The sequence below is a fragment of the Streptomyces sp. IBSBF 3136 genome, from assembly GCF_036815105.1.
Taxonomy (GTDB): domain Bacteria; phylum Actinomycetota; class Actinomycetes; order Streptomycetales; family Streptomycetaceae; genus Streptomyces.
Genome location: NZ_JAJSZC010000034.1, coordinates 1 through 47,475 on the forward strand (window position 1 = coordinate 1; position 47,475 = coordinate 47,475).

Sequence of the window (47,475 nt, forward strand, 5' to 3'; positions counted from 1 at the left end):
CGGTGCGTGGGGGGCCGCGGGTGCGTGGGAGGGCGCGGGTGCGTGGGGGTGTTCGCGCAGTTCCCCGCGCCCCTGGGGCTGGAGGAGCGGGCGTCGGCTGGAAAGTTCGGCGGGGACGCTCCCGACGTGCTCGCCGGTGCCGCCGGCTCTACCTGCGGCACGGCTTCGGGCTCGTCGCGGAGCGGCCGTACCGTTCCTTCGGCAAGGATCCGGTCGGCCGGGACTGGCGGTTGGATCTGCACGGATCGGGCATGTGACGAGTAGGGTCCGGAGCATGAAGCTGGCGTTCTCCACTCTCGGTGTCCCCGGCCTGTCCGTCCCCGACGTCCTGGCGCTCGCGACCGCGCACGGCTATCACGGTGTCGAACTGCGCGCCCATCCCGAGGAGCCGGTGCACCCGGGCCTCACCGCCGCCGAGCGCGCCGAGACGGCCGCGCTGTTCAAGGCGGCCGGCGTCGAGATGCTCGGCCTCGCCGGGTACACGCGCGTCGCCGCGCCCGGTGACGACGCTCCCGTCCTCGACGAGCTGCGCAGACTCCTCCAGCTCGCGCACGACCTGGGCGCCCCCTTCCTGCGGGTGTTGCCGGGCGCCGACCCGGACCTGCCCGTCGAGGAGTCCGACGCCGTCGCCGCCCGGCGGCTGGGCACCGCCGCCGAGGACGCGGCCGCGCTGGGCGTCCGCATCCTGCTGGAGACCCACGACTCGCACCGCACCGGCGCCGACCTGATCCGGGTGCTCGGCCCGGTCGGCCACCGGCAGGTGGGCGCGCTCTGGGACGTGATGCACACCTGGCTGGGCGGCGAGCAGCCCCAGGACAGCTACGCCGCGCTCGCCCCGCACCTCGGCTACGTCCAGGTCAAGGACATCGCCTCGGCCGACGACACCAGCCCGCTGCCGCTCGGCGCGGGTGTGCTGCCCCTGACCGAGTGCGTGGACGTGCTCAGCCGGCACGGCTGGGACGGCTGGCTGTGCTGGGAGTACGAGAAGCGCTGGTACGAGTCGGCCGCACCGCTCCAGGACCTGCTGGACGCGGGCCGCGACCACCTCGTGCGCCTGCTCGGCGAGGCCGCGTAGGGCCGCCGGGGCGCCCCGTAATTCGCTGGCCGGTCCGCTACGGGACCGGCTAGCCTCCCCCGGTGATCCAGCACGCCGCGCGCGCCCTCCCCCGCCACCGTCCCCTCTCATGAGCCTCACCCGCTCGCTGATCGACGTACGGCCGCTGCGCACCTCGCCCCTCTTCCGGCGGCTGCTGATCGGGCGGACCGTCTCCGTGCTCGGCGGGTTCATGACGATGGTGACGGTCATGTACCAGGTGTGGGACATGACCCGCAGCACGGCGTGGACGGGTGCGGTGGGTCTCGCACAGGCGCTGCCCCTGGTGGCGTTCGGGCTGTTAGCGGGCTCCTGGGTGGACCGCGCGGACCGGCGCCGGATCTACCTCGCGGCCACCGTCGGCCAGGCCGCGTGCTCACTGCTGCTGGCCGTGCAGGGCTTCACCGGCCATGTGCCGGTGGTGGCGGTGCTCGCGCTGGTGGCCGTGCAGTCGGCGTTCGGCGCGCTCGGCGCCCCGGCGGCCGGGGTGTTCGTACCGCGCCTGCTGCGCAGGGACCAGGTGGCCGCGGGTCTCGCCCTGAACAAGATCAGCGGCCAGGCGATGATGCTGCTCGGCCCGGCCCTGGCCGGTGTGCTGCTGGGCCGGCTGGGCATCGGCGTCTGCTACCTGCTGGACGCGCTCAGCTTCTGCGTCGCCTTCTACGGCGCCTTCGGGCTGCCCGCGCTGCGCCCGCTGGGCGAGTCGTCACGGTCGGGTGTGCACGGGGTGTTGGACGGGCTGCGGTTCCTGGCCGGCCACCGGGTGGTGCGGGGCGCGCTGATCACCGATCTGGCCGCCACCGTGCTGTCGTTCCCGGTCAGCCTCTTCCCGCTGGTCAACGCCGAACGTTTCGGCGACGACCCGAGCACCCTCGGCCTGTTCCTGTCGGCCCTGGCCGTGGGCGGCGTCACGGCGACCGCCCTGTCCGGCGCGCTGACCCGGCTCGGCCGGCCGGGCACGGTGATGCTGTGCGCCTCCGCCGGCTGGGGCGCGGCCCTGGTCGGCTTCGGCCTGTCCCGCGACCCCTGGACCGGGCTCGCCCTGCTCACCGTCGCCGGGGCGGCGGACGCCACGGCGGTCGTCTCCCGCTCCACGATCGTGCAGACCCGCACCCCGGACGCGCTGCTCGGCCGGGTCACGGCGGCCGAGCAGATCGTCGGCCAGGCCGGCCCCAGCCTCGGCAACGCCCGGGGCGGCCTGCTCGCCGGCTGGACCTCGGGCGCGACCGCGCTGGTCACGGGCGGCCTGATGTGCGTCCTGGCGGTCGCCGCGGTCGCGACGACGACACCGGAACTCCGGGACACCGGAGCACCTGAACCGGCGGACGCGCCCGCCGGACCCGTGGAGGACGTCACCGGCGCGTAGCGGGCGCGGCGGACCCGGACCGAGGACCGCGCGGGTCACCCCTGCCGGACGGCGCCCCAGCCTTCCCACCGGGCGACGCACCGCAGCCCTCCCGCCCGGGCGACGCAACGCGGCCGACCCTCCCGGGCACACCGCAGCCTCCCCGCCAGGCGACACAGCACAGCCCTCCCACCCGAGCGACGCACCGCAGCCGACCCGCCCAAGCGACGCACCGCAGCGCTGCCGCCCAAGCGACACAGCGCAGCCGACCCGCCCGGGCGCACCGCAGCCTCCCCGCCAGGCGACGCGGCGCGGTCGTCCCGGTCGGGCTCAGCGTGGCGCTCCCTCCGGGTGACGCGGCGCGATCGGCTCCTCCGGGCGGCGTGGGCCCTCAACCCGCCGTGCGCAGGGCCCCGAACGCCTTGTGGAAGGTCGGGAACGTCTTGCGCACGCAGTCGGGGTCGTCGTACGAGAGGCCGGGGACGCGCAGGCCGGTCACGGCGAAGGACATGACCACGCGGTGGTCGCCGTAGCTCTTGATCCGCACGTCGGGCAGGGGCTCGCCGGGGCGGATCTCGATCCGGTCGGGGCCGGTCGCCACGCCCACGCCGAGCCGCCGGAGGTTCTCCGCGCAGGCCTCCAGCCGGTCGCACTCCTTCACCCGGGTGTTGGCGACGTCCTCGACGATGACGGGTCCGGAGGCGAACGGCGCGATCGCGGCGAGGGTCGGCATGGTGTCGGAGATGTCCCGCATGTTGACGGTGAGCCCGCGCAGGACTCCGGTGCCACGAACGGTCGTCCGGTCCGCGGCGACCTCCACCTCGGCGCCCATCCGCCGCAGCACCTCGACGAACCGCAGGTCGCCCTGGAGCGCGCCGGAGCCGAGGCCGGGCACCGTCACCTCGCGGCCCGGGGTGACGGCCGCGGCGGCGAAGAAGTAGCTGGCGGTCGAGGCGTCCGGCTCCACCTCGTAGGTGGTGGCCCGGTAGCCACCGGGCGGCACCTCGAAGACCTCGCCGTCGCGGACCACGTCCACGCCGAAGGACCGCATCATCGCGAGCGTGATCTCCACGTACGGCGCCGAGACCAGGCCGGTCACCCGGATCCGCAGTCCGTCGCGGGTCAGCGGGCCGAGCAGCAGCAGCGCGGTGAGGTACTGGGAGGACTGGCCCGCGTCCAGCACGACCTCCCCGCCCCGGACCCCGGCCGCCCGGACCGTCAGCGGATGGTGGCCCTCGGCCGCCTCGTGCCGCAGGTCGACGCCCAGGTCGCGCAGGGCGCGGGTGAGCGGGCCGAGGGGGCGCCGGCGCATCTGCGGGGAGGCGTCGAAGCGGTAGGTGCCGTGGCCCGCGGCGGCCAGGGCGGGCAGGAAGCGCGCGGTGGTGGCGCCGTCGCGGCAGTACACATCGGCCTCGGCGACCGCCGGGCCCTGCGGGCGGCCGTCCACCTGCCAGGCGCCGGGGGCCCGGCCCACCCGGTAGCCGAGCCGGACCAAGCCCTCGGCGAAGCCCTCGGTGTCGTCGGAGCGCAGGGGCCGTACCAGGGTGCTGACACCGTCGGCGGCGGCCGCGAGGAAGAGCGCGCGGGCGGTGATGGACTTGGAACCGGGGATGTCGACTGCGGGCATGGCCGTCATGATGGCCCGCCGACCGGGCGCGGGCGCGTGCCGTCCACCGGCTGGACCCCGGCGGGCGGCCGAGGACCGCGCCGGGCCGGGAACCGGCCGCCGCCCGGGTACGTCCAACGCGCGGGCTGCCGGACGAGCCCCGTGGTGCGGTGTCGGTCCTCTTCGCCCGCCGCGAAAGCCGACGCACCCTCTGCGCCGCACCACACCCCGGCAGCCCACCGCCGTCGGCGCGCCCCCCTCCCATGCGCCGACGGCGGCCCCGTTCCGGCTTACTGTGCGTTGTCTTGACGGAAAGAAACTTCCCGGATATTGGTGACTCCTCGGAAGTTTCTTTCAGCGGTTCTCCTCCGGAAGGAGCGCACGTGCACGACAGCAGCACGGGCAGAACGGGAAACACCGCACGGCCGTCCAGACGGGCCGTCCTCGCCGCGACCGCGGGCCTGACCGCCGCGCTGACCGTACCGGCCGCCGCCCAGGCCGCCCCCGTCGACCAGCGCGGGCTGCGCGCCCTGATCTCCCGGATGTCCCTGGAGGAGAAGGTCGGGCAGCTCTTCGTGATGCGGGTCTACGGTCACTCGGCGACCGCGCCCGACCAGGCCGACATCGACGCCAACCTCGCGGAGATCGGAGTCCGCACGGCCGCCGAGCTGATCGCGAAGTACCGGGTCGGCGGCATCATCTACTTCACCTGGGCGCACAACACCCGCGACCCCCACCAGATCGCGGACCTGTCCAACGGCATCCAGACGGCGTCCCTCGCGCAGCCCCGCGGCCTGCCGGTGCTCATCGCGACCGACCAGGAGCACGGAATAGTGTGCAGGGTGGGCAAGCCGGCCACGCTGTTCCCGGGCGCGATGGCGATCGGGGCGGGCGGCTCGCGGTCCGACGCCCGCACCCTGGGCCGCGTCTCGGGCGCCGAACTACGTGCGATGGGCATCAACCAGGACTACTCGCCGGACGCCGACGTGAACGTCAACCCGGCCAACCCGGTGATCGGCGTACGGTCCTTCGGAGCCGACCCGGACGCGGTCGCGGCGCTGGTGGCGGCCGAGGTGAAGGGTTATCAGGGGTCCCGGGTCGCGGCGACGGCCAAGCACTTCCCGGGGCACGGTGACACCGCCGTCGACAGCCACACCGGCTTCCCGGTCATCACCCACAGCCGGGACCTGTGGGAGCGGCTGGACGCGGTGCCCTTCCGGGCGGCGATCGCGGCGGGCATCGACTCGATCATGACCGCCCACATCCAGTTCCCGGCCCTCGACGACTCCGGTGACCCGGCGACGCTCTCGCACCCGATCCTCACCGGCATCCTGCGCGGTGAACTCGGTTACGACGGGGTCGTGGTCACCGACTCGCTCGGCATGGAGGGCGTGCGCACCAAGTACGGCGACGACCGGGTGCCGGTGCTGGCCCTGAAGGCCGGCGTCGACCAGCTGCTCAACCCGCCCTCGATCGACGTGGCGTGGCACGCGGTCCTGAAGGCCGTCCAGGACGGCGAACTGACCGAGGCGCGCCTGGACGAATCGATCCTGCGGATCCTGCGGCTCAAGGCCGGGCTCGGGCTCCTCGAACGGGCCCACGTCACCCCGGCCGGCGTCGACCGGACGGTCGGCACCGCCGCCCACCTGGCCACCGCCGACCGGATCGCCGAGCGGACCACGACCCTGCTGGTGAACGAGGGGGGCGTCCTCCCGCTCGACAGCCGCGCCGTGCCGAAGGTCCTCGTCGTCGGCGCCGACCCGGCCTCGCCGTCCGGCACCACGGGGCCGCCCACCGGCGTGCTGGCCGCCGCCCTCACCGAACTCGGTTTCAGCGCGACCGCGCTGTCCACCGGCACCGCGCCCTCGGCGGCGGCCATCGCCCGGGCGGTGACGGCGGCGCGGGACGCGGACGCGGTGGTCGTCGGGACGTACAACGTGACGGCGAGCAGCAGCCAGCGCACCCTGGTCGACCAACTGCTCGCCACCGGGCGGCCGGTGGTGGCGGTCGCCATCCGCAATCCCTACGACGCGGCCCAGCTCACCTCGGTGCGGGCCTGCCTTGCGACCTACTCCTGGACGGACGTGGAACTGCGCGCCGCCGCGCGGGTGATCGCCGGCCGGGTGGCCCCGCGCGGCCGGCTCCCGGTGCCCGTGCAGCGGGCTGACGATCCGGCGCAGGTGCTGTATCCCCTGGGGTACGGCCTGACGTACTAGCCGTACGCCGCACACCGGGCACAACGCCGACGACAGGGCGGAAACCCTCCCGCGCGTCTGGCGTGTCCCCGCCGCCGGGGTCACGCTGGACGGGGGTGTGCGATGCGCGGGCGAGGTGGCGTGGGAGGGGTGCACCGGCCACGGCCGGCCGGTCCGGCCCGCCCCCTGACCGACGCGTCGGCCTCGATCGGCTCGTCCGCCCTGATCGCCGTGGCCGCTGTGACCGTCCTCGCCGCCCTGCTCACCGGCTGCCGGGGCCCGGCCGACGGCCCCCTGGGCGACGCCCGGCCCACGCCGGGACGGTCCGCCGGTCACGGCGCCCCGTTCCTCGCGGTCGGCGCGTGCAGCTCCTTCGGCGCCACCAGCTCCACCGAGGTGCCCTGCACGGGCGAGCGTGCCGCCGCGCGGGTCGTCGCACGCCACGAGGGCACGGTCGCCGGGGGCCCGCCGTGCCCGCCGACCACCGACTTCGTCCTGCGCATCAGCGCGCAGCGGCCCCGGCACGACACGGGCGACGAGGACGGCGACGGCGCCGTCCCGCAGGGCTACGCCTGCATGCGCAACCTGGAGGCCCCGCACCCCGGCGACCCCGGGGGTGGCGGTGGCCCGCGCACGATCCCCGGGGACTGCCTCTACGACTCGGGCCGCGGTCAGGTACGGGAGACCGCCTGCGACGGCTCCGGCCGCCGCGCACCGCGGTACCGGATCACCGAGGCCACCACCACCCGCCGCGCCTGCCCCGCCTCCACCGTCCTCTACGTCCAGCTGGGCGGGGGCCGCCCGGTGGGCTGCGCCCGCCGGGCCCGCTGACGCGCCGACGGCGGAGCCCGCTCGTGCGGACTCCGCCGTCGGCCGCCGTTCGCCGGGGGCTACGGCCGCAGGCCGGGCTCCCGTTCCACGGCACGCGCGTCGAGCCGCGCATCGTGGCGGGCCAGCGGCTTCGCCGCGGACGGGTCGGACAGCACCGCCGGGGACGCGACCCCGGCCCACTCCAGAATCCGCGCCGTCGCCAGAGCCTTCTGGTCGGGCACCAGACCGGCGACGTTCGCGCCGTGGTTCAGGCCGGGGGCCGTGAAGACGTAGGAGTCACGGGCGCCCGCGCCGAGGCGGAAGCGTTCCGAGCCCCAGGGGTCGTTCTGGCCGTACACGAAGAGCATGTGCGTGGCGTGGTGGCGGACCCATGTGTCGACGTCCCGCATCGCGCCCGGCTGGAAGCGCATCGGGATGGAACGGGGCACGAAGTTGCGCGGCGGCTGGTAGCCGTAGCGGATCAACTTGCGCTCGATGGACGGGAAGTGGATGGTCGGCGCGCCCAGCTGGGTGCCGGCCTGGTAGTAGTACGGCGTGTAGGTCTCCAGGCCCTGGTCGGTGTAGGCGGAGAAGCCGGAGATGGTGTCGACCGAGTCCCAGATCGCGTCGTCGGTGGCGTGCGCCGCGTCCGCCGGGACGGAGTCGCAGTCCTTCAGCAGGCTGTACTGCCAAAAGCCCCAGACGTAGTCGAGGACGACCGCCTCGTAGGCCTTGTCCAGGCCGCCGATGGTGTCGAAGGTGTAGCCGTTGTCGGCCGCGTACCGCGCGTACTTCTCCTCCAGGGAGGTGCGCCGGACCAGGGCCTCGCGCTGGACGGCGTTCAGGCGGTCCCGGCACTCCTTGGTGCCGACCTCGGAGAAGAAGCGGTCGTAGGCCGAGTCCTCCTTGTTCACCACGTCGTTCGGGGCTACGTAGGCGACCACGCCGTCCATGTCGCGGGGGTAGAAGCGCTCGTAGTAGGTGGCCGTCATGCCGCCCTTGGAGCCGCCCGTGGCCAGCCAGTTGGCGCCGTAGACCGGCTTCAGCGCCTCGTAGACGCGGTGCTGGTCGCTCGCGGCCTGCCAGATGTCCAGCTTGGACCAGTCGGCCGGGTCGGGCCGGGAGGGCGTGAAGAAGCGGTACTCGAGAGAGACCTGGTTGCCGTCCACGATCTGGGTGGGCTCGCGGCGGGACGGGGTCGTGGAGACGTTGTAGCCGCTGGTGTAGAAGACCGTCGGGCGGGTCACGTCCTTGTGCAGCACGGTGATGCGCTGCTGGAAGGTGCCGCGGTCCGGGTGCCGGTGGTCGACCGGCTGGGTGAAGTTCAGGACGAAGTACCGGTAGCCGGGGTACGGCTTCTCCTGCACCAGGCTCATGCCCGGTATCGCCAGGAGGCGGTCCTTGATGTCGGTGGGCCCCGATGCGGCCGACGGTGCGGCGGTGGCCGCCCCGGCTGTGCTCAGCGTGCCTATGAACACGGTGAGCGCCAGCAGCCATCTGAGCGCCTTGCGCATGCGCACTCTCCCCTGTGAGACAGATGTGCGCCGGAAGCTAGCGGAGCAACAGCCGTGACACCAGAGGGTGTTGTGCGGTTTGCCGGGGTCTGCGGCTTAGGCCGTCAGCACAGGATCCAGCCGGAGCTGACCGAGTCGTGGTTCACCGAGCCCTTCACCCACACACAGCGCTGGCCGGCGTGCACGGTCACCGGTCCGGCGTGGTGCTTGAACCTGCCCTTGTCCACCACCGGCCGGTTGCCGCGGGCCTGCACGCTGACCGACATCAGCCGCTTGGCGCCGGGGTCCCGGGCCACGGTGACGGCGCAGACGTAACCGCCCCGCTTGTAGACGTGCACGACACCCGCGCCGAAGGGAAGCGTCCGCACCTCGCGCCCCGCGCAGGTGTCCGTCGCCGCCGAGGCGGTGCCGGGTACCGCGAGAGCGAGCGCGCCGGACGCGGCCAGCACGGCCGCGCCCAGCACCAGACGCCTGCGTATCGCGCCACTGTCCACTGTCGTCCTCCCCGTACCGCCGCCACTCGTCGCCGAAGACCGTACTGGTGTACGGACGCACGACATGTGTCGGATGGTTGCACGACCGTCAGAAGCGCGTTCGAGCCACCCCCACGGGCAACCGGCGCCGTGCCGGCCGTGCGGCGGCGGGCGGCTCAGCGGGAGACGCCCACCGGCTCCTCCGGCTCGGACCGGCCGACGAAGGTGCGCCACAGGTCGGCGTACCGGCCGCCGAGCGCCAGCAGTTCCTCGTGCGTGCCGTCCTCGACCACCCGGCCGTGGTCCATGACCACCACCCGGTCCGCGCGGGCGGCCGTGGTCAGCCGGTGGGCGACCACCAACGTCGTACGGCGGCCCGCCAGACGGTCGGTGGCCTGGTTGACCAGCGCCTCCGTGGCCAGGTCAAGGGCCGCCGTGGCCTCGTCGAGCAGCAGGATGTCGGGGTCGACAAGCTCCGCCCGGGCGAGCGCGATGAGCTGGCGCTGGCCGGCCGAGAGGTTGCGGCCGCGCTCGGCGACCTCGTGCAGATAGCCGCCGTCGAGGGTGGCGATCATCTCGTGCGCGCCGACCGCCCGCGCGGCCGCCTCGACCTCGGCGTCGGTGGCGTCGGGGCGGCCGTAGGCGATGGCGTCGCGCACGGTGCCCGGGAAGAGGTACGCCTCCTGCGGGACGACGCCGAGGCGGTGCCGGTACGCGGTCAGGTCCAGCGTCCGCAGCTCCGCGCCGTCGACCGTGACCCGGCCCGAGGTGGGGTCGTAGAACCGGGCCACGAGCTTGACCAGGGTCGACTTGCCGGCGCCCGTCTCACCGACGAAGGCCACCGTCTGCCCGGCCGGGATGGTCAGGTCGATGCCGGTCAGCGCCTCCTCGTCGGCGCCGTAGGCGAAGTGCACGTCCTCGAAGACGATGTCCCCGCGCAGGGCGCCGACGTCGAGGGGCTCGTCGGCGGCCCGGGTCGAGGTCGGCTCGCGCAGCAGCTCCTGGATGCGGCCGAGGGAGACCGTGGCCTGCTGGTAGCCGTCGAAGACCTGGGAGAGCTGCTGCACCGGGGCGAAGAACAGGTCGATGTAGAGGAGGTAGGCGACCAGGGCGCCCGTCGTCAGGGTGGCGGCCTCGATGCGGCCCGCGCCCGCTATCAGGACGGCCGCAGCGGCCACCGAGGACAGCAGCTGCACGAACGGGAAGTACACGGATATCAGCCACTGGCCGCGGATGCGGGCCTGCCGGTAGCTGTCGCTGCGCTCGGCGAACCGCCGCCCGCCGTCCCGCTCGCGCCGGAACGCCTGCACGATCCTGAGCCCTGCCACCGACTCCTGGAGGTCGGCGTTGACCACCGAGACCCGCTCCCGGGCCAGCTCGTAGGCCTTCACGCTGGCCCGGCGGAAGAAGAACGTCGCGACGATCAGCGGGGGCAGCGTGGCGAAGACGACGAGGGCGAGCTGGACGTCGATGACCAGCAGCACGACCATGATGCCGAAGAAGGTGACGACCGAGACGAACGCCGTGACCAGCCCGGTCTGCAGGAAGGTGGACAGGGCGTCGACGTCGGTCGTCATCCGCGTCATGATCCGGCCGGTCAGCTCGCGCTCGTAGTAGTCGAGGCCGAGCCGCTGGAGCTGGGCGAAGATCTTCAGCCGCAGCGCGTACAGCACGCGCTCGCCGGTGCGGCCGGTCATCCGGGTCTCGCCGATCTGCGCGCCCCACTGGACCAGGACGGTCAGCAGGCCCAGCAGCGAGGCCGCCCAGACCGCGCCGACGGCCGTCTTGGTCACGCCCGCGTCGATGCCGTGCCTGATCAGCACCGGCAGCAGCAGGCCCGCGCCCGCGTCCACGGCGACCAGCAGCAGGCTGACCAGCAGGGGCAGCCCGAAGCCGCGCAGCAGGCGGCGCAGGCCGTACGACTCCTCCGGGCGGACCGCCTGTGCCTCGTCGACGTCCGGGGTGTCGGTGGCCGGGGGCAGCGCCTCCACCAGGGCCAGGAGCTCCGGGGTGGCCGGGGTGCCGGAGAGCGCCGCGTCCCTGGCCTCCCGGTCGCCGGTCCACAGGCTGGGGGTGACGCCCCGCTCCGCGTCGAACTCGGCGTCCAGCTCAGCGCGGACGGAGGTGTCCTCGGGCGGCCCGGCCGGCAGGTCGTGGCCCGGGGAGACCCCGCCCAGCTCGTCCGGGTCGGTCAGCAGGCGGCGGTACAGCGCGGAGCGCTCCTGGAGCTCGTCGTGCGTGCCGAGGTCGGAGAGCCGGCCGCCGTCCAGGACGGCGATGCGGTCGGCGAGGTTGAGGGTGGAGCGGCGGTGCGCGATGAGCAGAGTCGTACGCCCCCGCATGACCTGCTTCAGCGCCTCGTGGATCTCGTGCTCGACCCGGGCGTCCACGGCGGAGGTGGCGTCGTCGAGGACCAGCAGGCGCGGGTCGGTGAGCAGGGCCCGGGCGAGCGCCACGCGCTGGCGCTGGCCGCCGGAGAGGGTCAGTCCGTGCTCGCCGACCTTGGTGTCGTAACCGGCGGGCAGCTCGGAGATGAAGCGGTCCGCCTGGGCGGCGCGCGCGGCGGCCTCGACCTCCTCCTGGGTGGCGTCCGGACGGCCGTAGGCGATGTTGGCGCGGACGGTGTCCGAGAAGAGGAAGGAGTCCTCGGGGACCAGGCCGATGGCGGCCCGCAGGGAGTCCAGGGTCAGCGCGCGCACGTCGTGGCCGCCGATCAGGACGGCGCCGTGGGTGACGTCGTAGAAGCGCGGCAGGAGCAGGGAGAGGGTGGACTTGCCGGAGCCGGAGGAGCCGACGACGGCGAGGGTCTCGCCGGGGCGTATCTCGAAGCTGAGCCCGTCCAGGACCTTGCGTTCGCGGTCGTAGCCGAAGGACACGTCGTCGAACTCGACGGTGGCGGGCGCGTCGGCCGGCAGGGTCTTGGCGCCCTCCCGCAGGGTGGGCTCGGTGTCGATCAGCTCCAGGACGCGCTCGGTGCCGGCGCGGGCCTGCTGGCCGACGGTGAGCACGACGGCGAGCATGCGGACCGGGCCGACCAGCTGGGCGAGGTAGGTGGAGAAGGCGACGAAGGTACCGAGCGTGATGTGGCCGCGCACGGCCAGCCAGCCGCCGAGCGCCAGCATGGCGACCTGGCCGAGGGCGGGGACCGCCTGGAGGGCCGGGGTGTACCTGCTGTTCAGCCGGACCGTGCGCAGCCGGCCCGCGAACAGCCGGCGGCCGACCTCGCGCAGCTTGCCGGTCTCCTGCTCCTCCTGCCCGAAGCCCTTCACCACGCGGACGCCGCTCACGGCGCCGTCCACCACTCCGGCGACCGCGGCGGCCTGGGCCTGGGCGTACCAGGTGGCGGGGTGGAGCTTGCTGCGGCTGTGCTTGGCGATCCAGCCGAGGGCGGGGGCCACGGCCAGGGCGACCAGGGTGAGGGGCAGCGACAGCCACGCCATGATCACCAGGGAGATGAGGAAGAGCAGCAGGTTCCCGATGGTCATCGGGAGCATGAAGAGCAGGCCCTGGATGAGCTGGAGGTCGCTGGTGGCGCGGCCGACGACCTGCCCGGTGGACAGCTCGTCCTGGCGGCGACCGTCCAGCCGGGTGATGGTGCCGTACATCTCGGTCCGCAGGTCGTGCTGGACGTCGAGGGCGAGCCGGCCGCCGTAGTAGCGGCGGACGTAGGCGGAGCCGTAGACGAGGAGCGCGGCGGCTGTCAGGGCACCCGCCCAGACGGCCATCGAACGGCTGTGGGTGCCGATCACGTCGTCGATGATCACCTTGGTGATCAGCGGGACGACGGCCAGCACCGCCATGCCGGCGAGCGAGGCGCCGAGAGCGAGGACGACGTCCTTCGGATACCGCCAGGCGTAACCCGCCAGCCGTCGTGCCCATCCCCGTTGCGCTGCCACGCCGGTGCCTTCCGTTCGACCTGCTCTTCCGGAAGGCACCAACACCGCGACAAGCGGATTTCATCCCTCCGCAACAATCCGGAGGCCGGTTTCGGACAGGGACCCGCAGGTCCCGGGTGACGGGAGTGACCGCCGTCCGGCGTCAGCCGCCCGGAGGCGGCCACCGGTGTCAGCCGCCCGCGGGCACCGCCGGGAAGGCCTCGCTCGGCGTGGCGGTCGGCGTGTAGCGCAGCGAGGTGGCGGCGGTCGTCGCGGGGACGAGATCCTTGTGGATGGCCTTCGCCACGTTCTGGATGGTGGTGACGCCGTAGTCCATGGTGCTGTTGTCCCAGGTCAGCACCGACATCATGTAGTCGTGGCCGCCGCCGCTGAAGGTACCGAGGCTGTGCACCCGCCAGCCGTGCGTGGAGCGCTGCAGCCAGCCGTTCTTGACGTGCACGGTGACCGTGGACGGCGCGCCGGCCGGCGTGCCCCAGCGCTGGGAGGAGATGACCTGGCCCATCAGCTTGAGGATGTAGGCGCGGGAGTTGTCGCTCAGGACCGTGTTCTTGGCGGTGACCAGTTTGAGCAGCTTCTGCTCGTCGGTGACGTTCTCCTGGGTCAGGCCCCAGTATCCGTTGGCACCCGGGACGGTCTTGGTCATCCCGGCGGCGGCCAGGAAGCCCTTGATCTTCGTCATGCCGAGCTGCTTCCAGAGCGTGCTGGTCGCGGCGTTGTCCGACTTGGTGATCATGGCCGTGGCGAGCGAGGTCTCGCGGTCGGTCAGGTAGCGGTTGTGCTTCTTGGCGTCCCACAGCAGCGTGGCGAGGACGGTGACCTTCACCGTGCTGGCCGAGTCGTACGCCGAGGTGGCCCGCAGCGTGCAGGTGGTCTTGGTGGTGCGGTCGTAGACGCCCACCGCGACGGTGCTCCTGCGGTTCGCCAGCGCTGCCGCGATGTCCTTCTGCAGCTTGGTGGCCAGACCCGCCTCGGCGGACGTGCAGCTGACGGTGGGCGTGGCCGCGGCGGCCGGTGTGGCGGCGGTGACCGCCGGCACGAGCAGCGCGCCGCCGACGGCGGCCGCGAGCGTCCGACCGGATATCCGGTAAGTCATGAGAAGTTCCCCTTGAACGTCGTACGGGCGTCCCCCTGAACGCCGTTGCACGCACCCGTGCGCTGCCTGTCTGGACCAGCGAGGGGGGCGGATAGTTGTACGCGCGTTCGCTGTGCGGCAGTTCGAGGGAGGGGAAGGGGGAGGCCGTGCGCTCAGCCGGCCGGCGTCACGCGACGAGCCGGCCGGTCGCGGCGTCCACGACGGTGACGTACGGCTCGCAGGAATTCGCCGCCCACGCGTCCCCCTGGTCCGCGCCCGGCTCGCACCCGAGGTCGGTGACCTGCACGGACCAGACGGCGCGCCAGCGGCCCCGGTTGCCCAGGGAGCGCTCGGTCGTCAGGTCGAGGGCGCGGACCCGCAGCTTGTCGGTGTCGGCACGGTTCTTGCGCTCCCGCTGCTCGACAGTCCTCTCGGCCTCCCGTGCCGACAGCAGGTCGGCCGGAAGGTCGAGGTGCCGGGGACCGAGGTCGACCGTCAGCCCGTACAGGCGCCCGGCCCGGCTGATCCGCACGTCGAGACTGCGGGGCATGGCCACCCCGTGTTCCTTGAACCGCCAGGAGGTGACCCACCCGTCCCCGCCCTCGTCCTTGCCGACGGGCCGCGTCGCATGCCAGGAGGCCGCCCCGGCCCACGGGTAGTGGGCGCGCATGTAGGAGTCGGCGATGCGGTACGCCTCCCGCGTGCCGTGCGGCCGGGTGGCGCCCGGGACGGCGAAGCCCGGGCCGTGGGTGTTCGCGAAGTCGACGGTGAGACGGCGTCCGCCGGGCCACATCAGCTCCGCCGGGAACCCTCCGGCGAACTGGACGGACATCGACCCGTTGTAGCCGTCGGTTCCGGGGCTGATCCGTACGTCACCGACCCGGTACCGGGCGCCGAACGCCTGCCGTACCGCCCGCTCGGCGGCCCGGCGCTCGTCGCCCCGTGCGTCCCGGACGGTGGAGCCGTCGACGTGGTCGAGGGTGACGGCGCTCTGGAGGACGGCGGCGCCGAGCAGGCCCAGCACCCCGCCGAGCACCAGCGCCGGCCTGGCCCAGGCCCGCCACGCGACCCGCCCGCGCACGGCCAGGAGCCCCAGGGCCAGACCGGTCAGGCCACCGAGGACGTTCATCTCGGCGTCCGCGCTGTCGCAGACGCCACCGGCGAACGGGGCGAGCGCCTGGGTGAGTTCGACGAGACAGGGCAGGGCCAGAACGCCGGCGAGCACCGGAACGGGCCGCCGCAGCGCGAGGAGCCCGAACAGGCCGACCGGCACGAACATGGCCAGGTTCCACTGCCCCTGGGTGGTGTACAGCGGCTCGGTGAGCTGGTGGTTGATCACGCACACGGCACTGCCGTGCTCACCGGCCCGCAGGGCGAGGGTGACCCCGAGGACGCCGGTGAGACAGAAGCCCAGCGGCAACCACCAGACGGCATGGGCGACTTGGCGCCTGCGGGCGATGCCCCAGGCCGCACCCCCCACCACGATCGCGACGACGACGAGTCCGCCCAGGAACCCGAACTCGTCATGGAACACTGCCTCGAACACGTCGCTCTCTCCCCCGGTCGGCACCGGCCTGGTCAGGGCCGGAACTTCAAGATCACAGGGGAGGACGGCCTCGGCGTCCGGGGTGGTTCCCGGCCGCGCCGGGCGGACCCCTAGCCCAGATGCGTGGGCGCGAACATCCGCAGGACCGCCGGGAGTACGACCACCGACGGACCGGGGGTCGCCAGCGCCTTCGTCAGGTTCGTCTCCAGGGTCTCTGGGGTCGTGCGGAACCCGGGGACGCCGAAGGACTCGGCCAGGGCCACGTAGTCGGGCCGGGACAGTTCGGTCGCCGTCGCCTGGCCGAAGGCGTCCGTCATGTACTCGCGCAGGATGCCGTAGCCGCCGTCGTCGACGATCAGCCAGGTGACCGGCAGGTCGTACTGGCGGGCCGTGGCCAGTTCGGCGATGGAGTACAGGGCCCCGCCGTCGCCGGAGACCGCGAGGACCGGGCGGGTCGGGTCCGCGGCGGCCGCGCCCAGGGCCGCCGGGTAGCCGTAGCCGAGGCCGCCGGCGCCCTGCGCCGAATGCATGGTGTTCGCGCCGCGCGGGTCGAAGGCGGACCAGGCCCAGTACGCGAGGATCGTCATGTCCCAGAAGGACGGGGCGCCGGACGGCAGGGCGCGCCGGACGGCCGCCAGTACGTCCTGTTCCAGGGTGAGTTCCTGGGCGGCGATGCGGTCGGCGACCTTCGCCAGGACCTCCCGGACCCGCCTCGGCGCCGATTCGTCGTGACGCTCCTGGACCGTCTCCAGCAGGGCCTGGAGGGCCGGGCGGGCGTCGGCGTGGATGCCGAGGGCGGGGTGGTTGGATTCCAGCTTGCCGAGGTCGGCCTCGATCTGGATCACCCGGCCGCGCGGCTTGAACGTGTGGTAGTTGGAGGACAGTTCACCGAGGCCCGAACCGACGACGAGGAGGACGTCCGCGTTCTCCAGGAACTCCGTGGTGTGGCGGTCCTCCAGCCAGGACTGGAGGGAGAGGGGGTGCTCCCAGGGGAAGGCGCCCTTGCCGCCGAAGGTGGTGACCACCGGCGCGTTCAGCTTCTCGGCCAGCGCGCGCAGCTTGCCCGTGGCGTCCGCGCGTACCACCCCGCCGCCCGCGATGATCGCCGGGCGCTCGGCGCGGGACAGCAGGTCAGCCGCCACCGCCGTCAGTTCGGGGCGCGGCACCAGCTCGTCCGGGGTCGCGTCCATCGCCGTCACCACCGGCAGGGTGGCCCGAGCGAGCAGCACGTCCTGCGGGATCTCCACCCACACCGGGCCGTGCGGAGCGGTCAGCGCCGACTTCCAGGCCGCCGCGATCGCGGACGGGATCTGGGACTGGCTGCGGACCGTGTGGACCGACTTCACCACACCCCGGAACGAGGCGGCCTGGTCCGGGAGTTCGTGGAGGTAGCCGTGCCGGCCACCGCCGAGGCCCGCCGTCGGGATCTGGCTGCTGATCGCCAGGACGGGGGCCGAGGCCGCCGCCGCCTCCTGCAGCGCGGCCAGGGAGGTCAGGGCTCCCGGGCCGGTCGACAGGAGCAGCGGGGCGGCCTCGCCGGTGACGCGGCCGTACGCGTCCGCCGCGAAGCCCGCGTTGTTCTCCACCCGCAGGCCGACGTAGCGCAGCGACGAGCGGCGCAGGGCGTCGAACATGCCGAGGGCGTGCTGGCCGGGCAGGCCGAAGACGGTGGTCGCGCCGAGCCCGGCCAGCGTCTCCACGACCAGGTCTCCGCCGTTGCGTCCGGGAGGCGGGTTCAGCGCGGCCTCCGTCTGCGCGGGCGTCGGGCGGAGTACCAGGTCGTGGTCGTGAGTCACTGCTCTCGATCCCCCTAAGGAGCGTCAGGCGTTGCGGGCCGCCGCGATCTGGCGGCTCATGATGGTGGTCAGTTCGTAGGCGGTGTGGGAGGCGGCCACCGAGGTGATCTCCGCGTGGTCGTACGCGGGGGCGACCTCGACGACGTCCGCCGACACCAGGTTGCACGACGCCAGGCCGCGCAGGATCTCCAGCAGCTCGCGGGAGGTCATGCCGCCCGCCTCCGGGGTGCCGGTGCCGGGCGCGTGGGCCGGGTCGAGGCAGTCGATGTCGATGGAGATGTACAGCGGGCGGTCGCCGATGCGCTGGCGGAGCTGGTCGGCCACCTCGTCGGCGCCGCGGCGGTAGACGTCGGCCGAGGTGACGATGCCGAAGCCCATCTTCTCGTCGTCGGTGAGGTCCTGCTTGCCGTACAGCGGGCCGCGGGTGCCGACGTGGGAGAGCGCCTCGGTGTCGAGGATGCCCTCCTCCACCGCGCGGCGGAACGGGGTGCCGTGGGTGTACTCGGCGCCGAAGTAGGTGTCCCAGGTGTCCAGGTGGGCGTCGAAGTGGAGCAGGGCCACCGGGCCGTGCTTCTTCGCGACCGAGCGGAGCAGCGGGAGGGCGATGGTGTGGTCGCCGCCCAGGGTCATGAGGCGGGCGCCGGTGCCGAGCAGCTCGTCGGCCGCGGCCTCGATGGTGTCGACGGCCTCGTTGATGTTGAACGGGTTCACCGCGATGTCGCCGCCGTCGGCCACCTGGGCGAGGGCGAACGGCGACGCGTCCTGCGCCGGGTTGTAGGGGCGCAGCAGCCGGGACGCCTCGCGGATGGCGTTGCCGCCGAAGCGGGCGCCCGGCCGGTACGAGACGCCGGAGTCGAACGGCACGCCCACGACGGCGACGTCGGCGGTGCCGACCTCGTCCAGACGGGGCAGCCGGGCGAAGGTGGCGGGTCCGGCGTACCGCGGGATGCGGGAGGAGTCGACGGGGCCGCGGGGCGTCTCGTTGCTGCTCATGGTCGAATGCCTTCTTTCTTGCGCTTCGTCGCGCATGTACTGCTTTTCATACGACTCTACTGGGGAGCCGGGACCGGTTCGGACGCGAGTTCGGGGGACCGTCCGGCAAGACGGTCGCGCCAGGTGGCGAGGACGGCCTCGTCGGTGGGCCGGGTGGCCAGCGAGACCGCGACGTAGGCGGCGAGGGAGGCGAGCAGGCCGTAGTAGACCGGCTCGTTGGCGAGGATGCCGTAGCCGGCCATCAGGCCGATCACGGCGAGACCGCCGACGATCACGGAGGCGAGCGCGCCCTGCACGGTGCCGCGCTTCCACAGCAGGCCGCCGAGGATGGGCACGAGCAGGCCGCCGACCAGCAGGTTGTAGGCCACGGTCAGCGCCTCGACCACGTTGTTCAGCGCGATCGCGGTGCCGATCACCGCGACGCCCATGATCAGGATGAAGACGCGGTTGCCGCGCACCTCGTCGTGCGCCTCCCCGTCCGCGTCCCGGTCGCGGCGCACCGCGCCGCGCAGCCGGGACCAGATGTCGTTGTTGGCGACGGTGGCGCAGGCGATCAGGGCGCCGGACGACGTGGACATCACGGCGGCGAGGGCGGCGGCCAGCACCAGGCCGCGCACGCCGACGGGCAGTTCGTCCTTGACGATGGTGGCGAAGGCGTCGTCGGGGCTGCCGAGCTTGGGGTAGAGCACCTTGGCCGCCGTACCGATGACGGCGCCGGCGAGGGCGTAGACCAGGCAGTAGGTTCCGGCCACCGTGCCGCCCCAGCGGGCGGTCCTGTCGCCGCGGGCGGTGAAGACGCGCTGCCAGATGTCCTGGCCGATGAGCATGCCGAAGGTGTAGATCAGCACGTAGGTGAAGATCGTCTCGCCGCCGATGCCCAGCGGGTCGAAGTAGGAGGTCGGGAGCTTGGCCTTCATCTCGGCGAAGCCGCCCGCCTTGACCACGGCGATGGGCAGCAGCAGGAGCAGCACGCCGATCGTCTTGACGACGAACTGGACCATGTCGGTCAGGGTGATGGACCACATGCCGCCGAGCGTGGAGTAGGCGACCACGATCGCGCCGCCGAGTACGATGGCGACGGTCCGGTTCATGTCGAACAGGACGTCGAAGATGGTGGCGTAGGCGATCGTGGAGGTCACCGCGAGCATGAGGGTGTAGGCCCACATCACGACGCCCGAGATCACACCGGCCCGGCCGCCGTAGCGCAGGTCCAGCATCTCGGAGACGGTGTAGACCTTCAGCCGGGCGATGCGCGCGGAGAAGAACACGGACAGGGCCAGCAGCCCGAGGCCGATGGTGAACACCATCCAGGCGCCGGACAGCCCGTACTGGTAGCCGAGCCCCACTCCGCCGATGGTGGACGCGCCGCCGAGGACGATCGCGGCCATGGTGCCGGAGTACATGGCGGGGCCCAGCCGGCGGCCGGCCACCAGGAACTCGCTCTTCGACTTGGCGCGGCGCATGCCCCACCAGCCCATGGCCAGCATTCCGGCGAGATAGACGACGATCACTGTGTAGTCGACGGCCATGCGGGGGCCCTCCTTCGCGCACTCGGTGGCGTGTCGTGCAGATACGTGGGGGTGTCCTCGTGAGAGGGGGCGACGGCAGCGGCTGCGGGGACATCCGCCCGTACCCGCGGCTGCCGTGCTGCCTTGACCCTAGGTGGCCGGAAAGCGACTGCGAAGTGTACGTTTCATCCACAGGAGCGGGGGCGGATGGAGGAAACGCACACCATGCCGGACCCGATCGCCTCTGCCGCCCCACTGGCCCCCGGAGTCCCAGCCGCTCCGGCGGTCCCACCGACCCCACCGGTCCCGCTCACGGCCCTGCTGGCCCGGGAGGACCTGGCGCTGCGGCAGATCGCCGGACCCGCGGCCCCGGACGTGGTGATCCACTGGGCCCACACCTCGGAGATGGCCGACCCCTACCCGTACCTGCTGGGCGGCGAGCTGCTGCTCACGGCCGGGGTGCACGTCCCGCGGGACGTGGACCCGGAGCGCCTGGGCGACTACTTCGGCGGGTACGTCGCCCGCATCGTGGCCGCCGGCGGGGCGGCCCTCGGCTTCGGTCTGGCCCCCGTGCACGACACGGTCCCGCCCGCCCTGGTCGCCGCGTGCGAGGCCGCTTCCCTCCCCCTCCTCGAGGTGCCGCCGCGGACGACCTTCTCCGGTGTCGCCCGCGCGGTCTGGCAGCTGATGGCGCAGGCCCGCCTGGCCGAGCTGCGCCGGGTGACGGAGGCCCAGCAGAGCCTCGCGGCCGCCGCCTCCCGCCCGGACCCGGTACCCGCCGTGCTGCGCCAGCTCGCCCAGCGCCTCGGCGGCCGCGCGGTGCTGCACGGGCCGGACGGCAGCGAGATCGCGGGGGCGGGCCGGGAACCGGCCGGGCCGGCCCGCGACGCGCTGCGCCGGCTGGCGCGAGTGGTGCGGCCGGCCGCCGGCGCGGGCGCGGCCCCCGCGCCCGCCTCCGCCACCGACACCGTCGGCGACACCCATCTGCTGGCCTACGCCCTCGGCTCGGGCGAGGGCTTCGTGCTCGGTGTGGCCACCTCCCAGCGCGAACCCGGCGACCACACCGTCGCCTCGGTCGCCTCCGTCCTCCTGTCGCTGCTCACCGGCGAACACCAGAGCGGTGCCGGGGCGGCCCGATCCTCCGCGCTCGTCCGGCTGCTGCTCGGCGCCGCGCCGGAGGCGGTCGCGCCGCTGCTGGAGCCCGGCGGCGGGCGGTGGGTCGTCGTGCACGCGCGGCCGGAGACGCAGGACCCGGACGCGGTGGCGGCCTCCGCGCTCGGCGCGGCCCTCGGCTCGCCGCTGGTCGACCTCGCCCGGGACGTCGTCCGGGTGCTGGTGCCCGCCGGGCGGGAGCCGGCCCCGCAGCCGGGCTGGACCCTCGGCGTCAGCGCGGCCGTCGAGCCGCTGGAGTGGCCGGCCGCCGACCTCCAGGCGGCCCGGGCGCTGGCCCGGGCCCGCGCCACCCGCGAACCGCTGGTGCGGCACGGCGCCCGGCCGGGCCTCGCGGACCTGGTGTCCCGGCCCGACGCCGAGTCACACGCCCGTGCGCTGCTCGCGCCGCTCGCCGGCCGGCCCGAACTCGCCGAGACGCTGCGGGCCTGGCTCTCGCTGCACGGGAGTTGGGACCGCACGGCGGTGGCGCTCGGCGTGCACCGCAACACCGTGCGGCAGCGGATCGCCCGCTGCGCCGCCCTGTTGGGGGCCGACCTGGACGACGCGGACCTGCGGATGGAGCTGTGGTTCGCGCTGCGGCACGGTGGGTGACCCGCGTCCCAGGGTGCGGTATGCCGAAGACGCGCGGGGCCCGCTGCCCCACAATGGGAGACATGCCGATATCCGGGACACCCAGCCGCGCCCAGCTCGTCGACCACCTGGTGAGGACCCGTATCGCGGGGGACGTCGCCACGCCCCGCGAGAACAACCTCTCCCACTACCGCCAGCTCGCCAACGGTGTCCGCAACTTCTGGTTCGGCCTTGAGCTGGGCGACCGCTGGCGGGACGAGCAGGACGTGCTCGCGGTCATGGCCGAGCGGGTGGGTGTCAACGACGATCCCGAGTACCGGTACGGGCAGGACACCATCGATCCCGAACTGACGGTGGACGCGCTGGAGCGCCTCGCGCGCAGGCTGCGCAAGGCGGCCGACGGGCGGCAGCGGGTGCTGTTCGCCACCGGTCACCCCGGCGGCCTGCTGGACGTGCACCGGGCCACGGCCCAAGCGCTGCGCGCCGCCGGCTGCGAGATCGTCGTCATCCCGGACGGACTGCAGACGGACGAGGGTTATGTGATGCAGTTCGCGGACGTGGCCGTCCTGGAGCACGGCGCGACGCTGTGGCACACGCACTCCGGTGAGCCGATGCGGGCCATCCTCACGGGACTTGAGCGCGAGGGGCGTCCGCTGCCCGACCTCGTGGTCGCCGACCACGGCTGGGCGGGGTACGCCGGGCAGCACGGCGTCGACTCCGTCGGGTACGCCGACTGCAACGACCCGGCGCTGTTCCTCGCCGAGTCCGAGGGCACCCTCCAGGTGGCGGTGCCGCTCGACGACCATGTCGTCAGCCCGCGCCACTACGACCCGATGACGGCGTATCTGCTGGCGGAGGCCGGGCTGTCCTGACGCCCGCCCGGCCGGCCGCCGCCACGCGCGTGGGGGTACGGTCCCGACGTGGGACCGCACCCTCACCTCAGTGCGTGGCCGGTTCTAGTGACCTCCTCCGCCGCCGTGACCGCCACCGCCGTAACCGCCACCGCCGTGGTCGCCACCGCCGCCACCGCCGTGGTCGCCACCGCCGTAACCGCCGTGGTCGCCGTTGTCGTAACCGCCGTGGTCGCCACCGCCGTGGTCGCCGTTGTCGTAACCGCCGTGGTCGCCGTGACCGCCGTAGCCGTCGTCGTCGTTCCACCAGCCGTTGTCGTGGCCCCAGTCGTTGTTTCCGTAGTCCCTGCTGTGGTTGTAGCCACCGTGGTCGCCGTGGTCCGACGCCGAGGCAGTGCCCGCCGCCCCGATCGCGGCTCCGCCGGCCAGCAGGATTCCGGCTGCGGACGTCGCGACAAGACGCCTCGTGCGTGTTGCTCGCATGGGAGTACCTTCCATCGTCTCTCGTGGTCCCTGAGGGATCGTCACGAGGTGGACGGCCGCCACCGCACGGGAACGAGAAGGGTGCGGCGCGGTCTGTTGGATGTCACCGCTGGCTCATGACCGGCATCTTTGGCCGGCCGACGCCTGCGACCCTGTCATAGGGTGTCGCGGCTGAGGTCAGAGCTGTCCTGGGACCTCGTCGGCCGCCGGTGCCGTGCACTTGCGGCTTTCACTCCAAGAGCCTAGTACCGCACCCGTCACTCGTCATCTCGGGCGACTAATCGCGTCCCATTCATCGGGGGACGCGCACCACGCCCTCCTGGATCACCGTGATGGCGAGCCGTCCGTCCTGGGTGTGGATACGGGCCTGGCCGAGGCCCCGGCCGCCGTGCGCGGACGGCGACTCCTGGTCGTACAGCAGCCACTCGTCGGCGCGGAACGGCCGGTGGAACCACATGGCGTGGTCCAGGGAGGCGCCGACCACGTCGCCCACGGCCCAGCCGCCGCGCCCGTGCGCGAGCAGCACGGAGTCCAGCAGGGTCATGTCGGAGACGTAGGTGGCGAGGACCACGTGGAGCAGGGGGTCGTCGTCGAGCTTGCCGTTGGTGCGGAACCACACCTGGGAGTGCGGCTCGCGCGGCTCGCCGAACCTGCCGTACGGCGGCTCGTCCACGTAGCGCAGGTCGATCGCCTCGCGGGCCTCCAGGAAGCGGTCCACCACCTCGGGCGCCAGGTGGCCGTAGCCGCGCAGCCGCTCCTGGGAGGTGGGCAGGCCGGCCGGGTCGGGCGCGGCCGGCATGGGGGCCTGGTGGTCGAGGCCCTCCTCGTACGTCTGGAAGGACGCCGAGAGGTGGAAGATCGGCTTGCCGTGCTGGACGGCGACCACGCGGCGGGTGGTGAAGGACCGGCCGTCGCGGATGCGGTCGACGGTGTAGACGATCGGCGCGCCCGGGTCGCCGGGGCGCAGGAAGTACGCGTGCAGGGAGTGGGCGGGCCGGTCGGCGGGGACCGTACGCCCCGCGGCGACCAGCGCCTGCGCCGCGACCTGCCCGCCGAACACGCGCGGGACGACGGCGGCGCGGGACCGGCCGCGGAAGATGTTCTCCTCGATCTGCTCCAGGTCGAGCAGATCGAGGAGACTCCGAAGTGCCTGGCTCATGGCTCTCAGTTGTACCGGCCAGTCGTCTCGGGGACCTTACAGCCCCATGTCCTTGGCGATGATCGTCTTCATGATCTCGCTGGTGCCGCCGTAGATGCGGTTGACGCGGTTGTCCGCGTACAGGCGGGCGATCGGGTACTCGTTCATGTAGCCGTAGCCGCCGTGCAGCTGGAGGCAGCGGTCGATCACGCGGTGGGCGACCTCGGTGCAGAACAGCTTGGCGGAGGCGGCCTCGGCGGGGGTCAGCTCACCGGCGTCCAGCGCCTCGGTCGCGCGGTCGGCGACGGCCTCGGCCGCGTCCACCTCGGCCTGGCAGGCGGCCAGCTCGAACTTGGTGTTCTGGAAGTGGGCGACCGGCTTGCCGAAGACGGTGCGCTCCTGGACGTACTGCTTGGCGAACCGGACGGCGGCCTTGGCCTGGGCGTAGGCGCCGAAGGCGATGCCCCAGCGCTCGGAGGCCAGGTTGTGACCGAGGTAGTAGAAGCCCTTGTTCTCCTCGCCCAGCAGGTCCTCGACCGGGACCTTGACGTCGACGAACGCCAGCTCGGCGGTGTCGGAGGTCTTCAGGCCCAGCTTGTCGAGCTTGCGGCCGACCGAGTAGCCCTCGGACTTGGTGTCGACGGCGAAGAGGGAGATGCCGTGGCGGCGGTCCTCGGCGGTCGGCGCGGCCGTGCGGGCACAGACGATGACCTTGTCGGCGTGCACACCGCCGGTGATGAAGGTCTTGGCGCCGTTGAGGACGTAGTGGGTGCCGTCCTCGGAGAGCTTCGCGGTGGACTTCATGCCCGCGAGGTCGGAACCGGTGCCCGGCTCCGTCATCGCGATGGCCCACATCTCCTCGCCGGAGACGAACTTCGGCAGGTAGCGCTTCTTCTGCTCGTCGGTGGCGAGCATCTTGATGTAGGGGAGGGCGAGCAGCACGTGCACGCCGGAGCCGCCGAACTGGACGCCAGCGCGGGCGGTCTCCTCGTAGAGGACGGCCTCGAACTTGTGGCTCTCCATGCCCGCCCCGCCGAACTCCTCGGGGACGTTGATGCCGAAGATACCCAGCTCGCCGAGCTTGTAGTAGAAGTCACGCGGAGCCTGGCCGGCCGCGAACCACTCGTCGTAGACGGGCACGACCTCGGCCTCGATGAAGGCGCGGAGGGTCTCCCGGAACGCCTCGTGATCCTCGTTGAACACCGTACGGCGCACGCCGCCCACCTCCAGGTACCTGTCTAAGCGCTTGCTCATCTCCGAAGATACCGGTGAGTACGCTCAGTCGTCCAGGGTGAGGTGCGCCACCCGTCCGGATCAGCCCTCCTCGGCGCCCTCCGCGCCGCCCGCCGCGGCGAAGGCGCCCCGGGCCATCCGGTGCAGCAGCGCCGCCATGGCCCCGCGGCCGGGCAGGGCGCCGGCGCGGCCGAGGTGCGGCGTGGAGTTCAGCAGGCCGAAGACGGAGTGGACGGCGGAGCGGGCCGACGGCTCGGTGAGGGCCGGGTAGACCTTTCTGACCACCTCGACCCACAGCTCCACGTACTGCCGCTGGAGCTGGCGCACGAGCTTGCGGTCGCTGTCGCGCAGCCGGTCCAGCTCGCGGTCGTGCAGGGTGATCAGGGGGCGGTCGTCCAGGGCGAAGTCGATGTGGCCCTCGATGAGGGAGTCCAGCACCGCCGGGGCGCCCGAACGCCCGTCGGCCTCCGCCAGCCGCCGCTTGGCCCCGGTCAGCAGCTGGCCGCTGATGCCGACCAGCAGCTCGGCGAGCATCGCGTCCTTGCCGGGGAAGTGCCGGTACAGACCGGGGCCGCTGATGCCGACCGCCGCGCCTATCTCGTCCACGCCGACGCCGTGGAAACCACGCTCGGCGAAGAGGCGGGCGGCCTCCTTGAGGATCTGCTCGCGGCGGGTGGGGGCGTCGGTTCTGGTGACCATGCCTGCAATTCTAGACAGCGAGGTTAGCGGTCGTTAACCTGAAGGAAATGGTTAACGCTCATTAACAGTACGACCACTGGGTGAGGGGACCGCAGGATGCACGAGGCACCGGAGCTGACGAGCGCGGCAGATCCCGCGTCGGAGGCCTGGCGAGCCAATGAACAGGCTCACCTCGCCCTCGTCGGCGAACTGCGCGCCAAGCTGGGCGCGGCAGCCGAGGGCGGCGGGGAGAAGGCACGGGCGCGGCACACCGCGCGCGGGAAGCTGCTGCCGAGGGACAGGGTGGACACCCTGCTCGACCCCGGCTCACCGTTCCTGGAGCTGGCCCCCCTCGCCGCCGACGGGATGTACGACGGGCAGGCACCGGCCGCCGGCGTCATCGCCGGGATCGGGCGGGTCAGCGGGCGCGAGTGCGTGATCGTCGCCAACGACGCCACCGTCAAGGGCGGCACGTACTACCCGATGACGGTGAAGAAGCACCTGCGCGCCCAGGAGGTGGCCCTGGACAACCGGCTGCCGTGCGTCTACCTGGTCGACTCCGGCGGGGCGTTCCTGCCGATGCAGGACGAGGTGTTCCCGGACCGCGAGCACTTCGGGCGGATCTTCTACAACCAGGCGCGGATGTCCGGCGCCGGGATCCCGCAGATCGCGGCCGTCCTCGGCTCGTGCACGGCCGGCGGCGCGTACGTGCCGGCCATGAGCGACGAGGCCGTGATCGTGCGCAACCAGGGGACGATCTTCCTGGGCGGTCCGCCGCTGGTGAAGGCGGCCACCGGCGAGGTCGTGACCGCCGAGGAGCTGGGCGGCGGCGAGGTGCACTCCCGAATCTCCGGTGTCACCGACCACCTCGCCGAGGACGACGCGCACGCCCTGCGGATCGTGCGCGACATCGTCGCCACGCTCCCCGCCCGGCAGTCGCTGCCCTGGGAGGTCACGCCGGTCGTCGAGCCGAAGGTGGACCCGTACGGGCTCTACGGCGCCGTCCCCGTGGACTCCCGCACCCCCTACGACGTGCGCGAGATCATCGCGCGCGTGGTCGACGGCTCCCGGTTCGCCGAGTTCAAGAGCGAGTACGGGCAGACCCTGATCACGGGCTTCGCCCGGATCCACGGGCACCCGGTCGGGATCGTCGCCAACAACGGCATCCTCTTCTCGGAGTCCGCCCAGAAGGGCGCCCATTTCATCGAGCTGTGCGACCAGCGCGGCATCCCGCTGGTGTTCCTGCAGAACATCTCCGGCTTCATGGTCGGCAAGGACTACGAGGCGGGCGGCATCGCCAAGCACGGCGCCAAGATGGTCACGGCGGTGGCCTGCACGCGGGTGCCGAAGCTGACCGTGGTGGTCGGCGGCTCGTACGGGGCCGGCAACTACTCCATGTGCGGCCGGGCCTACTCCCCCCGCTTCCTGTGGATGTGGCCCAACGCCAAGATCTCCGTGATGGGCGGCGAACAGGCCGCCTCGGTGCTCGCCACGGTCAAGCGGGACCAGCTGGAGGCCCGCGGCGAGGACTGGGCGGCCGAGGACGAGGAGTCCTTCAAGGCGCCGATCCGCGCGCAGTACGAGCACCAGGGCAACGCCTACTACGCCACCGCCCGCCTCTGGGACGACGGCGTCATCGACCCGCTGGAGACCCGTCAGGTGCTGGGACTCGCCCTGACGGCCTGCGCCAACGCGCCACTGGGAGACCCCCAGTTCGGCGTCTTCCGGATGTGAGGAGGGGAACCGTGTTCGACACAGTACTGGTGGCCAACCGGGGCGAGATCGCCGTACGCGTCATCCGTACGCTCCGCTCGCTGGGCGTGCGCTCGGTGGCGGTCTTCTCCGACGCCGACGCCGACGCGCGGCACGTCAGGGAGGCCGACACGGCGGTACGGATCGGCCCGGCGCCCGCCGCCGAGAGCTATCTGTCGGTGGAGCGGCTGCTGGAGGCCGCCGCCCGCACCGGCGCCCAGGCCGTCCACCCGGGGTACGGCTTCCTCGCCGAGAACGCGGGCTTCGCCCGTGCGTGCGAGGAGGCGGGGCTGGTGTTCATCGGCCCGTCGGCGGACGCGATCGCGCTGATGGGCGACAAGATCCGCGCCAAGGAGACGGTGAAGGCGGCCGGGGTCCCGGTGGTGCCGGGGTCGAGCGGCAGCGGGCTCACGGACGCCGAACTGGCCGCCGCCGCACGCGAGATCGGCATGCCCGTGCTGCTCAAGCCGTCCGCCGGCGGTGGCGGCAAGGGCATGCGGCTGGTGCGGGACGTGACCGCGCTTGAGGAGGAGATCGCGGCCGCCCGCCGCGAGGCCCGCGCCTCCTTCGGCGACGACACCCTGCTGGTGGAGCGGTGGGTCGACCGCCCCCGGCACATCGAGATCCAGGTGCTGGCGGACGGCCACGGCAACGTGGTCCACCTCGGCGAGCGCGAGTGCTCCCTCCAACGGCGGCACCAGAAGATCATCGAGGAGGCGCCCAGCGTGCTCCTCGACGAGGCGACCCGGGCCGCGATGGGCGAGGCCGCCGTGCAGGCGGCGCGCTCCTGCGGGTACCGGGGCGCGGGCACGGTGGAGTTCATCGTGCCGGGCGGCGACCCGTCGTCGTACTACTTCATGGAGATGAACACCCGCCTCCAGGTGGAGCACCCGGTCACCGAGCTGATCACGGGTCTCGACCTGGTGGAGTGGCAGCTCCGGGTGGCGGCCGGGGAGCGGCTGGGCTTCGCCCAGCAGGACGTGACGCTGACCGGGCACGCGGTCGAGGCCCGGATCTGCGCCGAGGACCCGGCGCGCGGCTTCCTGCCCTCCGGCGGCACGGTGCTGCTGCTCGACGAGCCGCAGGGCGACGGCGTCCGCACCGACTCCGGCCTCAGCGAGGGCACCGAGGTGGGCAGCCTGTACGACCCGATGCTGTCCAAGGTCATCGCCTACGGCCCCGACCGCGCGACGGCGCTGCGCAGGCTCCGCTCCGCCCTGGCGGGGACGGTCACCCTGGGCGTGCAGACCAACGCGGGGTTCCTGCGGCGGCTGCTGGCGCACCCGGCGGTGGTGGCGGGCGAGCTGGACACCGGTCTGGTGGAGCGCGTGGTGGACGAGCTGGTCCCCACCGAGGTGCCGGAGGAGGTGTACGAGGCGGCGGCGGCCGTGCGGCAGGAGGCGCTGGCGCCCCGGGGCGCGGGCTGGACCGACCCCTTCTCGGTGCCGAGCGGCTGGCGGCTGGGCGGCACCCCGAAGGCGGCCGCCTTCGACCTGCGGGTGGCCGAGCCGGTCAGGTACACCCCCCGAGGCACCCACAGCGTCACCGGCGACCGGGTGTCCGTCACCCTCGACGGCGTCCGCCACTCCTTCCGCCGGGCCGGTGACTGGCTCGGCCGGGACGGCGACTCCTGGCAGGTGCGGGACCACGACCCGGTGGCGGCCTCCCTCACGGGGGCCGCGCACGCGGGCGCCGACTCGCTCACCGCACCCATGCCGGGCACGGTGACCGTGGTGAAGGTGGCCGTCGGCGACGAGGTCGCGGCGGGTCAGAGCCTGCTGGTGGTCGAGGCGATGAAGATGGAGCACGTCATCTCCGCCCCGCACGCCGGCACGGTCGCCGAGCTGGACGTGACGCCGGGCTCGACGGTCGCCATGGACCAGGTCCTCGCCGTCATCGCGCCCAAGGAGGCGGAGTGAGCACCGGCCCGCTGCCCATGGTCGTACCGGCCCAGGACCTGCCCGCGCGGGTACGGATCCACGAGGTCGGCGCGCGCGACGGGCTGCAGAACGAGAAGACGGCCGTACCGACCGAGGCGAAGGCGGAGTTCATCCGCCGCCTGGCCGACGCGGGCCTGAGCACGATCGAGGCGACGAGCTTCGTCCACCCCAAGTGGGTGCCCCAGCTCGCCGACGCCGAGCAGCTGTTCCCGCTCGTCGGCGGCCTCGACGCCGACCTGCCGGTGCTGGTGCCCAACCAGCGCGGCCTGGAGCGGGCGCTCGCCCTCGGCGCGCGCCGTATCGCGGTGTTCGCCAGCGCCACGGAGTCCTTCGCGAAGGCCAACCTCAACCGCACCGTGGACGAGTCGCTGGCCGTGTTCGAGCCGGTGGTGCGGCAGGCGAAGGACGCGGGCGCGCACGTCCGCGGCTATGTCTCCATGTGCTTCGGCGACCCCTGGGAGGGGGCGGTCCCGCTCCACCAGGTGGCCCGCGTCTGCACGGCCCTGCGGGACATGGGCTGCGACGAGCTGAGCCTGGGCGACACCATCGGGGTCGCCACCCCGGGCCATGTCCTGGAACTGCTCTCCGTGCTGAACGAGGAGGGCGTGCCGACGAACACCATCGGCGTGCACTTCCACGACACGTACGGCCAGGCGCTCGCGAACACCTACGCGGCCCTGGAACACGGTGTGACGACGATCGACGCGTCCGCCGGGGGCCTCGGCGGCTGCCCGTACGCCAAGTCCGCCACCGGCAACCTCGCCACCGAGGACCTCGTCTGGATGCTGCACGGACTCGGCATCGAGACCGGGGTCGACCTCGGCCGTCTGACCGCCACCAGCGTGTGGATGGCCGAACAGCTGGGCCGCCCGAGCCCGTCCCGTACCGTCCGCGCTCTCTCCCACAAGGACCAGTGATCAGCATGGACCACCGCCTCAGCCCCGAGCTGGAGGAACTCCGCCGTACGGTTGAGGAGTTCGCGCACGATGTCGTGGCGCCGAAGATCGGCGACTTCTACGAGCGGCACGAGTTCCCGTACGAGATCGTCCGCGAGATGGGCCGCATGGGCCTGTTCGGGCTGCCGTTCCCGGAGGAGTACGGCGGCATGGGCGGCGACTACCTGGCCCTCGGCATCGCCCTGGAGGAACTGGCCCGGGTCGACTCGTCGGTCGCCATCACCCTGGAGGCGGGCGTCTCCCTGGGGGCCATGCCGATCCACCTCTTCGGCACGGAGGAGCAGAAGCGCGAGTGGCTCCCCCGGCTGTGCTCCGGCGAGATCCTCGGCGCCTTCGGCCTGACCGAGCCGGACGGCGGCAGCGACGCGGGCGCCACCCGGACCACGGCCCGCCTCGACCCGGACACCGACGAGTGGGTGATCAACGGCTCGAAGTGCTTCATCACCAACTCCGGTACGGACATCACCGGTCTGGTGACGGTCACGGCGGTCACCGGCCGCAAGCCGGACGGCAGGCCGCAGATCTCGGCGATCATCGTCCCGTCGGGCACCCCCGGCTTCACGGTGGCCGCGCCGTACTCGAAGGTCGGCTGGAACGCCTCCGACACCCGTGAACTGTCCTTCCAGGACGTCCGGGTGCCCGCCGCGAACCTGCTGGGCACGGAGGGCCGGGGTTACGCCCAGTTCCTGCGCATCCTCGACGAGGGCCGCATCGCCATCGCGGCCCTGGGCACCGGCCTGGCCCAGGGCTGTGTGGACGAGTCGGTGAAGTACGCCAAGGAGCGGCACGCCTTCGGCCGGCCGATCGGCGCCAACCAGGCCATCCAGTTCAAGATCGCGGACATGGAGATGAAGGCCCACACGGCCCGGCTGGCCTGGCGGGACGCCGCCTACCGGCTGGTGGCCGGTGAGCCCTTCAAGAAGGAGGCGGCCATGGCCAAGCTGTACTCCTCCACGGTCGCCGTCGACAACGCCCGTGACGCCACGCAGGTGCACGGCGGCTACGGCTTCATGAACGAGTACCCGGTGGCCCGCATGTGGCGCGACTCCAAGATCCTGGAGATCGGCGAGGGCACGAGCGAGGTCCAGCGCATGCTGATCGCGCGGGAGTTGGGGCTGGCCGGCTAGCGGGCACCGGCCCGCGCGGGTTCAACGCACGGCACACGTAGGCGGGTCCGGTCGAAGACGGCCGGGCCCGCCGGCGTGTCCGGGTGCGGCGCGCGCGGCCCGGGGCCCGCCCCCTGGACATCTACTGAGGTTAGGCTAACCTTCCTTTGAACTTGTCCGGCGGGCGCTCCGCCCCGGTCGAAAGCAGTCGTACCCATGTCCTACGCCCGTGCCACCCACCTCACTCGCCGCGGTCTGCTCGCCGCGGGCGGCGCCCTCGGACTCGGTGCCGCGCTCGCCGCCTGCGGGGACGGCAACGGGAAGGACGGGGACCCCGGGAAGGCCGCCACGAGCGGCGGGTCCGGTCCCTGGAGCTTCGAGGACGACCGCGGCACGACCGTGAAGCTGGACAGGGCCCCCGCCACCATCGTCGCCTTCACCGGTGTCGCCGCCGCGCTGTACGACTACGGCATCCAGGCCAAGGGCGTCTTCGGGCCCACGAAGACCGGCGACGGCAAGCCCGACGTCCAGGCCGGCGACATGGACATCAGCAAGGTGACCGTCCTCGGCAACACCTGGGGCCAGTTCAGCATCGAGAAGTACGCGGCCCTCGCGCCCGACGTGCTCGTCTCGACCATGTTCGACGACGCCGGCACCCTCTGGTACGTCCCCGACGAGTCGAAGAAGAAGATCGCCCAGCTGGCTCCCAGCGTCGGCATCTCCGTCTACGACCGCCAACTCACCCAGCCGCTGCAGCGCCTGTGGGAACTCGCCGAGTCGCTCGGCGCCGACATGAAGGCCGCGAAGGTCACCGCCGCCAAGAAGCGCTTCGAGGACGCGGCCGCCCGGCTGCGCGCCGCCGCCAGGGCCAAGCCCGGCCTCAAGGTGATGGCCGGCTCCGCGAGCGACCAGCTGTTCTACGTCTCCGGCACCGACCTCTCCGTCGACCTGGAGTACTTCAAGGCCCTGGGCGTGAACTTCGTCGAGCCCCCGGAGAGCGCCAAGAAGCAGGGCGGCGGCTGGTACGAGTCGCTGAGCTGGGAGAACGTCGACAAGTACCGGGCCGACATCATCATGATGGACGACCGCACCTCGGCCATCCAGCCCGCCGACATCACCAAGGCCACCTGGAAGAAGCTGCCCGCGGTCAAGGCCGGCCAGGTCATCGCGCGCTCGCCCGAGCCGATCCTCTCCTACGACAAGTGCGTGCCGCTGCTCACCAGTCTGGCCGAGGCCCTGGAGAAGGCCGAGAAGGTCAGCTGACCCACGCCCACCTCCCGCCGGTGACCGGCAACCACCTGACACTTCCTGAAACCCACCCTCAGGAGCACCCATGACGACGGCCGTGGCCGCCCCGTTCCGCTTCTTCTCCCTCCAGGTCGTACGGACGAGGCGGCTCGGCCCGTCCCTGGTCCGCGTCACCTTCGCCGGTGCCGACCTGCACGCCTTCCACTCCGACGGACGCGACCAGTCCCTGTCGCTGTTCCTGCCGCACCCGGGCCAGCACGAGCCCGCCGTGCCGCTGGAGCTGGGCGAGGGCTGGTGGCAGGGCTGGCGCGAACTCCCGGACGACGTACGGGCCGTGATGCGCTCGTACACCCTGCGGGCGCTGCGCAGGAATCCCGACGAGATCGACATCGACTTTGCGCTGCACGGCGTCGAGCCGGACGCCCCGGCCCCGGCCGGTCCCGCCTCCCGCTGGGCGTCCCGGGCCGCGGCGGGCGACCGTGTCCTGCTGCTGGGCCCGGCGGTCGCCGACAACCGCGCCATCCGCTTCCGGCCGCCCACGGACACCGACCTGGTGGTGCTCTGGGGCGACGAGACCGCCGTACCGGCCGCGACCGCCGTGCTGGAGTCCCTGCCCGCGGGCACCCGCGTCCGCGCGTGGCTCGAGGTGCCGCACGCCGGCGACATCCAGGACGTACGGACCGGGGCGGACGCGGAGATCACCTGGCTCGTGCGGCACGACGGGGCCCCCATGGCCGTCGACGCCGTACGGGAAGCGCGACTGCCCGACGCCGGGCGGCCGTACGTCTGGCTCGCGGGCGAGTCCGGCCGGGTGAAGGCGCTGCGCCGGCACTTCACCGCCGAGCGCGGGATCGACCGGCGCCGCGTCACCTTCGTCGGGTACTGGCGGCAGGGCATGACGGAGGAACAGCTCCGCGCGGCGGAGTGACTCCGGGCGACCCCGGACACGTCACACCCATATCCCGAGGCGATGAACTTAGGTTAGGCTAACCTAAGTTCATCGCCTCGCACGGACAGTCCCCACGGAGGACCCCCACATGCGCTCGCACCTGCTCAATGGCCTCACCGCGGAGCACTACCGCCGCTCCGTGACCGAAGGAGTCGAGCGGGTGGCGGCCAAACTCGCCACCACCGACCGTCCGTTCACCGGCGTCACCGTCGACGCCCTCACCCCCCGGATCGACGCGGTCGACCTCGACCGGCCGCTGGGCGACACCGCGGCGGTCCTCGACGAACTGGAGGACCTCTACCTCCGGGACGCGGTCTACTTCCACCACCCCCGCTACCTCGCCCACCTCAACTGCCCCGTGGTCATCCCCGCGGTGCTCGGCGAGGCCGTGCTCTCCGCGGTCAACTCCTCCCTGGACACCTGGGACCAGTCGGCCGGCGGCACTCTCATCGAGCGCAGGATCGTCGACTGGACCGCCGGGCGCATCGGCCTCGGCCCCGCCGCCGACGGGGTGTTCACCTCCGGCGGCACCCAGTCCAACCTCCAGGCACTGCTGCTGGCCCGGGAGGAGGCCAAGACGGACGACCTCGGCGAACTGCGGATCCTCACCTCCGAGGTGAGCCACTTCAGCGTGCGGAAGTCCGCGAAACTGCTCGGCCTCGGCCCCGACGCGGTCGTCTCCGTGCCCGTCGACCACGACAAGCGGATGCGGACCCTCGCCCTCGCCCGCGAGCTGGAGCGCTGCGAGCGGGACGGCCTCGTCCCCATGGCCGTCGTCGCCACCGCCGGCACCACCGACTTCGGCTCCATCGACCCGCTCCCGGAGATCGCCGAACTCTGCGCCCGCCACGGCGCGTGGATGCACGTGGACGCCGCCTACGGCTGCGGACTGCTCGCCTCGCTGAAGCACCGCGACCGCATCGACGGCATCGAGCACGCCGACTCGGTCACCGTCGACTACCACAAGTCCTTCTTCCAGCCGGTGAGTTCCTCGGCCGTGCTGGTCCGCGACGCGGCCACGCTGCGCCACGCCACCTACCACGCGGAGTACCTGAACCCGCGCCGCATGGTGGAGGAGCGCATCCCCAACCAGGTCGACAAGTCCCTACAGACCACCCGCCGTTTCGACGCCCTCAAGCTGTGGATGACGCTGCGGGTGATGGGCGCCGACGGCATCGGCGAACTCTTCGACCAGGTGTGCCAGCTGGCCCGGCAGGGCTGGGAGCGGCTCGCCGCCGACCCCCGCTACGACGTCGTCGTGGAGCCCTCGCTCTCCACCCTCGTCTTCCGCTACGTCCCCGCCGCGGTCACCGACCCGGCCGAGATCGACCGCGCCAACCTGTACGCCCGCAAGGCGCTGTTCGCCTCCGGCGACGCCGTGGTCGCGGGCACCAAGGTCGGCGGCCGCCACTACCTGAAGTTCACCCTGCTCAACCCCGAGACCACGACGGCCGACATCGTCGCCGTCCTCGACCTCATCGCCGGCCACGCCGAGCAGTACCTGGGAGAGTCCCTTGACCGCGCGTCCTGAAGCCCCGAACAAGACCTACGACTTCGTGGGGATCGGACTCGGCCCCTTCAACCTCGGGCTCGCCTGCCTCACCGAGCCCATCGCCGAACTCGACGGCGTCTTCCTGGACTCCAAGCCCGACTTCGAGTGGCACGCCGGCATGTTCCTGGACGGCGCCCACCTGCAGACCCCGTTCATGTCGGACCTGGTCACCCTCGCGGACCCCACCTCGCCGTACTCCTTCCTCAACTACCTGAAGGAGAAGGGCAGGCTGTACCCGTTCTACATCCGCGAGAACTTCTACCCGCTGCGCGTCGAGTACGACGACTACTGCCGCTGGGCGGCGAACCGGCTCGGCAGCGTCCGCTTCGGCACCACGGTCACCGAGGTCCACCACGAGGACGGCCTGTACGCCGTGCACACCGAGGCCGGCGAGACGTTCCGCGCCCGGCACCTGGTCCTCGGCACCGGGACGGTCCCCTTCGTCCCCCCGGCCTGCCGCGACCTCGGCGGCGACCTCGTCCACACCGCCCGGTACATGCACCGCAAGGCGGAGCTGCGGGCCAAGAGGTCCATCACCGTCGTCGGCAGCGGGCAGAGCGCGGCGGAGATCTACCACGAACTGCTCTCCGAGATCGACGTCCACGGCTACGAGCTGAACTGGGTCACCCGGTCCCCGCGCTTCTTCCCGCTCGAATACACCAAGCTGACCCTGGAGATGACCTCCCCGGACTACATCGACTACTTCCGCGCCCTGCCCGAGGAGACCCGCTACCGGCTGGAGGGACAGCAGAAGGGCCTGTTCAAGGGCATCAACTCGGAACTGATCGACTCGATCTTCGACCTGCTCTATCAGAAGGACGTCGAGAGCGGCGACCGCCCGGTCCCCACCCGACTGCTCACCAACTCCACGCTGACGACGGCCGCGTACGAGGACGGCGCCTACACCCTCGGCTTCCATCAGGACGAGCAGGACAAGGACTTCGAGATCCGCACCGAGGGCCTGGTGCTGGCCACCGGCTACCGGTACGAGCCGCCCGCGTTCCTGGCGCCGATCCGCGACCGGCTCCGCTTCGACGGCCACGGTCGCTTCGACGTCGCCCGCAACTACGCCATCGACGTGACGGGCCGCGGTGTCTTCCTCCAGAACGCCGGCGTGCACACCCACAGCATCACCAGCCCCGACCTCGGCATGGGCGCCTACCGGAACTCGTACATCATCCGTGAGCTGCTCGGCACGGAGTACTACCCGGTCGAGAAGACCATCGCCTTCCAGGAGTTCGCAGTTTGACATCTCTCCCGCATCACGGAGGCGGGGACTTCCACGGCTCGCGCCGTGGACTTTCCTGCTTCATCGCCGACAGCCCGCCCGGAGGGATTCCGTTGAGGTCTTACACCGGCTCCACAGGCCGACACCGCCTGCCCGGCGGCCAGAAGGTTCTGTGCGGCGTTGGAAGGCTCGCTTCACACAGTGATCCCCCACGCCTCGCAACCTAGTGGCCGGATGCAATGCCGTCGCGGTTTTCCCGTATCTGACACCCGAACTGATGAACGCGTGTGCCCTTCCGCTCTACCGCACAAGGTCACGTATCCGAGGAGTTATCGATGAGTACCACCCCGCTGGCGGGCAGCTTCGACTTCCGCCCGCTCGACCCCCTGAAGGACGCCGAGCTGCTGCACGGCTGGGTCACGCACCCCAAGGCCGCGTTCTGGATGATGCAGGACGCGCGGCTGGAGGACGTCGAGCGCGCCTACCTGGAGATCGCCGCCGATCCGCACCACCACGCCCTGCTCGGCCTGTGCGACGGCGAGCCGGCCTTCCTGATGGAGCGCTACGACCCCGCCCGGCGGGAACTGGCCGGGTTGTACGAGCCGGAGCCGGGGGACGTCGGGATGCACTTCCTGGTCGCGCCCACCGACACGCCCGTCCACGGTTTCACCCGGGCCGTGATCACGGCCGTGATGGCGCACCTCTTCGACGACCCGGCGACGCGCCGGGTCGTGGTGGAGCCGGACGTGCGCAACAAGGCCGTGCACGCGCTGAACGAGGCCGTCGGGTTCGTGCCCGAGCGGGAGATGGACAAGCCGGAGAAGCGGGCCCTGCTGAGCTTCTGCACGCGGGAGCGGTTCGAGCGGGCGGTGGCCGCATGAGCCTCACCGACTCCGTGGCCCACCTGTCCCCCGAGCGCTGGGACACCGCCAACCGGCTGCTCGTCCGCAAGGCGCTGGCCGAGTTCGCCCACGAACGCCTCGTCACCCCCGAGCGGGACGGCGACCGGTACGTCGTCCGCAGCGACGACGGACTCACCGCCTACCGGTTCGCGGCCGTCCGGCGCGGCCTCGACCACTGGGAGATCGACGCCGGGTCCCTCACCCGGCGGCGCGAGGGCGCGGAACTCCCCCTCGACGCACTCGACTTCTGCGTCGAACTGCGCCAGGCACTGGGCCTGAGCGACGAGATCCTGCCGGTCTACCTGGAGGAGATCTCCTCCACCCTCTCCGGCACCTGCTACAAGCTCACGAAACCGCGGGTGACCTCCGCCGAGCTGGCGGCCGGTGGCTTCCAGGCGATCGAGACCGGGATGACCGAGGGCCACCCCTGCTTCGTCGCCAACAACGGACGGCTCGGCTTCGGCATCCACGAGTACCTGTCCTACGCGCCCGAGACCGCGAGCCCGGTACGGCTGGTGTGGCTGGCCGCGCACCGCTCGCGGGCCGCGTTCACCGCGGGCGTCGGCATCGAGTACGAGTCCTTCCTGCGCGAGGAACTGGGCGAGGCGGCCCTGGGCCGGTTCCGCGCCACCCTCACCGGGCAGGGCCTGGACCCCGCCGACTACCTGTTCATGCCCGTCCACCCCTGGCAGTGGTGGAACAAGCTCAGCGTGACCTTCGCCGCCGAGGTGGCCCGCCGGCACCTGGTCTGCCTGGGCGAGGGCGACGACGAGTACCTGGCGCAGCAGTCGATACGGACCTTCTTCAACACCTCCGCCCCGCACCGGCACTACGTGAAGACGGCGCTGTCCGTCCTCAACATGGGCTTCATGCGGGGACTCTCCGCCGCCTACATGGAGGCCACCCCGGCGATCAACGACTGGCTCGCCCGGCTCGTCGAGAACGACCCGGTGCTCAAGGCGACCGGTCTGTCGGTCATCCGGGAGCGGGCCGCGGTCGGCTACCGGCACCTGGAGTACGAGAAGGCCACCGACCGCCACTCGCCCTATCGCAAGATGCTGGCCGCGCTGTGGCGGGAGAGCCCGGTGCCGTCGTTGCGCGAGGGCGAGTCCCTGGCGACCATGGCGTCGCTGCTGCACGTGGACCACGAGGGCGCCTCCTTCGCGGGCGCGCTGATCGAGCGGTCGCGCCTCGCGGCCGCCGAGTGGCTGCGGCGCTACCTGCGGGCGTACTTCACCCCGCTGCTGCACAGCTTCTACGCCTACGACCTGGCCTATATGCCGCACGGCGAGAACGTCATCCTGGTGCTGGCGGACGGGGAGGTGCGGCGGGCGATCTACAAGGACATCGCCGAGGAGATCGTCGTCATGGACCCGGACGCGGTGCTGCCGCCGGAGGTCCGGCGGATCAGGGCCGAGGTCCCGGAGGACCAGAAGCTGCTGTCGATCTTCACGGACGTCTTCGACTGCTTCTTCCGCTTCCTCGCGGCGAACCTCGCCCGTGAGGGGATCCTCAGCGAGGACGACTTCTGGCGGACGGTCGCGGAGGTCATCCGGGAGTACCAGGAGTCGGTGCCCGAACTCGCCGACCGGTTCCGGCGTTACGACATCTTCGCCCCGCGGTTCGCGCTGTCCTGCCTGAACCGGCTCCAGCTGCGCGACAACCGGCAGATGGTGGATCTCGCGGACCCGTCCGGCGCGCTCCAGCTGGTCGGGGAGCTGGAGAACCCCGTCGCCGGGTTCTGACGCGGCGGTGGGCACCGCGCGGTACGGTCCCGCGGGGTGCCCACCGGTCCTCGGGTCAGCTCGCCGGCCAGGGGACCTGGGGCGACCTGTAGTACGTGATGCCGAGCGCGGTCCAGCGCGGGCCCTGGGCCGCGAGGCGCGTCCGGTAGGTGTCCCAGTCGTGGGTGGCCGCCGGGGACCAGCCCAGTTCGGCCGCACCCGCCAGGCGCGGGAACGCCATGTACTCGATGTCGGCCGACTTGGTGAGGGTCTCCGACCACAGCGGTGCCTCGACGCCCCGGACGGCCGAGGCCGGTACTCCGGGCAGGTAGCTGCCGGGGTCCCAGTCGTAGGAGCGCTTCACCTCGACCAGTCCGGCCCACTTCGTGCCCAGCCGGGTGGCCGCGGTGTACTTCATGTCGAGGTACACCCGGTCGGCCGGGGACAGGACGATCCCGGTGCCGTTCTGGGCCGCCTTGGCCACCTGCGCCTTCTCCGCCGCGCCGGTGCCGTCCAGGCCCCAGTACTGGGCGACGGCGCCCTGGGCCGGGTGGGCGCCGGTCAGCTGGTGCCAGCCGATGACCGTCTTGCCGTACTTGGCGACGATCGGCTGCACGCGGTCCATGAACGCCACGTAGTCGGCGTGGCTGGTGGAGTGCGCCTCGTCACCGCCGATGTGCAGGTAGCGGCCTGGGGTGAGGGCGGCCAGCTCGCGGATCACGTCGTCCACGAAGTCGTACGTCACCGCCTTGGACACGCACAGCGAGCTGAAGCCCACCTGGGTGCCGGTGTACAGCGGGGGCGCGGTGCCGTCGCAGTTGAGCTGGGCGTAGGAGGCGAGGGCCGCGTTCGTGTGGCCGGGCATGTCGATCTCCGGGACCACCTCCAGATGGCGGGAGGCGGCATAGCCGACGATCTTCCGGTAGTCGGCCTTGGTGTAGGAGCCGCCCCGGCCGCCGCCGACCTGGGTCGAACCGCCGTAGGCGGCCAGCCGCGGCCAGGAGTCGACGGCGATGCGCCAGCCCTGGTCGTCGCTCAGGTGCAGGTGCAGGGTGTTGATCTTGTAGAGGGCGAGCTGGTCGATGTAGCGCTCGACCTGGGCGACGGTGAAGAAGTGGCGGGAGACGTCCAGCATGGCGCCGCGGTACGCGAACCGCGGGCGGTCCTCGATGGTGCCGCCGGCGATCCGCCAGGGCCCGGTCTGGACGCTTCTGCGCTCCACCGACGGCGGGAGCAGCTGACGCAGGGTCTGGACACCGTGGAAGAGGCCGGCGGACGTGCTCGCGGTGATGGAGACGCCCCAGGGACCGCTGGTGAGGCGGTAGCCCTCGGCGCCGAACGGGCCGTCGGCCAGGTGCAGCCGGATGCCGCCGCCGCTCTCTTCGGTGACCGGCAGCGGATAACCGGTGGACGGCCGCAGGATGCCGGCGAGGTACTCGCCGGTCCGGCGGACCTCGTCCGAGCCGTCCACGCGGATGAGGGTGCGGGGGGTGATGCGGTAGGGGGAACCGGCCGGTCTGACCGAGGCGGGCGCCGGGACCACACGGTCCATCGGGGTCGCCGCCGTGCCCCGCGGTGCGGGTGCCGCGCCGACGGTGAAGACGCCTGCCGCCGCCAGCAGCAGCAGTGATCCGAGCACGCGGGTCAGTCGGGGAGTCGTGCTGTGGTTCCGTCTCACATGCGCTCCCTTCAGGAATGGTAAAGACCACTCTCCCGCAGATCCGGTGAAACAATCCCTGCATGGCGGAAATCATCCAGAAGGACGGCACGTGGGCGTTCGACGGGGACGCCCTCAGACTGACCCCCGGCCGGGACAGGAACACCGGCCTGCTGCGCCGGACGCTGGGCGAACTAGTGGTCCCGCTGGGCGCGTTGGCGGGTGTCTCGTTCGAGCAGGGCAAGCGGTCGGGGCGGCTGAGGCTGCGGCTGCGGGACGGCGCCGATCCGCTGCTGCACGCCACCGGCGGCCGGCTCGCCGAGCCCCACGACCCCTATCAGCTGCCGGTGGAGCCCGACCGGTACGGCGTCGCCGAGTACTTCGCGGACGAGGTCCGCAACGCCCTGCTGCTGGACGGGGTTTCACCGGACCCGGTCGGCGGGTTCCTGCTGCCGGGCCCCTCGGTGCCGCTGTCCGCCACGGCCGGGGACGGCACGGCGGGGTTCGACGGGGAGCGGGTGCGCCTGGAGTGGAACTGGAAGACGGAGGACGCCAAGGCCGCCACCGGGACCCGGACGATCCCGCTGGAGGACATCACCGCCGTGGAGTGGCAGCCGGCGGCCGGGCTGGAGAACGGCCATCTGCGCTTCACCGTGCGCGGCGCGCCGGCCACCGCCCCGCCGAAGTACGACCCCAACGCCGTCGAGCTGTGGGGCTTCAAGAAGGACCCGCTGATGGCCCTGGTCGCGGCCGCCGTGCAGGCGCGGCTGCCGCACCCGTCGGGGCCGGCCGCCGTGCCGGACGCGCGCCCCGGGCCGCCGCCGTCCGTCGAGGCGGCGCGGCCCGGCGCGGTGCCGCCGGCCGAGGACGATCACGACGCGCTGCTGCGGCGCCTGCGCGAGCTGGGTGAACTGCGCCGTTCGGGGGTGCTGACCGACGAGGAGTTCGGGCTGGCCAAGCGGGCGGTCCTCAAACGGATGTGAGGACCGCCCGCGCCCGGCGCGTTCGGCGCGTTCGGCCGGGTGCTACTTGGCCCTGCGGGCCACGGTGAAGTGGTCGATGCGGTCGCCGGTCTCGGCGATGCCCGACACCTTCAGCCTGGCGAGGTGGCCCTTCGGCGCGGGCTCGACGTCCACGCGCAGGAAGGAGTAGTTGAGGTAGCGCACCCGGGACCAGGCGACCGTCTCGTTCTGCTTGCCGTCCTTGAGGTTCACGAACGAGGCCACGGAGTCGACCTCGTGCTCGTTGCCCTCGTAGGAGTCCGGGGCGCTGAACGCGTACAGGCTGCGGCCCGCGGCGCCGGCGGTGACGTAGACCACGCCCTCGGTCTCGGGGTAGGCGGTGCCGCCGATCGGGAGCTTCTTGGTGACGGTGTCGCCCTTGATGACGTCCGTGCGCTCGTACTGGTGGTTGTGGCCGTTGATGACCAGGTCCACCGTGTACTTCTCGAACAGCGGCACCCACTCCTGGCGCACGCCCCCCTCCGAGGCGTGCGCGGTGGAGGTGCAGTACGCGCAGTGGTGGAAGAACACGATGACGAAGTCGATGTCCTTCGAGGCGCGGAACTTCTTCAGCTGCGCCTCGAACCACTTGGTCTGGGTTCCACCGGAGATGCCCAGGTTCGCCGGGATCTCGAAGGAGACGTCGTTCGGGTCCAGCGAGATGATCGCCGTGTTGCCGTGGACGAAGGAGTACACGCCCGGCAGGTTCTTCGGGTCAGGACCGTTGTCCGGGAGGGTCCAGCGGGCCTCCTCGCCGCCGTAGCCGTTGGGCGAGTACCAGGCCTCCATGTCGTGGTTGCCGAAGCTGACCATCCACGGGATCTGCTTGGCGACCGACTCGGTCTGGTAGAGGAACTGGTCCCAGGTGCGCGAGTCGAACCCGGTGTCGGTGGTCTTGCCCTGGCCGGCCGGGTCGCCGTAGGCGATGTCGCCGGCGTGCAGGTGGAAGGCCGGGTTCTGGCCGAGGATCAGGCTGTCGTTGGCCAGGGCGTGGTAGCTGACGCCCTGGTCGCCGAAGGCGGTGAAGGTGAAGGGCGCCTTGTGGGCGGGGGCGGTGGTGAAGGTGCCCAGGGTGCCGAGCAGGTGCCGCTCGGCCGGGTCGAAGCCCTCGTGACCGACGCCGTAGTAGTACGTCCTGCCCGGGCGCAGGTGGGTGAGCCGGGCGTGCAGGTAGTACTGGGTGTGGTCGCCGCTCGCGCCGACGCCGGCCGGCGTGTACAGGCTGCGGACCTCGGCCTCGATCTTGCGGGAGAGGTCCCAGGGGTGGGCGCCGATGCGGATGAAGGGCTTCTTCACGGCGACCGGGACCTGCCAGGAGACGGTCATCTCGGTGCGCGGGTCGGTGCCGTAGGAGAGGTGGCGGCCGAAGGGGGCGACGAGGGCGCCGTCGACCCTCTCGGCGGCGGGGGCGGTGGCCTGGGTCGGCACGGCGGCCTGGGCGGTGGCGCCCGGCACGAAGGCGCCGCCCGCGACGGCGCCCAGCGTGACGGCGCCGCCCCTGATCATGGTGCGCCGCGAGAATCTGGCGCGCAGGTACTCATGCTGCTCGGCCATGCTCATGCGCTCGGCCAGCTTCTCGGGTACTCCCATACGAGGAATGTCCATGGCGTCTGAAACTCGTCCCCCAGTGCGACGAGACGCAAGACGCAGGATGGACAGCTTGCGAACAGAGCCCCATAAGAGATCCAATAGCCGCCTGCCCGGAATCGGGCAGGATTCTTGCGAAACTCGCCCCGGTACCCCAGGATCTACCGGGTGCACGAGGAACTTGTCGATCACCTGACGCGATCCACGCCCCTGAGCAGGGGTGAGGCGCTGCGGGTGGTCCAGGACGTGCTCGCCTACTTCGACGAGACGACGCAGGACTTCGTCCGTCGCCGCCACCGTGAACTGCAGGCCCAGGGCCTGACGAACACGGCGATCTTCGGACGGATCGAGGCGGACCTGAGATACCGGGCGGTGGCGCCGCCGGAGCTGACGCTCAGGCAGCTGCGCCGCATGGTCTACGGCTGAGACGCCAGGCTGAGAGATACCTATACATGTGCGGAATTGTCGGATACATCGGGAAGCGTGATGTGGCGCCCCTGCTCCTGGAGGGCCTCCAGCGGCTGGAGTACCGCGGCTACGACTCCGCGGGCATAGTCGTCACCTCCCCGAAGACGGCCGGCCTGAAGATGGTCAAGGCCAAGGGCCGGGTGCGCGACCTGGAGGCGAAGGTCCCGGCCCGCTTCAAGGGCACCACGGGCATCGCCCACACCCGCTGGGCCACCCACGGCGCCCCCTCCGACGTGAACGCCCACCCGCACATGTCGGCCGACCAGAAGGTCGCCGTCGTGCACAACGGCATCATCGACAACGCCGCCGACCTGCGCCGCAAGCTGGAGGCGGACGGGGTCGAGTTCCTCTCCGAGACCGACACCGAGGTGCTGACCCACCTGATCGCCCGTTCCACGGCCGAGAAGCTGGAGGACAAGGTCCGCGAGACCCTGCGCCTGGTCGAGGGCACGTACGGTATCGCCGTGATGCACGCCGACTTCGGCGACCGCATCGTGGTGGCCCGCAACGGCTCCCCGGTGGTCCTCGGCATCGGCGAGAAGGAGATGTTCGTCGCCTCGGACATCGCCGCCCTGGTCGCCCACACCCGGCAGATAGTGACGCTGGACGACGGCGAGATGGCCACCCTGAAGGCCGACGACTTCCGCACCTACACCACCGAGGGCACCCGGACCAGCGCCGAGCCGACCACCGTGGAGTGGGAGGCCGCCTCGTACGACATGGGCGGCCACGACACCTACATGCACAAGGAGATCCACGAGCAGGCGGAGGCCGTGGACCGCGTGCTGCGCGGCCGCATCGACGACCGCTTCTCCACCGTGCACCTCGGCGGCCTCAACCTGGACGCCCGGGAGGCGCGCCGGATCCGCCGGGTGAAGATCCTCGGCTGCGGCACCTCGTACCACGCGGGCATGATCGGCGCCCAGATGATCGAGGAGTTGGCCCGCATCCCCGCCGACGCCGAGCCGGCCTCCGAGTTCCGCTACCGCAACGCGGTCGTGGACCCCGACACGCTCTACGTCGCGGTCTCCCAGTCCGGCGAGACCTACGACGTGCTCGCCGCCGTGCAGGAGCTGAAGCGCAAGGGCGCCCGGGTGCTGGGCGTCGTCAACGTGGTCGGTTCCGCGATCGCCCGCGAGGCGGACGGCGGCATCTACGTGCACGCCGGCCCCGAGGTCTGCGTGGTGTCCACCAAGTGCTTCACCAACACCACGGTCGCCTTCGCGCTGCTCGCCCTGCACCTCGGCCGCACCCGCGACCTCTCGGTACGCGACGGCAAGCGGATCATCGAGGGCCTGCGGAAGCTGCCCGAGCAGATCACCGAGATCCTCAAGCAGGAGGACGAGGTCAGGCAGCTCGCCGAGGAGTACGCCGACGCCCGCTCGATGCTCTTCATCGGCCGCGTCCGGGGCTACCCGGTGGCCCGCGAGGCCTCCCTGAAGCTCAAGGAGGTCTCCTACATCCACGCCGAGGCCTACCCCGCCTCCGAGCTGAAGCACGGTCCGCTGGCCCTCATCGAGCCGGCCCTGCCCACGGTCGCGATCGTCCCGGACGACGACCTGCTGGAGAAGAACCGCGCGGCCCTGGAGGAGATCAAGGCCCGCAGCGGCAAGATCCTGGCGGTCGCCCACCGGAACCAGGAGAAGGCCGACCGGACGATCGTGGTCCCGAAGAACGAGGACGAGCTGGACCCGATCCTTCTCGGCCTCCCGCTCCAGCTCCTGGCGTACCACACGGCCAAGGTGCTGGGCCGGGACATCGACAAGCCCCGCAACCTCGCGAAGTCCGTGACCGTGGAGTAGCGGTCCGCGCGGAACACGGAAGGGACCCCCACGTGCGCCACCGATCACGTGGGGGTCCCTTCGGTGCTGCTCGATTCAGCCGGTGGCCGTCACCCCCCGGCCGGCAGCACGCCGGGGGAGCACTGTCGGCCAGTGCGCGAGGGCGGCGGTCGCCGCGTACCAGGCGGCCGCCCCGGAGACGGCGGCGACCCAGCCGCCGGCCTTGGCGAGCGAGGAGCTGTCGGCGAAGACCGCGACGGCGAGCAGCAGCATCGCCAGGAACAGCAGCCCGTGCACGACCTGCCCGAGGCCGTCGCCGCCGGCGAGGGTCAGGGTGAGCGCCACGAGGGCGAAGAGCATCAGGAAGAGTCCCGCTCCGTTGGCCGAGGTGTGGTCACCGAACGAGACGGCCCAGGTGAACCACAGGGCACCGAGGGCCACGAAGCCCGTGCCGGAAACGGTGTCGCGGTCGCGGAAGGCCAGCAGACCGACGAGGAAGAGGGCGACGCCGCCCACGTAATGGGCCAGTGCGACGGCATCGGCCGCCCCTACGCCGTCGATCACACCGGTCGTGCCGAGTCCGAACGCCAGGAGGGTTACTCCCAGGGCGAGTCGGCCGGCCACGGTGGTGGTTCCGCTTCCCGCGGAGACGTCATTGTCCACGGCGGGCTCCCTTCGTGCAGGTGCAGTTGCGCGGTGATCGGTATATGCCCTTCACAAGGGCACAAACACCTCTACGCGCGAGTAGTTTCCCGCTGTACCAAGGGATGTGACGAAGAGTCGGAAACTCAGGGGATGACGATGACGGGCCGCTGGGCCCGCTTGGCGAGCCGTCCGGCCACCGAGCCGAAGATGCGGCCCACGATGCCGTGCGTCGAGCCGACCACGATCGCGTCGGCCTCGTACTCCCGTCCCACCTCTTCGAGTTCGTGGCAGATGTCACCGCCGCGCTCGACCAGGATCCAGGGCACTTCGGCCAGGTATTCGGCGCAGGCGAGTTCGAGCCCCAGCACCTCGGTCCGGTGGTCCGGTACGTCGACGAAGACGGGCGGCTCGCAGCCCGCCCACACCGTGGTGGGCAACCGGTTGGCCACGTGGACGATGATCAGGCCGGAGTGGGATCGGTGCGCCATGCCGATCGCGTAGGCGAGGGCGCGCTCACTGGACGTCGAGCCGTCGAAGCCGACGACCACTCCGTGCTGGAAGGCGGGATCGCAGGAGGGGCGTGACGCTTCCGCGGCGAGGGGATCGGCCGCCGTGGGATCGGCGACCGGCCGCTTGCGGTCCGCGGGTTCGAAGAATTCGTGACCGGCCATGGCTGTCTCGGCGTTGTGATCCTTTGTGGGTGGGGTGACATCGTGCGGCGGAGCTGTGTCCGGGATTCGTCTTCCCAACCCCATACCCCCAAGGGTACGGCGACACGCCTCCTCTGCCCAGTTCCCGCACACGCTCCGTGAGCGGGCCTCCCGATGTCCACAGGGGTTCCCCGGAGCATGCACGAGCGACGCCCGTAACGCAATGGTTGCTGCCCCGTACAGGCGGTTTGCACGGGATTCGCTTCAGCCCCGGCCGGTGACCGGCCGATCGAACAAGCGTTGAACCCGGTGAGTCACCACCACAGGGAGTACGAGATGCCCCGCCCCCGCCACTC

36 protein-coding genes are annotated in these 47,475 nt (G+C 72.1%); 19 read left to right on the plus strand and 17 right to left on the minus strand.

Features of this window, described 5'->3' with window-relative positions; translation table 11 throughout:
- The first annotated feature begins 274 nt into the window (after window positions 1–274).
- Entirely contained in the window at window positions 275–1,075 is an 801-nt protein-coding gene (locus tag V7E45_RS10420; protein WP_333773807.1) for a sugar phosphate isomerase/epimerase family protein, read from the plus strand.
- A gap of 109 nt (window positions 1,076–1,184) precedes the next feature.
- Window positions 1,185–2,459, plus strand: a complete 1,275-nt coding sequence (locus V7E45_RS10425) for an MFS transporter (protein ID WP_333773808.1) — start codon at window positions 1,185–1,187, stop codon at window positions 2,457–2,459.
- A 370-nt stretch (window positions 2,460–2,829) separates the two neighbouring features.
- Here V7E45_RS10425 and aroA read toward each other — a convergent pair whose 3' ends face one another.
- Complete coding sequence (aroA, locus tag V7E45_RS10430; protein ID WP_333773809.1) at window positions 2,830–4,065, minus strand: 3-phosphoshikimate 1-carboxyvinyltransferase; 1,236 nt, start codon at window positions 4,063–4,065, stop codon at window positions 2,830–2,832.
- Between the two features lie 362 nt (window positions 4,066–4,427).
- On the opposite strand from aroA, the gene V7E45_RS10435 reads away from it, so the two are divergent.
- The gene (locus V7E45_RS10435; RefSeq protein WP_333773810.1) at window positions 4,428–6,260 is read left to right on the plus strand and encodes a glycoside hydrolase family 3 protein; all 1,833 of its coding nucleotides are present in this window, start codon (window positions 4,428–4,430) and stop codon (window positions 6,258–6,260) included.
- 186 nt (window positions 6,261–6,446) lie between these two features.
- Complete coding sequence (locus V7E45_RS10440) at window positions 6,447–7,070, plus strand: hypothetical protein (RefSeq protein ID WP_443056005.1); 624 nt, start codon at window positions 6,447–6,449, stop codon at window positions 7,068–7,070.
- Window positions 7,071–7,129: 59 nt separating this feature from the next.
- Here V7E45_RS10440 and V7E45_RS10445 read toward each other — a convergent pair whose 3' ends face one another.
- The 8 genes from V7E45_RS10445 to V7E45_RS10480 all read right to left on the minus strand — a co-directional run bounded on the left by V7E45_RS10445 (window position 7,130) and on the right by V7E45_RS10480 (window position 19,868).
- Window positions 7,130–8,563, minus strand: a complete 1,434-nt coding sequence (locus tag V7E45_RS10445) for an aminopeptidase (RefSeq protein WP_333773811.1) — start codon at window positions 8,561–8,563, stop codon at window positions 7,130–7,132.
- Between the two features lie 104 nt (window positions 8,564–8,667).
- On the minus strand, window positions 8,668–9,057 hold the full coding sequence (locus V7E45_RS10450; RefSeq protein WP_333773812.1) for a hypothetical protein: 390 nt from the start codon (window positions 9,055–9,057) through the stop codon (window positions 8,668–8,670).
- Window positions 9,058–9,212: 155 nt separating this feature from the next.
- Window positions 9,213–12,932 (minus strand): ABC transporter ATP-binding protein, encoded by a 3,720-nt coding sequence (locus V7E45_RS10455; protein WP_333773813.1) that lies wholly within the window; start codon window positions 12,930–12,932, stop codon window positions 9,213–9,215.
- A 169-nt stretch (window positions 12,933–13,101) separates the two neighbouring features.
- A complete protein-coding gene (locus V7E45_RS10460) occupies window positions 13,102–14,025 on the minus strand; it encodes a serine hydrolase (protein WP_333773814.1) in 924 nt (307 codons plus the stop codon).
- A gap of 166 nt (window positions 14,026–14,191) precedes the next feature.
- Entirely contained in the window at window positions 14,192–15,550 is a 1,359-nt protein-coding gene (locus V7E45_RS10465) for a VanZ family protein (protein WP_333773815.1), read from the minus strand.
- A 110-nt stretch (window positions 15,551–15,660) separates the two neighbouring features.
- The gene (locus V7E45_RS10470; RefSeq protein ID WP_333773816.1) at window positions 15,661–17,346 is read right to left on the minus strand and encodes a thiamine pyrophosphate-binding protein; all 1,686 of its coding nucleotides are present in this window, start codon (window positions 17,344–17,346) and stop codon (window positions 15,661–15,663) included.
- 24 nt (window positions 17,347–17,370) lie between these two features.
- On the minus strand, window positions 17,371–18,339 hold the full coding sequence (speB, locus tag V7E45_RS10475; protein ID WP_333773817.1) for an agmatinase: 969 nt from the start codon (window positions 18,337–18,339) through the stop codon (window positions 17,371–17,373).
- Window positions 18,340–18,395: 56 nt separating this feature from the next.
- Complete coding sequence (locus V7E45_RS10480) at window positions 18,396–19,868, minus strand: sodium:solute symporter (RefSeq protein WP_333773818.1); 1,473 nt, start codon at window positions 19,866–19,868, stop codon at window positions 18,396–18,398.
- A 186-nt stretch (window positions 19,869–20,054) separates the two neighbouring features.
- Here V7E45_RS10480 and V7E45_RS10485 point away from each other — a divergent pair, with 186 nt between their 5' ends.
- Both V7E45_RS10485 and V7E45_RS10490 read left to right on the plus strand, forming a co-directional pair.
- The gene (locus tag V7E45_RS10485; RefSeq protein ID WP_333773819.1) at window positions 20,055–21,611 is read left to right on the plus strand and encodes a helix-turn-helix domain-containing protein; all 1,557 of its coding nucleotides are present in this window, start codon (window positions 20,055–20,057) and stop codon (window positions 21,609–21,611) included.
- A gap of 62 nt (window positions 21,612–21,673) precedes the next feature.
- Window positions 21,674–22,462, plus strand: coding sequence for a phosphatase (locus V7E45_RS10490; RefSeq protein ID WP_333773820.1), 789 nt, complete (start codon window positions 21,674–21,676; stop codon window positions 22,460–22,462).
- A gap of 84 nt (window positions 22,463–22,546) precedes the next feature.
- Here the strand turns inward: V7E45_RS10490 and V7E45_RS10495 are convergent, their stop codons facing one another.
- From V7E45_RS10495 to V7E45_RS10510, 4 genes are all read right to left on the minus strand, one after another.
- Window positions 22,547–22,924: a hypothetical protein gene (locus V7E45_RS10495; protein WP_333773821.1), complete on the minus strand. Its 378-nt coding sequence runs from the start codon at window positions 22,922–22,924 to the stop codon at window positions 22,547–22,549.
- Between the two features lie 292 nt (window positions 22,925–23,216).
- Complete coding sequence (locus tag V7E45_RS10500) at window positions 23,217–24,083, minus strand: acyl-CoA thioesterase (protein ID WP_333773822.1); 867 nt, start codon at window positions 24,081–24,083, stop codon at window positions 23,217–23,219.
- Window positions 24,084–24,119: 36 nt separating this feature from the next.
- The gene (locus V7E45_RS10505; protein WP_333773840.1) at window positions 24,120–25,277 is read right to left on the minus strand and encodes an acyl-CoA dehydrogenase family protein; all 1,158 of its coding nucleotides are present in this window, start codon (window positions 25,275–25,277) and stop codon (window positions 24,120–24,122) included.
- Between the two features lie 99 nt (window positions 25,278–25,376).
- Entirely contained in the window at window positions 25,377–25,994 is a 618-nt protein-coding gene (locus tag V7E45_RS10510; RefSeq protein ID WP_333773823.1) for an SACE_7040 family transcriptional regulator, read from the minus strand.
- 96 nt (window positions 25,995–26,090) lie between these two features.
- Here V7E45_RS10510 and V7E45_RS10515 point away from each other — a divergent pair, with 96 nt between their 5' ends.
- The 10 genes from V7E45_RS10515 to V7E45_RS10560 all read left to right on the plus strand — a co-directional run bounded on the left by V7E45_RS10515 (window position 26,091) and on the right by V7E45_RS10560 (window position 39,351).
- Window positions 26,091–27,707 (plus strand): carboxyl transferase domain-containing protein, encoded by a 1,617-nt coding sequence (locus V7E45_RS10515; protein ID WP_333773824.1) that lies wholly within the window; start codon window positions 26,091–26,093, stop codon window positions 27,705–27,707.
- 11 nt (window positions 27,708–27,718) lie between these two features.
- Entirely contained in the window at window positions 27,719–29,644 is a 1,926-nt protein-coding gene (locus V7E45_RS10520; protein WP_333773825.1) for an acetyl/propionyl/methylcrotonyl-CoA carboxylase subunit alpha, read from the plus strand.
- Window positions 29,645–29,661: 17 nt separating this feature from the next.
- The gene (locus V7E45_RS10525; RefSeq protein ID WP_443056007.1) at window positions 29,662–30,582 is read left to right on the plus strand and encodes a hydroxymethylglutaryl-CoA lyase; all 921 of its coding nucleotides are present in this window, start codon (window positions 29,662–29,664) and stop codon (window positions 30,580–30,582) included.
- A gap of 5 nt (window positions 30,583–30,587) precedes the next feature.
- Window positions 30,588–31,748: an acyl-CoA dehydrogenase family protein gene (locus tag V7E45_RS10530; protein WP_317443499.1), complete on the plus strand. Its 1,161-nt coding sequence runs from the start codon at window positions 30,588–30,590 to the stop codon at window positions 31,746–31,748.
- Window positions 31,749–31,943: 195 nt separating this feature from the next.
- Window positions 31,944–32,990 carry an ABC transporter substrate-binding protein gene (locus V7E45_RS10535; protein ID WP_333773827.1) on the plus strand — a complete coding sequence of 349 codons (1,047 nt, stop codon included), beginning with the start codon at window positions 31,944–31,946 and terminating at the stop codon, window positions 32,988–32,990.
- 70 nt (window positions 32,991–33,060) lie between these two features.
- Entirely contained in the window at window positions 33,061–33,903 is an 843-nt protein-coding gene (locus tag V7E45_RS10540) for a siderophore-interacting protein (RefSeq protein WP_333773828.1), read from the plus strand.
- Window positions 33,904–34,012: 109 nt separating this feature from the next.
- Window positions 34,013–35,455, plus strand: a complete 1,443-nt coding sequence (gene desA, locus V7E45_RS10545; protein ID WP_333773829.1) for a lysine decarboxylase DesA — start codon at window positions 34,013–34,015, stop codon at window positions 35,453–35,455.
- Window positions 35,439–36,725, plus strand: a complete 1,287-nt coding sequence (locus tag V7E45_RS10550; RefSeq protein ID WP_333773830.1) for a lysine N(6)-hydroxylase/L-ornithine N(5)-oxygenase family protein — start codon at window positions 35,439–35,441, stop codon at window positions 36,723–36,725. Before desA ends, V7E45_RS10550 begins: the two co-directional genes overlap by 17 nt.
- A 314-nt stretch (window positions 36,726–37,039) precedes the next feature.
- Window positions 37,040–37,585, plus strand: a complete 546-nt coding sequence (locus V7E45_RS10555; protein WP_333773831.1) for a GNAT family N-acetyltransferase — start codon at window positions 37,040–37,042, stop codon at window positions 37,583–37,585.
- Window positions 37,582–39,351, plus strand: coding sequence for an IucA/IucC family protein (locus V7E45_RS10560; RefSeq protein ID WP_333773832.1), 1,770 nt, complete (start codon window positions 37,582–37,584; stop codon window positions 39,349–39,351). The genes V7E45_RS10555 and V7E45_RS10560 overlap by 4 nt, the downstream gene beginning before the upstream one ends.
- A gap of 55 nt (window positions 39,352–39,406) precedes the next feature.
- On the opposite strand, the gene V7E45_RS10565 is transcribed toward V7E45_RS10560, so the two are convergent.
- Window positions 39,407–41,008, minus strand: a complete 1,602-nt coding sequence (locus V7E45_RS10565; RefSeq protein ID WP_333773833.1) for a beta-N-acetylhexosaminidase — start codon at window positions 41,006–41,008, stop codon at window positions 39,407–39,409.
- Between the two features lie 62 nt (window positions 41,009–41,070).
- Here V7E45_RS10565 and V7E45_RS10570 point away from each other — a divergent pair, with 62 nt between their 5' ends.
- The gene (locus V7E45_RS10570; RefSeq protein WP_333773834.1) at window positions 41,071–41,970 is read left to right on the plus strand and encodes a DUF4429 domain-containing protein; all 900 of its coding nucleotides are present in this window, start codon (window positions 41,071–41,073) and stop codon (window positions 41,968–41,970) included.
- A gap of 42 nt (window positions 41,971–42,012) precedes the next feature.
- Here V7E45_RS10570 and V7E45_RS10575 read toward each other — a convergent pair whose 3' ends face one another.
- Window positions 42,013–43,578 (minus strand): purple acid phosphatase family protein, encoded by a 1,566-nt coding sequence (locus V7E45_RS10575; protein WP_333773835.1) that lies wholly within the window; start codon window positions 43,576–43,578, stop codon window positions 42,013–42,015.
- A 165-nt stretch (window positions 43,579–43,743) separates the two neighbouring features.
- On the opposite strand from V7E45_RS10575, the gene V7E45_RS10580 reads away from it, so the two are divergent.
- Both V7E45_RS10580 and glmS read left to right on the plus strand, forming a co-directional pair.
- Entirely contained in the window at window positions 43,744–44,001 is a 258-nt protein-coding gene (locus tag V7E45_RS10580) for a hypothetical protein (protein WP_319148544.1), read from the plus strand.
- A 26-nt stretch (window positions 44,002–44,027) separates the two neighbouring features.
- A complete protein-coding gene (gene glmS, locus V7E45_RS10585; RefSeq protein ID WP_333773836.1) occupies window positions 44,028–45,845 on the plus strand; it encodes a glutamine--fructose-6-phosphate transaminase (isomerizing) in 1,818 nt (605 codons plus the stop codon).
- Window positions 45,846–45,920: 75 nt separating this feature from the next.
- Here the strand turns inward: glmS and V7E45_RS10590 are convergent, their stop codons facing one another.
- Window positions 45,921–46,487, minus strand: coding sequence for a GPR1/FUN34/YaaH family transporter (locus V7E45_RS10590; RefSeq protein WP_333773837.1), 567 nt, complete (start codon window positions 46,485–46,487; stop codon window positions 45,921–45,923).
- Between the two features lie 125 nt (window positions 46,488–46,612).
- Complete coding sequence (locus V7E45_RS10595; RefSeq protein WP_333773838.1) at window positions 46,613–47,140, minus strand: universal stress protein; 528 nt, start codon at window positions 47,138–47,140, stop codon at window positions 46,613–46,615.
- Window positions 47,141–47,475: the final 335 nt, after the last annotated feature.

Excerpts from the sequence above, each read along its gene's own strand:
- speB (WP_333773817.1), bottom strand. The coding sequence starts at position 18,339 with ATGAGCAGCAACGAGACGCCCCGCGGCCCCGTCGACTCCTCCCGCATC.
- V7E45_RS10515 (WP_333773824.1), top strand. The coding sequence starts at position 26,091 with ATGCACGAGGCACCGGAGCTGACGAGCGCGGCAGATCCCGCGTCGGAG.
- V7E45_RS10445 (WP_333773811.1), bottom strand. The coding sequence starts at position 8,563 with ATGCGCAAGGCGCTCAGATGGCTGCTGGCGCTCACCGTGTTCATAGGC.
- desA (WP_333773829.1), top strand. The coding sequence starts at position 34,013 with ATGCGCTCGCACCTGCTCAATGGCCTCACCGCGGAGCACTACCGCCGC.
- V7E45_RS10510 (WP_333773823.1), bottom strand. The coding sequence starts at position 25,994 with ATGGTCACCAGAACCGACGCCCCCACCCGCCGCGAGCAGATCCTCAAG.
- glmS (WP_333773836.1), top strand. The coding sequence starts at position 44,028 with ATGTGCGGAATTGTCGGATACATCGGGAAGCGTGATGTGGCGCCCCTG.
- aroA (WP_333773809.1), bottom strand. The coding sequence starts at position 4,065 with ATGCCCGCAGTCGACATCCCCGGTTCCAAGTCCATCACCGCCCGCGCG.
- V7E45_RS10460 (WP_333773814.1), bottom strand. The coding sequence starts at position 14,025 with ATGACTTACCGGATATCCGGTCGGACGCTCGCGGCCGCCGTCGGCGGC.
- V7E45_RS10595 (WP_333773838.1), bottom strand. The coding sequence starts at position 47,140 with ATGGCCGGTCACGAATTCTTCGAACCCGCGGACCGCAAGCGGCCGGTC.
- V7E45_RS10480 (WP_333773818.1), bottom strand. The coding sequence starts at position 19,868 with ATGGCCGTCGACTACACAGTGATCGTCGTCTATCTCGCCGGAATGCTG.
- V7E45_RS10425 (WP_333773808.1), top strand. The coding sequence starts at position 1,185 with ATGAGCCTCACCCGCTCGCTGATCGACGTACGGCCGCTGCGCACCTCG.
- V7E45_RS10485 (WP_333773819.1), top strand. The coding sequence starts at position 20,055 with ATGGAGGAAACGCACACCATGCCGGACCCGATCGCCTCTGCCGCCCCA.
- V7E45_RS10535 (WP_333773827.1), top strand. The coding sequence starts at position 31,944 with ATGTCCTACGCCCGTGCCACCCACCTCACTCGCCGCGGTCTGCTCGCC.
- V7E45_RS10575 (WP_333773835.1), bottom strand. The coding sequence starts at position 43,578 with ATGGGAGTACCCGAGAAGCTGGCCGAGCGCATGAGCATGGCCGAGCAG.
- V7E45_RS10570 (WP_333773834.1), top strand. The coding sequence starts at position 41,071 with ATGGCGGAAATCATCCAGAAGGACGGCACGTGGGCGTTCGACGGGGAC.
- V7E45_RS10530 (WP_317443499.1), top strand. The coding sequence starts at position 30,588 with ATGGACCACCGCCTCAGCCCCGAGCTGGAGGAACTCCGCCGTACGGTT.
- V7E45_RS10560 (WP_333773832.1), top strand. The coding sequence starts at position 37,582 with ATGAGCCTCACCGACTCCGTGGCCCACCTGTCCCCCGAGCGCTGGGAC.
- V7E45_RS10490 (WP_333773820.1), top strand. The coding sequence starts at position 21,674 with ATGCCGATATCCGGGACACCCAGCCGCGCCCAGCTCGTCGACCACCTG.
- V7E45_RS10420 (WP_333773807.1), top strand. The coding sequence starts at position 275 with ATGAAGCTGGCGTTCTCCACTCTCGGTGTCCCCGGCCTGTCCGTCCCC.
- V7E45_RS10495 (WP_333773821.1), bottom strand. The coding sequence starts at position 22,924 with ATGCGAGCAACACGCACGAGGCGTCTTGTCGCGACGTCCGCAGCCGGA.
- V7E45_RS10540 (WP_333773828.1), top strand. The coding sequence starts at position 33,061 with ATGACGACGGCCGTGGCCGCCCCGTTCCGCTTCTTCTCCCTCCAGGTC.
- V7E45_RS10555 (WP_333773831.1), top strand. The coding sequence starts at position 37,040 with ATGAGTACCACCCCGCTGGCGGGCAGCTTCGACTTCCGCCCGCTCGAC.
- V7E45_RS10525 (WP_443056007.1), top strand. The coding sequence starts at position 29,662 with ATGGTCGTACCGGCCCAGGACCTGCCCGCGCGGGTACGGATCCACGAG.
- V7E45_RS10500 (WP_333773822.1), bottom strand. The coding sequence starts at position 24,083 with ATGAGCCAGGCACTTCGGAGTCTCCTCGATCTGCTCGACCTGGAGCAG.